Annotated in this window: 54 protein-coding genes, 1 tRNA gene and 1 other RNA gene (1 of these 56 only partly in view); 20 read left to right on the top strand and 36 right to left on the bottom strand. The window is 57.5% G+C overall.

Annotated elements, in window-relative coordinates:
- Positions 1 to 112: 112 nt before the first annotated feature.
- Together GRAN_RS12890 and GRAN_RS12895 are read left to right on the top strand one after the other, a co-directional pair.
- Positions 113 to 1,672, top strand: coding sequence for a two-component system sensor histidine kinase NtrB (locus GRAN_RS12890; RefSeq protein ID WP_128913443.1), 1,560 nt, complete (start codon positions 113 to 115; stop codon positions 1,670 to 1,672).
- A 531-nt stretch (positions 1,673 to 2,203) separates the two neighbouring features.
- Positions 2,204 to 2,971 carry a Crp/Fnr family transcriptional regulator gene (locus tag GRAN_RS12895; RefSeq protein WP_128913444.1) on the top strand — a complete coding sequence of 256 codons (768 nt, stop codon included), beginning with the start codon at positions 2,204 to 2,206 and terminating at the stop codon, positions 2,969 to 2,971.
- Here GRAN_RS12895 and GRAN_RS12900 read toward each other — a convergent pair.
- The 6 genes from GRAN_RS12900 to GRAN_RS12925 all read right to left on the bottom strand — a co-directional run bounded on the left by GRAN_RS12900 (position 2,964) and on the right by GRAN_RS12925 (position 7,985).
- A complete protein-coding gene (locus GRAN_RS12900) occupies positions 2,964 to 3,929 on the bottom strand; it encodes an NAD(P)-dependent oxidoreductase (protein WP_128913445.1) in 966 nt (321 codons plus the stop codon). The genes GRAN_RS12895 and GRAN_RS12900 overlap by 8 nt on opposite strands.
- A gap of 40 nt (positions 3,930 to 3,969) precedes the next feature.
- Positions 3,970 to 4,506 carry an alginate export family protein gene (locus GRAN_RS26675; protein WP_161570960.1) on the bottom strand — a complete coding sequence of 179 codons (537 nt, stop codon included), beginning with the start codon at positions 4,504 to 4,506 and terminating at the stop codon, positions 3,970 to 3,972.
- Positions 4,403 to 5,365, bottom strand: coding sequence for an alginate export family protein (locus GRAN_RS26680; protein WP_128913447.1), 963 nt, complete (start codon positions 5,363 to 5,365; stop codon positions 4,403 to 4,405). The genes GRAN_RS26675 and GRAN_RS26680 overlap by 104 nt, the downstream gene beginning before the upstream one ends.
- A gap of 6 nt (positions 5,366 to 5,371) precedes the next feature.
- A complete protein-coding gene (locus GRAN_RS12915; protein ID WP_128913448.1) occupies positions 5,372 to 6,109 on the bottom strand; it encodes a YoaK family protein in 738 nt (245 codons plus the stop codon).
- Entirely contained in the window at positions 6,106 to 6,729 is a 624-nt protein-coding gene (locus GRAN_RS12920; RefSeq protein WP_241654548.1) for a nitroreductase family protein, read from the bottom strand. The genes GRAN_RS12915 and GRAN_RS12920 overlap by 4 nt, the downstream gene beginning before the upstream one ends.
- An 89-nt stretch (positions 6,730 to 6,818) precedes the next feature.
- Positions 6,819 to 7,985: a cupin domain-containing protein gene (locus GRAN_RS12925; protein WP_128913449.1), complete on the bottom strand. Its 1,167-nt coding sequence runs from the start codon at positions 7,983 to 7,985 to the stop codon at positions 6,819 to 6,821.
- Positions 7,986 to 8,310: 325 nt separating this feature from the next.
- On the opposite strand from GRAN_RS12925, the gene GRAN_RS12930 reads away from it, so the two are divergent.
- Entirely contained in the window at positions 8,311 to 8,838 is a 528-nt protein-coding gene (locus GRAN_RS12930; RefSeq protein ID WP_128913450.1) for a general stress protein, read from the top strand.
- Positions 8,839 to 8,889: 51 nt separating this feature from the next.
- Here the strand turns inward: GRAN_RS12930 and glgX are convergent, their stop codons facing one another.
- The 5 genes from glgX to GRAN_RS12950 form a co-directional block, all read right to left on the bottom strand.
- Positions 8,890 to 11,037 carry a glycogen debranching protein GlgX gene (gene glgX, locus GRAN_RS12935; RefSeq protein WP_128913451.1) on the bottom strand — a complete coding sequence of 716 codons (2,148 nt, stop codon included), beginning with the start codon at positions 11,035 to 11,037 and terminating at the stop codon, positions 8,890 to 8,892.
- Between the two features lie 30 nt (positions 11,038 to 11,067).
- On the bottom strand, positions 11,068 to 11,718 hold the full coding sequence (locus tag GRAN_RS12940) for a hypothetical protein (RefSeq protein ID WP_241654549.1): 651 nt from the start codon (positions 11,716 to 11,718) through the stop codon (positions 11,068 to 11,070).
- Positions 11,715 to 12,224, bottom strand: a complete 510-nt coding sequence (locus GRAN_RS12945; protein ID WP_128913452.1) for a universal stress protein — start codon at positions 12,222 to 12,224, stop codon at positions 11,715 to 11,717. Before GRAN_RS12945 ends, GRAN_RS12940 begins: the two co-directional genes overlap by 4 nt.
- Positions 12,225 to 12,315: 91 nt before the next feature.
- Positions 12,316 to 12,504: a hypothetical protein gene (locus GRAN_RS26195; protein WP_241654550.1), complete on the bottom strand. Its 189-nt coding sequence runs from the start codon at positions 12,502 to 12,504 to the stop codon at positions 12,316 to 12,318.
- A gap of 1 nt (position 12,505) precedes the next feature.
- Positions 12,506 to 13,951, bottom strand: a complete 1,446-nt coding sequence (locus GRAN_RS12950; RefSeq protein ID WP_421800813.1) for an oleate hydratase — start codon at positions 13,949 to 13,951, stop codon at positions 12,506 to 12,508.
- Here GRAN_RS12950 and GRAN_RS12955 point away from each other — a divergent pair.
- The 3 genes from GRAN_RS12955 (at position 13,835) to GRAN_RS12970 (ending at position 18,341) form a co-directional block, all read left to right on the top strand.
- Positions 13,835 to 16,543 carry an HAD-IC family P-type ATPase gene (locus GRAN_RS12955; RefSeq protein WP_241654551.1) on the top strand — a complete coding sequence of 903 codons (2,709 nt, stop codon included), beginning with the start codon at positions 13,835 to 13,837 and terminating at the stop codon, positions 16,541 to 16,543. The genes GRAN_RS12950 and GRAN_RS12955 overlap by 117 nt on opposite strands.
- 62 nt (positions 16,544 to 16,605) lie before the next feature.
- On the top strand, positions 16,606 to 17,805 hold the full coding sequence (locus tag GRAN_RS26205; protein WP_241654552.1) for a redoxin domain-containing protein: 1,200 nt from the start codon (positions 16,606 to 16,608) through the stop codon (positions 17,803 to 17,805).
- Positions 17,802 to 18,341: a DsbA family protein gene (locus GRAN_RS12970; protein ID WP_241654553.1), complete on the top strand. Its 540-nt coding sequence runs from the start codon at positions 17,802 to 17,804 to the stop codon at positions 18,339 to 18,341. The genes GRAN_RS26205 and GRAN_RS12970 overlap by 4 nt, the downstream gene beginning before the upstream one ends.
- Here the strand turns inward: GRAN_RS12970 and GRAN_RS12975 are convergent.
- Complete coding sequence (locus tag GRAN_RS12975) at positions 18,338 to 19,330, bottom strand: zinc-binding alcohol dehydrogenase family protein (protein WP_128913454.1); 993 nt, start codon at positions 19,328 to 19,330, stop codon at positions 18,338 to 18,340. The genes GRAN_RS12970 and GRAN_RS12975 overlap by 4 nt on opposite strands.
- 203 nt (positions 19,331 to 19,533) lie before the next feature.
- Here GRAN_RS12975 and GRAN_RS26685 point away from each other — a divergent pair, with 203 nt between their 5' ends.
- From GRAN_RS26685 to GRAN_RS26695, 3 genes are read left to right on the top strand one after another with little or no spacing between them, the layout of a single operon-like run.
- On the top strand, positions 19,534 to 19,692 hold the full coding sequence (locus GRAN_RS26685; protein WP_277751226.1) for a DUF3417 domain-containing protein: 159 nt from the start codon (positions 19,534 to 19,536) through the stop codon (positions 19,690 to 19,692).
- Positions 19,693 to 19,720: 28 nt separating this feature from the next.
- Entirely contained in the window at positions 19,721 to 21,148 is a 1,428-nt protein-coding gene (gene glgP / locus GRAN_RS26690; protein WP_277751227.1) for an alpha-glucan family phosphorylase, read from the top strand.
- Between the two features lie 46 nt (positions 21,149 to 21,194).
- The gene (locus GRAN_RS26695; protein WP_277751228.1) at positions 21,195 to 22,001 is read left to right on the top strand and encodes a glycosyltransferase family protein; all 807 of its coding nucleotides are present in this window, start codon (positions 21,195 to 21,197) and stop codon (positions 21,999 to 22,001) included.
- A gap of 12 nt (positions 22,002 to 22,013) precedes the next feature.
- Here the strand turns inward: GRAN_RS26695 and GRAN_RS12985 are convergent, their stop codons facing one another.
- On the bottom strand, positions 22,014 to 22,676 hold the full coding sequence (locus GRAN_RS12985; RefSeq protein ID WP_128913455.1) for a DUF6629 family protein: 663 nt from the start codon (positions 22,674 to 22,676) through the stop codon (positions 22,014 to 22,016).
- A gap of 213 nt (positions 22,677 to 22,889) precedes the next feature.
- Complete coding sequence (locus tag GRAN_RS12990; protein WP_161570962.1) at positions 22,890 to 23,105, bottom strand: hypothetical protein; 216 nt, start codon at positions 23,103 to 23,105, stop codon at positions 22,890 to 22,892.
- 271 nt (positions 23,106 to 23,376) lie between these two features.
- Here GRAN_RS12990 and GRAN_RS12995 point away from each other — a divergent pair, with 271 nt between their 5' ends.
- The 4 genes from GRAN_RS12995 to GRAN_RS13010 all read left to right on the top strand — a co-directional run bounded on the left by GRAN_RS12995 (position 23,377) and on the right by GRAN_RS13010 (position 27,529).
- Positions 23,377 to 23,976: a type IV toxin-antitoxin system AbiEi family antitoxin domain-containing protein gene (locus GRAN_RS12995; protein ID WP_128913457.1), complete on the top strand. Its 600-nt coding sequence runs from the start codon at positions 23,377 to 23,379 to the stop codon at positions 23,974 to 23,976.
- Complete coding sequence (locus GRAN_RS13000) at positions 23,973 to 24,890, top strand: nucleotidyl transferase AbiEii/AbiGii toxin family protein (RefSeq protein ID WP_128913458.1); 918 nt, start codon at positions 23,973 to 23,975, stop codon at positions 24,888 to 24,890. Before GRAN_RS12995 ends, GRAN_RS13000 begins: the two co-directional genes overlap by 4 nt.
- A gap of 115 nt (positions 24,891 to 25,005) precedes the next feature.
- Positions 25,006 to 25,944: a tyrosine-type recombinase/integrase gene (locus tag GRAN_RS13005; RefSeq protein WP_128913459.1), complete on the top strand. Its 939-nt coding sequence runs from the start codon at positions 25,006 to 25,008 to the stop codon at positions 25,942 to 25,944.
- Positions 25,945 to 26,047: 103 nt separating this feature from the next.
- On the top strand, positions 26,048 to 27,529 hold the full coding sequence (locus GRAN_RS13010; protein ID WP_277751229.1) for a TonB family protein: 1,482 nt from the start codon (positions 26,048 to 26,050) through the stop codon (positions 27,527 to 27,529).
- Between the two features lie 73 nt (positions 27,530 to 27,602).
- Here GRAN_RS13010 and GRAN_RS13015 read toward each other — a convergent pair whose 3' ends face one another.
- From GRAN_RS13015 to GRAN_RS13025, 3 genes are all read right to left on the bottom strand, one after another.
- The gene (locus GRAN_RS13015) at positions 27,603 to 28,268 is read right to left on the bottom strand and encodes a tyrosine-type recombinase/integrase (protein WP_128913461.1); all 666 of its coding nucleotides are present in this window, start codon (positions 28,266 to 28,268) and stop codon (positions 27,603 to 27,605) included.
- Between the two features lie 626 nt (positions 28,269 to 28,894).
- Positions 28,895 to 29,248: a transfer-messenger RNA gene (ssrA, locus tag GRAN_RS13020) on the bottom strand.
- A 68-nt stretch (positions 29,249 to 29,316) separates the two neighbouring features.
- Positions 29,317 to 29,736 carry an EamA family transporter gene (locus GRAN_RS13025; RefSeq protein ID WP_128913462.1) on the bottom strand — a complete coding sequence of 140 codons (420 nt, stop codon included), beginning with the start codon at positions 29,734 to 29,736 and terminating at the stop codon, positions 29,317 to 29,319.
- A 59-nt stretch (positions 29,737 to 29,795) separates the two neighbouring features.
- On the opposite strand from GRAN_RS13025, the gene GRAN_RS13030 reads away from it, so the two are divergent.
- A complete protein-coding gene (locus tag GRAN_RS13030; protein WP_241654786.1) occupies positions 29,796 to 30,722 on the top strand; it encodes a rhamnogalacturonan acetylesterase in 927 nt (308 codons plus the stop codon).
- 7 nt (positions 30,723 to 30,729) lie between these two features.
- On the opposite strand, the gene GRAN_RS13035 is transcribed toward GRAN_RS13030, so the two are convergent.
- The 5 genes from GRAN_RS13035 to glmU form a co-directional block, all read right to left on the bottom strand.
- Positions 30,730 to 31,179 carry a CYCXC family (seleno)protein gene (locus GRAN_RS13035; RefSeq protein WP_128913463.1) on the bottom strand — a complete coding sequence of 150 codons (450 nt, stop codon included), beginning with the start codon at positions 31,177 to 31,179 and terminating at the stop codon, positions 30,730 to 30,732.
- 268 nt (positions 31,180 to 31,447) lie between these two features.
- A complete protein-coding gene (locus GRAN_RS13040) occupies positions 31,448 to 31,738 on the bottom strand; it encodes a 4a-hydroxytetrahydrobiopterin dehydratase (RefSeq protein WP_128913464.1) in 291 nt (96 codons plus the stop codon).
- A gap of 10 nt (positions 31,739 to 31,748) precedes the next feature.
- Complete coding sequence (locus GRAN_RS13045; protein ID WP_241654555.1) at positions 31,749 to 32,600, bottom strand: HD-GYP domain-containing protein; 852 nt, start codon at positions 32,598 to 32,600, stop codon at positions 31,749 to 31,751.
- The gene (locus tag GRAN_RS26215) at positions 32,597 to 32,761 is read right to left on the bottom strand and encodes a response regulator (protein WP_241654556.1); all 165 of its coding nucleotides are present in this window, start codon (positions 32,759 to 32,761) and stop codon (positions 32,597 to 32,599) included. The genes GRAN_RS13045 and GRAN_RS26215 overlap by 4 nt, the downstream gene beginning before the upstream one ends.
- Before the next feature lie 97 nt (positions 32,762 to 32,858).
- A complete protein-coding gene (gene glmU, locus GRAN_RS13050) occupies positions 32,859 to 34,292 on the bottom strand; it encodes a bifunctional UDP-N-acetylglucosamine diphosphorylase/glucosamine-1-phosphate N-acetyltransferase GlmU (RefSeq protein ID WP_128913465.1) in 1,434 nt (477 codons plus the stop codon).
- A gap of 78 nt (positions 34,293 to 34,370) precedes the next feature.
- Here glmU and GRAN_RS13055 point away from each other — a divergent pair, with 78 nt between their 5' ends.
- Positions 34,371 to 35,711 carry a sensor histidine kinase gene (locus GRAN_RS13055; protein ID WP_128913466.1) on the top strand — a complete coding sequence of 447 codons (1,341 nt, stop codon included), beginning with the start codon at positions 34,371 to 34,373 and terminating at the stop codon, positions 35,709 to 35,711.
- A 44-nt stretch (positions 35,712 to 35,755) separates the two neighbouring features.
- Here GRAN_RS13055 and GRAN_RS13060 read toward each other — a convergent pair whose 3' ends face one another.
- The 8 genes from GRAN_RS13060 to GRAN_RS13100 all read right to left on the bottom strand — a co-directional run bounded on the left by GRAN_RS13060 (position 35,756) and on the right by GRAN_RS13100 (position 43,913).
- Entirely contained in the window at positions 35,756 to 36,421 is a 666-nt protein-coding gene (locus tag GRAN_RS13060) for a periplasmic heavy metal sensor (RefSeq protein WP_128913467.1), read from the bottom strand.
- Positions 36,421 to 36,978 carry a hypothetical protein gene (locus GRAN_RS13065; protein WP_128913468.1) on the bottom strand — a complete coding sequence of 186 codons (558 nt, stop codon included), beginning with the start codon at positions 36,976 to 36,978 and terminating at the stop codon, positions 36,421 to 36,423. Before GRAN_RS13065 ends, GRAN_RS13060 begins: the two co-directional genes overlap by 1 nt.
- Positions 36,975 to 37,724: an RNA polymerase sigma factor gene (locus GRAN_RS13070; RefSeq protein ID WP_241654557.1), complete on the bottom strand. Its 750-nt coding sequence runs from the start codon at positions 37,722 to 37,724 to the stop codon at positions 36,975 to 36,977. Before GRAN_RS13070 ends, GRAN_RS13065 begins: the two co-directional genes overlap by 4 nt.
- Positions 37,721 to 38,290: an outer membrane protein gene (locus GRAN_RS13075; RefSeq protein WP_128913469.1), complete on the bottom strand. Its 570-nt coding sequence runs from the start codon at positions 38,288 to 38,290 to the stop codon at positions 37,721 to 37,723. Before GRAN_RS13075 ends, GRAN_RS13070 begins: the two co-directional genes overlap by 4 nt.
- A 156-nt stretch (positions 38,291 to 38,446) precedes the next feature.
- Complete coding sequence (locus GRAN_RS26700; protein ID WP_161570964.1) at positions 38,447 to 41,449, bottom strand: choice-of-anchor D domain-containing protein; 3,003 nt, start codon at positions 41,447 to 41,449, stop codon at positions 38,447 to 38,449.
- Positions 41,450 to 42,008: 559 nt separating this feature from the next.
- Positions 42,009 to 42,085, bottom strand: a tRNA-Val gene (locus GRAN_RS13090).
- Between the two features lie 70 nt (positions 42,086 to 42,155).
- The gene (locus tag GRAN_RS13095) at positions 42,156 to 43,451 is read right to left on the bottom strand and encodes an MFS transporter (RefSeq protein ID WP_128913471.1); all 1,296 of its coding nucleotides are present in this window, start codon (positions 43,449 to 43,451) and stop codon (positions 42,156 to 42,158) included.
- Between the two features lie 60 nt (positions 43,452 to 43,511).
- Positions 43,512 to 43,913: a winged helix-turn-helix transcriptional regulator gene (locus tag GRAN_RS13100; RefSeq protein WP_128913472.1), complete on the bottom strand. Its 402-nt coding sequence runs from the start codon at positions 43,911 to 43,913 to the stop codon at positions 43,512 to 43,514.
- Positions 43,914 to 44,025: 112 nt separating this feature from the next.
- Here GRAN_RS13100 and GRAN_RS13105 point away from each other — a divergent pair, with 112 nt between their 5' ends.
- Complete coding sequence (locus GRAN_RS13105; RefSeq protein WP_128913473.1) at positions 44,026 to 44,883, top strand: SDR family oxidoreductase; 858 nt, start codon at positions 44,026 to 44,028, stop codon at positions 44,881 to 44,883.
- 70 nt (positions 44,884 to 44,953) lie between these two features.
- Here GRAN_RS13105 and GRAN_RS13110 read toward each other — a convergent pair whose 3' ends face one another.
- Positions 44,954 to 45,940: a hypothetical protein gene (locus GRAN_RS13110; protein ID WP_128913474.1), complete on the bottom strand. Its 987-nt coding sequence runs from the start codon at positions 45,938 to 45,940 to the stop codon at positions 44,954 to 44,956.
- Between the two features lie 99 nt (positions 45,941 to 46,039).
- On the opposite strand from GRAN_RS13110, the gene GRAN_RS13115 reads away from it, so the two are divergent.
- The gene (locus tag GRAN_RS13115; protein WP_128913475.1) at positions 46,040 to 46,636 is read left to right on the top strand and encodes a TetR/AcrR family transcriptional regulator; all 597 of its coding nucleotides are present in this window, start codon (positions 46,040 to 46,042) and stop codon (positions 46,634 to 46,636) included.
- Between the two features lie 89 nt (positions 46,637 to 46,725).
- Here GRAN_RS13115 and GRAN_RS13120 read toward each other — a convergent pair whose 3' ends face one another.
- Entirely contained in the window at positions 46,726 to 47,610 is an 885-nt protein-coding gene (locus GRAN_RS13120; protein ID WP_128913476.1) for an aldo/keto reductase family oxidoreductase, read from the bottom strand.
- A 355-nt stretch (positions 47,611 to 47,965) separates the two neighbouring features.
- Between GRAN_RS13120 and GRAN_RS13125 the strand changes: the two genes are divergently transcribed.
- On the top strand, positions 47,966 to 50,497 hold the full coding sequence (locus GRAN_RS13125) for an ABC transporter permease (RefSeq protein WP_128913477.1): 2,532 nt from the start codon (positions 47,966 to 47,968) through the stop codon (positions 50,495 to 50,497).
- A 4-nt stretch (positions 50,498 to 50,501) separates the two neighbouring features.
- On the opposite strand, the gene GRAN_RS13130 is transcribed toward GRAN_RS13125, so the two are convergent.
- The 4 genes from GRAN_RS13130 to murQ all read right to left on the bottom strand — a co-directional run bounded on the left by GRAN_RS13130 (position 50,502) and on the right by murQ (position 54,017).
- Positions 50,502 to 51,014 (bottom strand): Uma2 family endonuclease, encoded by a 513-nt coding sequence (locus GRAN_RS13130; RefSeq protein ID WP_128913478.1) that lies wholly within the window; start codon positions 51,012 to 51,014, stop codon positions 50,502 to 50,504.
- 47 nt (positions 51,015 to 51,061) lie between these two features.
- Complete coding sequence (gene murA / locus GRAN_RS13135) at positions 51,062 to 52,345, bottom strand: UDP-N-acetylglucosamine 1-carboxyvinyltransferase (protein ID WP_128913479.1); 1,284 nt, start codon at positions 52,343 to 52,345, stop codon at positions 51,062 to 51,064.
- Between the two features lie 110 nt (positions 52,346 to 52,455).
- A complete protein-coding gene (locus GRAN_RS13140; RefSeq protein WP_128913480.1) occupies positions 52,456 to 52,887 on the bottom strand; it encodes a hypothetical protein in 432 nt (143 codons plus the stop codon).
- Between the two features lie 161 nt (positions 52,888 to 53,048).
- The gene (murQ, locus tag GRAN_RS13145; protein ID WP_128913481.1) at positions 53,049 to 54,017 is read right to left on the bottom strand and encodes an N-acetylmuramic acid 6-phosphate etherase; all 969 of its coding nucleotides are present in this window, start codon (positions 54,015 to 54,017) and stop codon (positions 53,049 to 53,051) included.
- A gap of 240 nt (positions 54,018 to 54,257) precedes the next feature.
- On the opposite strand from murQ, the gene GRAN_RS13150 reads away from it, so the two are divergent.
- A complete protein-coding gene (locus GRAN_RS13150; protein WP_241654558.1) occupies positions 54,258 to 55,265 on the top strand; it encodes a serine hydrolase in 1,008 nt (335 codons plus the stop codon).
- 32 nt (positions 55,266 to 55,297) lie between these two features.
- Positions 55,298 to 55,765: the 5' portion of a signal peptidase I gene (lepB, locus tag GRAN_RS13155; protein WP_421800814.1), read on the top strand. It continues 126 nt past the right edge of the window; 468 of the gene's 594 nt are visible here — the first part of the coding sequence; it begins with the start codon at positions 55,298 to 55,300; its stop codon lies beyond the right edge, outside the window.

Raw genomic sequence — 55,765 nt, forward strand, 5'->3', positions numbered from 1 at the left:
GCTACGAGTTCAATTGCGCCCGGAGTCATGCGTACCATTTTGCTCAGTTTCCACATCGCGCAGCTGAAAGACTCCAAGACGGGTCACAACTGCCCGGAAAGTTGCCTGACCGATGAAATTTGCGGAAGCTTTTAAATTTCAGCCACGAACGGTCGCAAAAATAGCCGGAGCCGCAATCTGTCTTGCTGATTCGACAGAGCAGCAACACGTTTTAGCGGCGGCAGGCCACATGAAGATTTCCCCAACGATCTTCAGCCCTGAAATCATGGAACTGCGGGAGTTGAAGACCTTCGAATTCATCGTGGCAGATCAGCTCATCGCGCAGGAGCTTGTTCTTCTCTTCGAACATCATGAAGTCGATGGAAACGGCATCAGCCCTGCGATCATTGCTGCCACCCGCCAAGAATCTGTGCCATCTTCGCTGCCGGCGCATCTGGAATGTAATTTTGATGGAATCCTTCAATTTCCAATGACGGCAGAGGAAATATCCAAACATCTGTCCGTGATTATGTTCCCCCCTTGCGCCTTCGCTCAGCGATACAGTGCAGCGTGGAAAGAGCTACGGCTCAACCGGAGAATCGTTCGATCGGTCACTGCCGGTGTTTCAATTGCAAGTGCGACCGCACCCGATCTGCCTCTGGTTTACGTCAATCCCGCATTCGAGGAGATGACGGGGTACAGCCGGGCTGAAGTACAAGGCAGAAACTGTCGATTTCTCGAAGGTCATGAACGAAATCAGCCAGCTTTAGCGATCGTCCGGGACGCTTTGTCGAATCGCCGGAAGGGGATCGCAGTCTTGAAAAACTTTCGGAAGGATGGCACACCCTTCTGGAACGAACTCTCCCTGTCTCCGATTCTCGACGATGATGGTCAATTGACGCACTACGTGGGGATACAGACCGACGTAACTAAACGGGTTGAACTTGAAATTGCCCTTCGGGAGAGCGAGAAGCTTGCCGCGGTGGGTAGACTTGCCTCCTCAATTGCCCATGAGATCAACAATCCGCTCACATCGGTCATGAATCTAAGTTACCTTGCGCAGAGTACGGAATGTTCCCAAGAGACGAAGGATTACTTAGCCACTGCGGAAAGGGAGTTGAAGCGAGTCAAGTTGATCACAGAACAGTCGTTACGATTTTTCAGACAGTCAACAAGGGCGCAGTCCACAAGCCCTGCTGAGCTTCTGGAGCCAATCCTGGACCTCTATCAGTCCCACGCAAGCAACGCGCGAGTAACCACAAGTCTTCGAGAGCAGCCGTGTCGACCTGTCGTCTGCATGGAAAGCGAAATTCGTCAGGTTCTAAGCAATCTCGTAAGCAACGCGATTTATGCGATGAAGGAGCACGGCGGAAAGCTGTCTATCGGAAGCCGTGAGACCAAAGCGCGGGGACGAGGTCGGGAAGGTGTCTTATTCACAGTTGCTGACAACGGGACGGGGATGAGCGCTGAAACCCTGAGTTGCATCTACAAGGCCTTCTACACGACGAAAGGGATCGGAGGCACAGGCCTCCGTCTGTGGATTAGCTGTGAGATCATAGAGCGCCATCGCGGAAATATCAGGGTTCGGAGCACACGGCGCGCAGGAGCATCCGGAACGGTATTTCAGCTTTTCCTGCCTTTTCAAGGCATCGCTTCTCAGAGAGAAATCGAAGATATCTCGAGGTTTTCTTAGAAGACTTGAATCGCTTTCTTTGCTTTTGAGCGCTCTGCTCGTTTGCGTGCAACGGGCGAGGGCTCCAAACGGAGGCTTGTCGGGTCCTGCCACCTAGCCACGAAGTCCTTCGCGAATTTCAGGGACGCTTCACATTGAGACGAACTAAGTATTTCTGCGGTGGTTGATGAACTGCGCCGTTCCAGATCGTTGAGCAAAGCTTTCATCTGACCATCCTGAGGATATGAATCGAGCCACGTCCAAGCCAGTTGTGGCTTGCGCTGTCTTCATCCTCCTCGCAGTAAACGAGCGTTACTGTGCATTTGTGCTCACTGTCGAGTGTGTCTAAGCCGTTGATAACGTTCGTGGCAAGTGCGTTCAAGGCCATCACGCCCTCGCAAAATACTGCTTGTTTCGTGTTTCAGGATGAAACGCGTTCATCAAGCGCATCAGACTACTGACACTTGTTCGCAACATTGAAACGATGCTGTGGCTTCACTAGCACTTTGCAGCGATCACTCCGTTGCGGCCCGTGCACGGAAAGAGGTTCAAATGCCCCACCGAAAGCTAAAGGAATTCGATCCCGTAAGTTTTCTGGCCACGTCAGGACTAGGACGCCGAATCCTTCACATCAAGGCGAAGGGCACTCTGTTTACGCAAGGGAGCGTTGCAGACTCGGTGTTCTATGTTCAGAAAGGCCGGGCCAAGCTAACGGTAGTGTCTAAAGCTGGGAAGGAGGCGACCATCACATTGATCGCCGCAGGTGACTTCGTCGGCGAGGAGGCGATCACGGCTATCGCTGGCTTGCATATGTCGACGGCCACCGCCATCACGGCTTGCTCCGTTCTTAGGATCGAACGTAAGGAAATGACGCGAGTCATTCACGATGAGCATGCCTTCTCCGACATCTTTGTCGCCTTCCTCCTTGAGCGTTCCATGCGCACCCAGGCGGATCTCGTGGATCAGTTATTCAATTCGAGCGAGCGTCGACTCGCCAGGATCCTTCTGCTGATGGCAGACTTTGGCAAGGCGGGAGAGCCTGAGACCCTTATACCTAAGATCACTGAGGAGACCTTGGCCGATATGATCGGCACCACTCGATCCCGGGTGAGTTTTTTCATGAACCGGTTTCGCAAGATGGGCTTTATCGAATACAACGGTCGCATCCACGTCCACAAGTCGCTCCTCAATATTGTTCTGCACGATCAACGTCCTGGCGCAAATTCCATCAGTGCGGCACTCCTAGACAGCAAGCGGGACAAGACCAAGACAGCAAAGCGAGCGTCAGCCACCGCAAAGAGGGGTGAGAGAGCTATCTAGCTCGGCTAACGCTAACGCCTAATGTTTGGGACACAAAGTCAAAGTGCTTCCGAGGTTCAGCAGGCTGGTTCAACAGTGAGCGTGGCAGCTTTCCAACCGACAGGTCCTGTATCACCTTCACGACAAAGCCAACTGTTCCCGTCAGGGTTAAGTCCGTGAGGGCTGCAATATGGGGTGTTATTAGCGCTTGCGGGACACCGAGAAGCTGATTCGTAGGCGACAGCGGCTCTTCTCTTAGGACGTCAAGTCCGATCGCTGAAATGCGACCGCTACGGAGGGCGACCAAGAGCTCTCCTTCATCGACGAGTGTTCCGCGCGCAATATTGATCAGGATAGAACCGGGCTTCATGCCTCGAATAATGTTTCCATCGATCAAGTTCTCGTTTGTTTTACTAGCGCGAGCACACACCACCACGTAGTCAGCATCCGCCACCGCCGATAGTGGTTGAGTAGGTTGAAATGCCACGACACCTTGTGGAGCGTTTTCTGAGTGTTCGTCTGTGGCAAGCAGCAAAACGCCGAATGGACGAAGACGGTCAATCGCTTGGAGGCCGATGTCTCCAAGACCAACGATACAAACAGTCTTTTCGTTGAGGGAACGGTGAACCCTCGGAGTCGCTGACTTCTCATGTATCGACCGTAGCGTTTCTTGGAGATCTCGTGATGTTCCAAGCAGAAGCAGTATGACGAACTCGGCAACCGATGTCGCATTCCCCGTAAGGCCGGAGGGAGCATAGGATGCCCAAATACCCATCTCACTGGCCGCATCGACGTCAATAGTCTCGTAGCCTGTGCTGGTCGTTTGAATGAGAACCATCTTGGGTTGATTCGAAAGCTCAGTGTGGCTGACGCCTCCGCTCGCGAGGAGGACTTCGATGTCTGTTGCTGGGGCACTACTCCCTGCTTCCCAAGACACAAGTTCATGCGACCCAAGAGCGTCGCGCAGTTCAGAACACATCCTAGTTGTGAATTCATTCTTCTTATGAAGAAAGCGACTTTCATCGAGGCCTCTTTCGGCGTTGCTGTGGAGTGGCCAGTTTTCTGTCGAGTTTGAATCTGTAGTTGAAGCTGAGGTAAGCAATCGTCAGCGGTGCACCATGGCCCGACTGAACCATCGCGCCATCCGGTGAGAAATGTCCTACTCCTGCATTTACAACGAGGTAATCGTGGAACACATACGCGCCTGAAGCATCGATCTCTCTACCCAACCCGCTTCGAGAGAATCCCGCCGTTGGCGGCTTTGCTAAAACGGATGCGCTGCCTGCGTAGACATCGTCTTGCTTAGTAGCCATGCTCAGCCACTCTTGCTGAACCAGGACTGTCAGGTTCTTCAGGGGGTTCAGGTACAGGTTCACCCGTGCCTCACGTATGTTCTGGAATCCAAAGAGGTCGGTCAACCCAAACGCATTGTGGTTACTCGGGTAGAGCTGGTCAAACGTGCTGGCCCGTTGAGCGTTTCGATGAGCGTTGCCCGTGGCATAGCTGTACTCTCCGCGAAGGCGAGGTTTCCAGGCAATGTGTCGCGGTGTAGCCAACTTTTGCGAAGCCAGCGCCCGAATGAATCGAGTCATTGGAATAGCTGCCGCGCTGCAACGCTCCGAGGGCATGATAGTCCCAACCTTTGCCGAGATCACCATCAGCTTCAATTCCCGGCGTGGCCTCCGTTTCTCCGCCAACCACGCCTTGTTGACTGGTAACTTGACGGACTGAGCGTACGAAGACAAAGGGTGTGATGGTCGTGTGTGGAACCCAGGTAGTTATCGTCCCTGCCGCACCATGGAAATTCAATCCTGCCCCGTGCTTATCAAGCGAGGTTGGATGGACCGTGACAACGGAGGTGCTGAAGACGTCGAGACGGTTCTTATCTCCGATTCTTCCCAAGAACCCGTCCCAAGTGCGACTGTTGTTGGTCCAGTTGCTGATGCCGACAAGTCGCTCCCCACCGTACTTCAGTCCCTGGCGGCCAGCGATAATCGTCACCGGCTTGACGTGGAAGTTCAGATACGCCTGCCGTGCATCGAAAGTATTACGCATGTTTGCGGCAACGTACGGGAGAGGTAGTCCTAGTGCGTGAGTGTCTTGCCCTTGCAGGTAGGCTGTTAGCCATCTTGCCGGCCTGACCTCAAGACCAATCCTCACCCTTGTCAACTCATAGACCTGCCAATTTCCTGGTACATAATTAATAGCGGTCTGGTTCTCCGTTCGAGTGCGAAGATCCATGTCAAGAGTCATCCAACGAGGAACATTTTCTTGCTGCAGGGGCGTATCGTACCCGCGTTCTTCGGATACTCCACATATGTCTGTGCGTAAGCCCTGCCTGTTACTAATGCAATTGCAAGAAGAGAGTATGGGGACAACCACTTTTGCCAACGTGGCAATCGCGGAAACGCGCATGCGGGTTCAGTTCTCAACAGGACCTCCTAGAACAGTGTGAGAGTCAAGCTTCGGTGTCTCAGTGGTGCGCTCCGTCAGAACGAGGACAATGAGAAAGAAAGCTGGCAGTAGCAGCGTCCATACATGGACTCGTACGGCCATCGCAGCGCCTGCTATGGCTCCAATAAGGAAGCAAGTCCATATGCTTCCCAACGTCGTCAACCTGCGCCAGTGTGTATCCCAAAGGCCCTGAGACAGTGCCACGGGAGTCCGATTTATAAGATTGGCAATCTGCTCGCCGATGCTCTTCAGATCTCCTGTCACAAATCCAAGGCTTACGGACTGTCCGCCTACTTGGGAAAGGGTCGTGTTCATCATGCCCATCGCGCAACTCAGGATCATGACACAGACGGAGGTAGATGCTGCTCCGATCGCTGCCGCAACTCCGGCGAAGAGCAAAGCTGCAACACACATCGACACGAGTGAGTTCTGTTGCTTGCTCTTGTCCTTCTGGATGAGGAAACCGATGAACGCGCCAAGGACAAAGAAGGGTATGGGTAGGAGAGCGTGAGAGGCTGCACCGAGCTTGGCTTGTCCTCCGTTCATACCGGTAGCGATCGTATTGCCGCTCATAAACGAGGTGTAGACGCCGAAGGTCAGGAGTGTGTATGAATCGACGTATCCGCAGATCAATCCACGACTGACCGCCCTCCAGCCGTCCTGCCTGGTCGCGGCAGGGACTGGCGCGTTCGTCTGTGCGTTCACAGGGCCTTCTTTGCGTTCTTCACAAGAGAGGCAGTCTCTGACCAACTGCCACTGAAGACAAAGCTCTCCAGCGGTTTGCGGAGCCGACGGACTTCATCCTCTTTCTGAAAAGGCTCCTTGAGGCGTCCATCCGCTCCGGCATATCCGATCGCCAGGCCTGCTACCGGCTTTACCCCTTCGGGAATCTGGTAGAGCTGACGCGCGCGGTCACGATCAATATGAATCATCTGGTGAACACCCAGCCCTCTCGCTGTGGCTTCGAAAACGAGGTTGGCTGACGCAAGTCCAAGGTCATGTTCCGCTGTAGCGTACGGTTGGCCACTGTGCTCCAGCGTCAGGCGAGCACATCCCAACATGAGAACGGCTGCAAATTTAGCCCAAGGCAGGTTCACCTTCTCGACGCAGGACAGTAGTCGAGCAAACCCCTCAGGCTCATCACGGGTCGCGATGAAGTAGGTCCAGGGCTGCTCGTTGGCCGCTGAGGCCGACCAGCGCGCCGCCTCTAGTAACGCGAGCAGATCGTCCTGTGAAACGCGGCGATCATCAAACGCAAAGGGACTCCAGCGGTCCGCGATGAGGGCTTGAATGGGGTAGTCGGTAGTAATCGTTCCAGGCATCATGGCCCTTTCGTATGGCGGATGAATTGAGCATTTAACATCTAGCCTCTGTCCGGTTCAACCGAACCGGACAGAGACCTCGGAAGGCAGGCTTAGCGTGGGCCGACGATGGGTGTCTTAGTCGTGGACACCCCATCCAGCACAGACTTCTCGATCTGGAGATGCGCGCGCACGAGTTCATATGGAGTGAACGCCAGCCATTGTGCAAGCGACATGTCGGAAAACTTGTCCGTCTTCCAAACTTCTAGATAGCGAAGTGTCGTCGTGCCCCTGTTCTCCACATAGTGTGGTGTGACACGCGGGACATACCCCACGTCGCCGGCCTGATAGTCGAAAGTTCCGGCATTGGTGTTGGAGGTATACACCGTCATACGAGCTTGGCCCTCCAAGTAGTACTGCAGCTCGTCCGATGTTCTATGCCAATGCAACTCACGCATACAACCCGGCTCTACTTCCACAAGTGCGGCCGCAACCGTGGAAGCGGCAGGGAAGTTGCTCGAATCGGTGACTCGCACAGAACCATTGTTGGATTTGATTGGATCCTGCGCTCCCATGCGATGCGTGTAGATGACCGGCGTAGGACCAGCACCGACAACGCGGTCTTGAGCAAGGGGCCCGGGGACATCGGCACGGAAGATGTACTTCTCTGATTTGGGGATGTTCTCGAAAGCTTTTTCGTGAACGCCGAAGTTCTTTGCCAGCACCGACTTCGGTATGTGGGCCAAGAAGTCCGTCAGGAGGAACGTCTCTTCTTCATTGAAAGCCCCATCATCGAAGACGAGAAGGAATTCACATCCTTCGCCCGACAGACCTTGGATGGAATGGGGGATACCGGAAGGGAAGTTCCAGATATCGCCCTCTGTGCAGTCAGCCTGGTAAGTCTTGCCACCTTCATCAACGCATGTGACCCGTGAGTTTCCTTTGATCATGAAACCCCACTCCGCCGGTTTGTGCCAATGCATCTCTCGAACGACACCAGCTTCTAGCCGCATATTTACGCAAGCCAATTCAACAGCAACCGGCATTTCACGCACAGTGGTTTGCCGTGCCCAGCCGCCTTCTTCCAGTTTGTTGTGGCTATCAGCGAAGGTCAACTTCAAATTGGGCAGCGTCCCGTGATCTGTTACCGGGGGAGTCAACCGGCCCGGACTCTGTGCCTCTCGTTGATGATTGGACGGTCCGATAATGGGCGCACCCTCTGTGCCACGTATGGGCTGAGCGAAACCATTCTGCGTCGTCTCGATAAGTTCTTTAACCATGATGAATCTCCGATTCTTCTAGTGCGAAACCTGTCTCTTCTGCGAGTTGTGGAGCCAGCGACAGACGTCATAGTCGCAGGCACGAAAACGTAAATTACCGACCCCATAAGGAGCAGCTATAGCTACTGGCTTGACGAGCCATGGCTGGAGTATTCCACTCGCTCAATTCGAAAGTTGGTCAACTTTGCTCAGGATTGCGCGCGAAGTGGAGAGCTTCATGTGCGTTCGATATTGCGTATCGAATTGCTCAGAAGTCATATGTCAGTGATGGAACACTCAAGGGCTAGTACGGCGAATCGCGAAGGCGACACCGTAAAGGAGATCTATGAAAGCAGTTAATTCAGTTGTTGCAGTCTATAATTCCCACGATCAAGCGGAGCTGGCCGTCAAGCTACTTCAAGAGGCGGGCGTAGACATGAAGACCTTGTCCATCGCCGCGAAGGACACGCACACAGACGAACACGTAGTCGGCTATTACAACGCCGGCGACCGCATGAAGTATTGGGGAAAGATGGGAGCCTATTGGGGAGGATTCTGGGGACTCCTATTCGGATCAGCGATGTTCGGAATCCCCGGTATCGGGCCTCTTCTTGTTGCAGGCCCGCTTGTGGCGTGGATTGTTGCTGGACTTGAAGGAGCAGTCGTCGTCGGTGGGGTCAGCGCCCTTGGCGCTGGTCTTGTAAGCATCGGAATCCCGAAGGATAGCGTTGTCGAATACGAGACGGCTATAAAAAGCGACAAGTTTGTCCTCATCGTTCACGGATCGTTCGATGACGTCAAGAAAGCAGAAGATATCATCGAAAGATCACGTCACAAAACGTACACCGTTCATGGCGAAACGGTCTACGCATAGTGTTTTGAATCGATGGCTGGATGGCACGTACTCGCCATCCAGCCATCATCTTTAGCGCAAGTACGGTGAGTCCGCGACGGCGTAGTCATATCGCAGAATGATTGCTGAACGAGGATTGACGATATAGGTTGATCCTTGAATCGGTACGTATTCACCGAGGTCGGCGATATCGAACGGGGATGCGAGAGATGTATCGACAAGCCTCAGCCAGCCTGAACTCTTGCCACCCGTGACGGGTGGCAAATCAAATTCGAGAGTTTCCCAGAAAGAATTGATCGCGACATAACGGACTTCGCCAAGCGATTCATTTCGCCAGGTGAAGGCAAGGCTGTGAGAGTCTGCGCTCCAGTCAGGTTGATCAAGATGAATACCGTGCCACTCCATTTTGTTTGGGTTGACGAAGCCGCCGACCTGCTTTCCATCTTGAAGCGTACCGTTATCGCAATCAAGGCGAAGTCGTACGAGCAACTGAGTAAACCGGAGTAGCTCGTTCTTCTCAGTGCTTACATCCCAATTGAACCAACTAATGAGATCGTCTTGGCAGTAAGCGTTGTTGTTCCCAGCCTGAGTGCGGCGCACCTCGTCTCCCATTAGAAGCATTGGAGTTCCGGTAGAAAGCAAAGTCAGAACGAGTCCGTTCTTGATCTGCTGCGTTCGTAGCTGGTTGACACCTGTATTGGTGCTGACACCTTCCGAGCCACAGTTCCAACTAAGGTTTGCATTCGTTCCATCGCCGTTGAGTTCTTTGTTTGCCTCATTGTGTTTGTAGTTGTATGAGACTAAGTCGTTGAGAGTGAACCCGTCATGACAGGTGATGAAATTCACGCTCTGTCCTGCTGGGCGGTCTCCGGAACGATACAGGTCGTAGCTGCCACTGATTCGCTCCCGGAGCTTCCAGACCGTTTCACTATCTCCCTTTAAGAAACTTCGGATGTCGTCCCGGAATTGGCCGTTCCATTCGTTCCATCTGTCATGGCCGAAACTGCCAACCTGGTATAGGCCACCCTCATCCCAAGCCTCCGCTATGAGCTTGGTTCCGGCCAAGACAGGCTCGGAATCAATATCCCATAGGATCGGAGGATCGCTCATAGGCTGCCCCCACACATCCCGCGTTAGCACCGACGCCAGATCGAAACGGAATCCGTCGACATGCATGTCCGATACCCAAAACTTGAGGCTGTCCAAGATCATTCTTTTAACCACGGAGTGATTTGTCTTCAGGGTATTCCCAGCGCCCGTCGCGTTAAAGTACCCCGCCTGATCTTGGTTGAGGATATAGTAGGTACTATTTCCAAGCCCACGAAAGCAAAACGTCGGACCTCCGTCGCCAGCCTCCGCCGTGTGATTGTAGACAACATCGAGAATCACCTCTATGCCAGCACGATGTAGTTGCTTCACCATTTCACGGAACTCATCGATGCACTTCACTGGGTCTCCGGACTCACTGTACCCGAGGTGCGGTGCGAAGAAAGATACAGGGTTATATCCCCAGTAGTCAGTGAGGCCGGAAGGTGCAGACTGGGGGTCAAACTGAAAAACGGGCAGGATTTCAACTGCAGTGATCCCTAGGTTCTGCAAGTAAGGAATCTTCTCAATTACTCCTGAATAGCTGCCACGTTTTTGCTTCGGCACGCCGGAGTTCGGATGGCGAGTGAAGCCTGCGACATGCATCTCGTAAACGATAGTGTTGCGAAAAGAGTGGTTCAGCGGGGCATCGCCATCCCAATCAAAGAGACTCATATCCACGACAACGCTCTTCATCGACGAGGACGTGTTGTCACCTGCGCGACAAGCGTCGCCGCGACTGTAGTTAGCCCCAACTGCGACAGCTCGTCCATAGGGGTCGAGGAGAATCTTCGAGCTGTCGAATCGCTTGCCGTTAGGAGGATCATTGGGGCCGTCAGCCCGATACCCGTATATTTGCCCCGCACGCACCCCTGGAACGAAGATATGCCAATAATGGCCGGTTCGATTGACCACTGGGTTTAGTCGAATGGACTTCTCGCTTCTGGTCGCATCTACGTGATCGAAGAACAGGATCGTCACTCCCGTTGCATTCGCCGAGAAGAGACTGAAGTTCGCGCCATCACGCGTTAGCGTCACGCCTAAAGGGTTCGCAACTCCGGGAAGGGAGGACTCGCTCTGAGGACTCAGATCCCCTGAGCCAGAAGATTTGTTCTTGGGAATTATCGGGTCCATCGATGAAGCCTCTGGTCGGTATCTTTACCTCTAGCGAAACTCCGCACTTTCACCTCGAAGAACAGGAACGTGGTGGCGGTGCAGTCCCTCAGCAAAAATGAAAATGATTACCCCGTAGAACAGTTCAAAGCCACCGAGCCAGTGTGTAGCGCTCCTTGACGCAGCGCCGCGATGGAGTACGAACGCGAATCCTGCCGCTACCGCTAGCAGGCCAGTTACGCCAAGTATCCCCGAGTACGCCTTACTTGCCCGAAGCTTCCATGCCAAAGCTGCAAGGAAACATCCAGTCCCTAGTGCGTGCAATCCCGCCAGCCAGGCCAAAGACTCCGTAGAGAGCACGATCATTAGTCCTACGTACGTTCCTAGGGCGGTATCGAAAATGCACTCGGCCAAGAGTAGTCGCCAGATACCAACCTGATGTTCCGCTGCGAAGCCTGAGGCCACTCCCAGCAGAATGCCATTGCTGAGTATGTAAAACCCCAAGATCAAGGCGAGCATAACGAACATGATCGGATCAAAAAAGATTGTTCCGAAAAAGCTTCCCGAATAGAAGAGGAAGCCGGCGAAAAGAACAGCTCCTCCGCCCCGCAGGGCAAATGCCCACCAGAACATGCAAAGCTCTTTCATCGGCTTCTCAAACTTCTCTGTTTGAGCTAACGCTGCGGCGTTCCCCGCGATCATTTCCCACCCTCAGAAGCTTTTATATCCACCGGCTTTTCGCTGCGCAGTAAGAGTACTGGGCATTCAGCGAGTTTGACGACCTTCTCCGCAATCGACCCGAACACTACCGGACGCCAGCCCGACATTCCGTGCGTTGAGATGACAAGCAGATCGGCGTGTTCCCGTTCCAACATCAGCAAGACGTTTCCTACAACATCATTACCGACTTCGACTTTGGAGAATGCTTGAACTCCTTGGTTCGAGAGGTTGGTGACAAAGTCAGCAAATCTCTTTCCCGAATCCTTTTCAGCATCCGCTAAGAACTCTTGACGTGGATAGAACGCTGTTGGAAACTCTAGCCCGGTGACGACAGGCAGCATTGGAATAACGTGTAGAAGGTAGATTTCGGCTCGGAACTGCAAAGCGATTTGGCTTGCTGTGGCCAAAGCCGCAATCGAGGAGACACTGAAGTCCATGGGGACAAGAATCTTCTTCGGTTGAAAGGTCGAACCGGGTATCTGCGACATCGTCATCTCCTCGGGCGCACTATGAGTGCTCGTAAGCAATGCTCGTTCATCACAAATCATCAAACTGAGCAGTATTGCTCTCACTGGCTGCTTATGAGGACGCGGAATGCTCCAGCAGCGCTTCCCATTCACGTTTGCCATGCAGTGTCAGAAAGACCCTGAGAAGAACGCGGAGATCATGGTTGCCTTTGTAGACCGAAGGCGCCTTGAGGTGGATGCCGAGCAAAGAATACACAGCGGTTTGAGCGGAACGGATGGAATACTCCACCGTGAAGACCACGTCATCTTCCATTTCGCAGAATTGGCCGATGAAGGCGAGATTCTTTGGAACGAGAGGGAATGATCGCGGGACGGTCTCCCTGCGAGCGAGGTAGGAATTGGCTTGTAATGAACGGCATTATGCACGGGATACAAATGCACTTGCTTAGTACATCAGTCGTTTTCTCGCTAAGGCGAAGATGTCCCATGATCTCGGTCATGATCTCTCGCCCCGTGCATTCCGCCATCGGTTTCTTCACAAAATTACCGGGCTGATCGATGAACAGGCTGTAACCCCAGAACACATCCACGCCCTGTGGTTGGTCCATAAAGTGAGGCTGATGAGGGAGCACGATCGATACGAGCCAGTTGGATTCTGGAAAGGTGATTAACCCACCTTCTCCAGGGGCGTTCCCCGTCAGGTCGCGAATGCTATCGAAGAAGGTCGAAGTATGTAACGTAGTGGTAAAGGACAGCCACTTTGAAGCCTCGATATGACTGCTGAAGTTTTCCGGGTTACCCCAATCGGGCTCTCTAGCTGCAAGCTTTTTCCAGAGAGACCATGCACTACCGTCGGAGTTTGCATCCAGGATGGCAGGCCGATCCATTGCCCCAAAGTGCGAGCCCTCGGTCATAGACCCCAATGTTGCGAAAACGAGATCGGAAGATGTCACACGAATTGCGTGAGGGCTATTAGAACGCTCACACATGATTTGCTCAACAGCAAAGCCGTCCGCCGCGTGTAGTGTGGTCAGTTCCAGCACTTGCGTATTCAGGAGAACTTGCACTCCTCGCTCCTCCAACCAGTGACGAAGGGGTCGCACAAGCGAGTCGTATTGGTTGTAGACCGTTCGCATGATTCCGCCGAGTGTGCTGAATCCCGAGATCATGTGCGTGAACCGCACTAGATAACGTTTGAACTCAACTGCACTATGCCAAGGCTGAAACGCAAAGGTTGTGCACCACATGTACCAGAAATCCGCTTTGAAGAAGTCCGGTGCGAACTGATCAGAAATAGCTGTACGACCCAACAATGACTCCGGCTCCGCTTCCAGGCGTTCGATAGTCAAGATGTGACTCTCGCTTAGCCCGAACAACGGAGCGTCTACACTTTTCCCATCGCGAAACAGACGACACCTTGAGGCCGTCTTCATTGTCTTATTCCAGGCGAAAATCTCGTCTGTCACTGATTGACTGTTGTCGAGAGTCGGTATCGAAGAGAAAAGATCGAAGGTGCAAAGGTACTTGCTCTCGATCATCCTGCCCCCCCGCATAACGTACCCAGATTCTGGGCTTCCGTTTGCATCCAGACTCCCGCCAATCATCTTTGATTCTTCGAGAATGATGATGTCGTGACCCTTGAACCCTGCGTCGCGGATGAGGAAAGCCGCCGCAGCCAAGGAAGCTATTCCTCCACCAATCAAATAAACCTTCATACCGTCCTGCGCTGTTCGCTTCTGGGTCATCATGGGCCTCTGTTCGTAGCATCCAGCTTCTCAAGACCTTCGTGGACGATCTGGTTCCTTTTGCACACGTTACGTATTGAGGGCAGGTCACTGAGCAAAAGAGCACAGTTCCAACGTGCCGTGAGTGCCAAGCTCAACGAATGTGGCGTCTCGTTGAAGCCCGGCTTGAAAGACGTGCTGAGATTTCGCGCGAGGATGAATATGACAACAAACGCGACACCGAAAGCTTCGTCAAAGAGTGACGCTATCAGTGATGCGGAGTCAGCCGATGCTCTCGGTAAAGCCCTTGATCTCGTCGGACTCACCAGCAAGCAGGCCGCGAGTCTCTTAGCCAAGAACGGTCCAAACTCTATGCCGGACACTTTCGCACACGTTCTACGGAATGCACTCTTGAAGTTCTGGGCACCCGTTCCGTGGCTTTTGGAAGCGTCCATGGTCTTGCAGTTGGTGCTGCATAAGTATGTTGAAGCGGGTATTATTGCGGCGCTGCTGGTTTTAAATGCCGCTCTGGCATTTGTGCAGGAGGGGCGCGCACAAGCGACCTTGAATGCACTGAAGTCGCGCCTGGCTTTGAATGCTTCGGTGTTGCGTGACGCGACGTGGAAGATCATTCCAGCAGCACAGCTGGTTGTCGGGGATGTCGTCAAGCTATCGCTTGGTGAGGTGGTTGCGGCAGATGTTCACATCCTGGACGGTTCAGTTGAGCTCGATCAATCCATGCTGACCGGCGAATCATTGCCTGTTGAACCCGGTGCCGGGGCGGACACATTTTCGGGTGCGCTAGTGAGGCGCGGGGAAGCGAGCGCTCGGGTGACAGCCACGGGTACTCGCACCAAGTTTGGGCAGACGGCTGAGCTGGTACGGACGGCTCACGCTGTAAGTTCACAACAGCGAGCAGTCTTGAAGATCGTGAGAAATCTTGCTTTCTTCAATGGCGGAGTCATCCTACTCATGGGGATTTATGCCCTTTCTCACTCCATGCCCTGGAATGAGGTTATTCCACTCTTCTTGACAGCGGTTCTTGCGGCGATCCCGGTTGGTTTGCCCGCGACCTTTACACTATCGTCAGCTATTGGGGCACGTTCACTGGCGACGCTTGGCGTCCTTCCGACGCGCTTGTCTGCAGTGGACGAAGCAGGCACGATCGACGTGCTATGTGTCGACAAGACTGGCACTCTCACCGCCAATCAACTATCGGTAGCTAGCATATCTCCGATGAACGGCTTCAACGAGGCGCAGGTCCTTGGCATTGCGGCACTCGCAAGCTCCGTCGGTGGAGAAGACTCAGAAGATGCTGCCGTTCGCTCCGCTGCCGCGCAGAAGCCATCTCCTGACAATCCGAAGCTGGTGGTGTTTACGGCGTTTGATCCGGCCAAGAAGACATCGGAGGCGACCGCAACTGATGCTGGCGGCCAAGCTCTCAAGATCGTGAAGGGCGCGGCGGCGACCATATTCGGTCTCGCTGGTTCTGATGCCGGAGCATCGGCAATGGCAGCCAAACTGGAAGCACAAGGATTCCGTTTGCTCGGTGTGGCTTTTGGCCTTCCAGGGTCTCTTCGCCTCATCGGAATGATCGCTCTCAGTGACCCGCCTAGGGCAGATTCGGCCTCCCTCATCTCCGAACTGACAACACTCGGAGTGAGAACTGTGATGGTGACAGGTGATGCACCAGCAACAGCGGCCATCGTAGCTACAGAGGTTGGTCTAGAAGGACCAACTTGCCCGGCGGGTTCTATACCGGCGTCTGTAAAGCCAGAAAACTATTCGGTCTTCGCGAGTATTCCTCCGGAGGGTAAGTTCGCTTTAGTCAAGGCATTTCAAAAGAGTGGCCACACGGTTGGGATGTGTGGCGACGGAGCGAACGATGCACCGGCCCTGCGGCAAGCGCAAATTGGGATTGCCGTTTCAACAGCAACGGATGTAGCGAAGTCAGCGGCAGGAGTGGTGCTTACTGAGGCTGGTCTCGGCGGTATCGTCGCGGCGATCAAGACGGGCAGACTGATCTTTCAGCGCATCCTCAGCTATACGTTGCGGTCCACTACAAAGAAGATTGCTCAACTCTTATTCCTCGCCATCGGCCTCTTGATGACGGGGCAGGCGGTGATAACGCCGCTCCTGATGGTGATCGTCATGATCACTGGAGATCTTTTTTCCATGGCCTACGCGACCGACCGGGTTAGGCCATCCGGAACGCCCAATTCATGGGACATAGGCAAGATCACGGCAGCGGGAGCTGTCCTCGGCATGGGCTTTCTGGTGTTTTCCACCTCTGTTCTTGCAGTAGGAAAATACAAGATGCGTCTGGACATTGATCATCTCCGCACGTTCTGCATTATTGGCGTCGTTTATGGCAGCCAGGCAGTAACGTACGCTATTCGCGATAGACAACATCTTTGGGGTCTGCGTCCCACGAAGTGGCTCGTTATGTCTACGGCCGCCGACATCCTCTTCATCTCCTTGCTCGCAAATCGTGGCATCGAGATGTCACCGCTTCCGCTCCGAGTCTTAGGGTTGGAGCTTTTGGCGGCTACGGTTTTTTACTTTGCCCTCAACTTCGTGAAGATTCCGGTTTTCCGCAGTCTAAAGCTCACGTAACGCTACTTCTAAGTGAGCAAACCGATACAGTTTTGCCCTCTTGTGAATGACATGCTGAGTACATGAGTACACATATTCGCCACGATCTCGACGAACTGCATACAAGTCTCCTGACCGGTAAACTTCCACGGAACCTCAGTTGGTCGGACACCGTTGACCTCATTGGCCGAATCGGCCAGGTTGAACCGCACGGTAGCGACGAGTTTGTCTTTACCGTAGGGACGCAACGTGCTTTCTTCAAACACCCACACACGCATGAACTCGGCGTCGAAGAGGTCGCCCGCTTGAGGAAGTTTCTCCGCGACGCAGGCCCCGAGCGGGTATCCGATCATGCATCGCAGCCCTGTCGCATGGTCGTAGTGATTGACCATCATGTCGCCCATGTCTATCAGGATTTCAATGGGAAAGTTCCAGAATCCGAACATAGGGTGCGGCCCTATGACCCCTTCGGCTTCCATCATCACCTGATCCACAAAAAGGAAGCACATTACCAAGGTGAGCGGGTTCCGGAAGACAAGACGTTTTACGAAGAAGTTGCGAAGGATTTGCTCCCCGCAAATGAGATCGTCCTGATAGGCCACGGCACAGGCAAGAGCAGTGCGGTAGAGCATTTCGCGGAATACTTGAAAAAGAATCACCACGACATCGCACGACACGTCATCGCAACGGAAACGGTGGATCTATCGGCACTCACCGAGCAAGAGATCGAAGCGATCGCAAAGCGGCACATGATTGTCGTTGTTGAACTGCACTTGTACTTTGTTCGGGAGAGCAAGAGGGAACTATTCATGCCAATTTTGACTGCGGGCAAAACCGCACCAGACTTCAGTCTTCACGTCACGCCAGACCAAAAACTTTCACTGAGTGAACTGCGTGGAAAGCCAGTAGTGATTGCTTTTTACCCGGCAGACTGGAGCCCGGTGTGCGGTGACGAACTCAGTGTCTTCAACGAGATATTGCCGGAGTTGCTCAAGTACAAAGCGGAACTTGTTGCGATCTCAGTGGACGTTGCCTGGTGCCACGACGCCTTCGCCAAGCACAAGCACCTTCACTTTCCATTGCTCTCTGACTTCGAACCGAAGGGCGAGACTGCTCGTGCCTATGGGGCCTATAGAGAGACTGACGGAGTATGTGAACGCGCACTGTTTGTTCTCGACAAGAATGGCGTGATCACATGGAGCTACTGTTCTCCGGTGGCGGTCAGTCCCGGGGCTGACGGGATACTGAATGCTCTCGAAGCATTGCCGAAATTAGGATCATGATGAGTAAGCTCACCATACCCGTTACGAAGCATGACCATCTACAAGGCAATCTGCATGCGGGCTGCAGCCTTGTTGAGTACGGCGACTATGAGTGTCCATCGTGTGGAGAAGTCCAGCCAATCATTGGGAAGCTACAGGCTCACTTCGGCAACCAAATGTCCTTTGTATTCCGGAACTTTCCGCTGCGGGAAATCCATCCGTGGGCGGAAGCGGCAGCGGAGGTAGCGGAGTTAGCAGGAAGTCAGGGAAAGTTTTGGGAGATGCACGACCTGCTTTTCGCGAATCAGAATAATCTGAGCGAAAGCACCCTTCAGTCTCTAGTTGATCAGTTGGGTCTGAGTGAAGTGAAGATGCAACAAGCCAGATCGAATGGAACACTCAAAAGTATTGTTGAAGGTGACTTCGCAGGCGGCATCCGCAGTGGCGTGAATGGAACGCCCACCTTCTTCCTCAACGGAGACCGCTACGACGGTCCTGTAGATTTCGAATCTTTCGTAGCACTCATTGATCAGGTGTTGATTTCGGACGGGGACTAGGGAACGATCACTATCGATCCAGATTCGTCTTCGTTCTTCACAGCGATGAGCGCTTTGTGGGCATCATCCAGGGAGAGGACGGTTATCTGTGGTCGAAACTGGAGTTGTCGCGCAAGCTCCAGGAAGTCACGGGCATCGTCTCGCGTCATGTTGGCAACACTGCGGATCTGCCGTTCCCCCCACAGCCACTTGTCATAGTCGAATGACGGCATTTGGTCCAAGTGAATCGCGTTCACCGCGACCACTCCGCCCTTGCGAAGAGAGCTGAGAGCGCTGACAACAACCTTGCCACTTGGCGCAAAGGTGATCGCTCTATCTAGCGATACCGGGGGTGTCGCGCCTTCATCCCCGACCCAGGTAGCACCGAGTGACGTTGCGAAGTCGCGATGAGCCTGTCCTCGGGTCACAACGTAGACCTCGCATTTCCAAAATTGAAGGATTCGGATGGCCAAGGCGGCCGAGCTCCCGAACCCGAAGAGACCGACCTTTTCTCCGTGCAGGACTCCGGCAACACGTAGGCTCCGGAAGCCGATGATGCCTGCGCAGAGCAGGGGAGCGATCTGCGCGTTCTCTAGTTCGCCTGGAAGCGGGAATGCAAAGTCTTCACGAACAAGCACGAATTCTGCGTAACCACCATTGACGGAATAACCGGTGAAAACGGGATGGTCGCAGAGGTTTTCCATTTTGTTCTGGCAATACCAGCAGTTTCCGTCGGTGCCACCCACCCACGAAACGCCTATGCGTGTTCCGAGCGGAAGGCGCTCAGTGGCTCCCTCAATGACTTCACCGACGATTTGGTGACCCGGAATGACTCGGGGCAGGAGTGCCGGCAAGTCGCCCTCAGCGATATGCAAATCGGTACGGCAGACCCCGCAAGCGAGAACTCGCAGAAGGATGTGCCCTGGTACAACTTCAGGACGCGGGACATCCATGATTTCAACCAACTGTGACGAGTTCGATCGTTTCGGATCGTAGACAGCAGCTTTCACTGATTCCTCCAGATGAACGGATTCAATTCATTCTTCCCAAGGGACTGCGAGTTTACTGTGTCGGATTGCTCAGAATGCCCCTAAGTCAAATGCCAGACTGGGAGCATGCGAACGTCAGCCTCAATGTGAAAAAGGCAGGGTCGATGAAAACTGAAACCCGAGCGTTGCCGAAGAAACCGTATGCCGATTCCGATGGTCGGCAGATGCTAACCGATCTAGCTCTGAATCTTCACTGGACTTGGAATCATGGTTCGGATGAGCTTTGGAAACGGCTAGATGCAGAACTCTGGCAAAACACGCAGAATCCTTGGGTAATCCTTCAGACCGTCTCGCCCAGACACTATCACCGCCGCTCTTGCTGAACCGGCCTTTAGTGCGCGGCTTAATGAAATCTATTCGCGGGATACAAACTCTTACGCTTCGGAAGCGTGGTTGCAAAAAGCATACTCAGCCCATGAAGATATTGTCGTCGCCTACTTCAGTATGGAGTTCATGCTTAGCGAGGCGCTGCCAATTTATTCGGGTGGACTTGGCCAAGTTGCCGGGGACCAGATGAAAGCTGCAAGCGATCTGGGGGTGCCCGTCGTGGGAGTGGGGCTTGTCTACGGGCAGGGCTACTTCCGTCTGGACTCTAACTCGGATGGCCAGCAGCAGGTTCTCTATCCGGTGAATGACCCGGGGCAGTTACCAATCCGACCTCTGCGACAGCCCAATGGAGAGTGGTTGCGAATTCCGATTCAGCTACCAGCCTCGAAGATGTGGCTTCGCTGTTGGGAGGTTACGGTCGGTCGATTAAAGCTCTTCCTTTTGGACACAGACGATTTCGCTAATACTGCGGCCCAACGGGGTATCTGTAGCCAACTTTATGGAGGTGATAGCGAAACGCGGCTCAAGCAAGAAATCGTACTCGGTATCGGAGGATGGCGGTTATTGCGCGCTTTAGGTATAGTGCCCGACGTATGCCATCTGAACGAAGGTCACGCTGCTTTCGCAGTACTCGAAAGAGTAAGATGCTACATGGAGGATCACAAGGTTTCATTTGCGGTCGCAATGACGGTCACGCGCGGGGGCAATCTGTTTACAACCCACACCGCCGTTCCGGCGGGATTTGATCGATTCGCTCCAGAGCTTATGGAGAGATACCTAACTCACTATGCACGGGAAGAGTTGGGCGTTGACATGGATGACCTTCTTGCTTTGGGAAGGGAAAACCCTAGAGACCAATCGGAGCCATTCAATATGGCTTACTTGGCGGTCCGTGGAAGCACTCATGTGAACGGAGTCAGTAAGTTGCATGGGCAGGTTAGCCGAGAGATCTTTCAATCACTCTATCCACGCTGGCCGCAGTCGGAGGTTCCTATCGGATCGGTGACAAATGGGGTACATGTACCAAGCTGGGACTCTGAGGGTGCCGACGACTTGTGGACAGAGACTTGCGGACTCGAGCGTTGGCACGGTGAGGAGCCGGACGTTAGTCGGGTCCGTCAACTGACCGACTCGCAAGTGTGGAATATGCGGGTGAGTGGTCGAACTTCCCTCATCGATTCGGCACGGCAGAGGTACGCACGTCAACTTGCCTCGCACGGTATCGCGGCTACTGATGTGATCGACTTGTTCTCCCCGGAAACGTTGACTATCGGCTTTGCCCGGCGATTTGCTACTTATAAGCGCCCAAATCTCCTACTGAATGACCCCGAGAGGCTTGTGCGGTTACTTTCCAATCAGGACCACCCAATCCAGTTAATATTAGCGGGGGGAAAGCCCACCCACAAGACTTGCCCGGGCAAGTCTTGGTCAAGCAATGGAATGACTTCATAAACGTGCCGATATCCGTCGTCATGTGATCTTTCTCAGCGATTACGATATGCGTCTCGCGCAGGATCTTGTGGCCGGCATCGACTTGTGGATCAACACTCCTAGGCGTCCGTGGGAGGCCTGCGGAACAAGCGGAATGAAGATTCTCGCCAACGGCGGCCTCAACTTTTCCGAACTCGACGGGTGGTGGGCCGAAGCCTACGACTCAGGCGTGGGATGGGCCATAGGGGACAGAAGAGAGCATGGCGAGGACTTGGCTTGGGATGCCACGGAGGCCCAAGAGATGTATTCCATTCTTGAGAACGAAATCATCCCAATGTTCTACGAGCGGAGCGGTGGCAAGACACCCTCCCGGTGGATTGCACGTGTTCGCGAGAGTATGGCCCGGCTCACTCCAGAGTTCTCAGCAAGTCGGACCATTCGTGACTACACCGTTTCGTATTATCTTCCAGCCGCGCTCTCATACAAAAGCCGCAGTGAGGACGGTCAACGACTGGCACAAAGCATAGTTGCCTGGAAGATGGATATCGAAAAGCACTGGGAGTCACTTCGCTTTGGACGCACGACTACGGAGCACCACAGCGGACAGCGCTCGTTTCGCATCGAAGTCTTTGTAGGAAGTCTGAGTCCCGATTCGATTAGGGTCGAGCTTTACGCTGACGCGCACGACCAGACGGTCGGAGCTCTACATCCTATGGACAGATGCGGAGACTGCGAATCGTCCGTTGGCAGCTTGGTCTATCTGTCTACTATCTCTGCGACCCGGCCAGTCACGGACTATACAGCGCGTATCGTGCCTTTCCATCCGGGGGCCGTTCTACCACTAGAAGCTCCGCAATTTCTCTGGCAACGTTAAGAAGATGCACTACTAAAGAGCCTCAATATACCTAAACGGTCGGTTTTCGGCGCTTTCCAAGAAGTAGACAAGAACGGTCACGCTGGCTAACGCTGCATACGCGCACCATACTGATGTGCCTGCATATCGTTTTACGTCGATGAAAACCAACAAGATGACCAAATTCTCCAGACCAAAAGCCACCATCATGAAGATCTCAGAAAAGAAGAGCGACCCGCAGGTTGCGATGATGTAGAGCGCTGCAACCCATGTCTTATTGGTCGCGTCGTTGACGTAAACAATGCCGTTACGGTCCACGGAGACTCGCAGCGGATAAACCGTCAACCCCCAGAGCATGTATAGCGCCAGCAGCCCTCCGAGGATCACAAATGGCATCATCGCCCGTCGTCGCGCGCGCGTTTGCTCGAAGAGCATGACACTCAGCGGCATGAGGAAGGGCAATAGTCCCTGAGCGCATAGGACGAACGCTGCGCCGAAATTGTGGGCCACCTTCGCCGACAAGACTCCATCTAGACCCAGCCATACGAAACCTTCGATGAGCTGATGCACAGCAAACAATGTGGGGAGTGATGCAAACAACAGTTCGCGACGATGCTTGACCTTTGTTAGTGTTGCGATTCCCACGGCACCGAGCGCGCCGCTATCTACAAAGTTCGCTGTCGCCGAGAAACACATATAGCGTTTACCTATCGTCAGTAGACCAGATCGCTAGGCGACCTCGTGTCGGTTCGAGGAATGTAGCCATGTAACTGCACGAGCTCCTATTTGCACGTTCACTCGGCCACCGCTTCGGTGCAGGAGCTGCGCCCATCGGCTCTGCGTTCAGAACTCGCGTGCCGCGCCCTCCGGGTATTGGACTCCTCCCCCCTCGCAGGCTCCGGGTCCCCTTCAAAAAACTTCATCTCTTGGCAACGCGGCGATGCCGCGACTTGGGAGCAGCGCACCTTTGCGCCCTTTGGGATGTGTCCCGATTGACCGGGCAAAAAGGAGAAACACCATGCAGACCCAACAGACCATCACCTTCTTCGGAACCGTCAGCAACACAGCCACCAGCCGCACTTCCAAGACCGGACGCAAATACACCGCCTTCGGAGTCTCCATCATCTCCGACCAACCATCACTTCCACTACAATGTCGTCGCCTTCGGCAAGCAGGGCCACTTCGCCAAGCAGCTCCAGACAGGTACTCGCATCAAGTTAGGCGTCCAGGCGCAATCTCAGCCAGATAACATCGCCACTCTCCCACTCCTCATAGCCACCTTCGTGCGACCGGCACGTCTGGTTGCACGGAGATCATTCGCGGCAGCAAACTTAGAGGAGTGTACCCAAAGCCAATTAGATATAGGGAAGTAGATTGGTTTTGGTACACTGATTGCATGGACACGCAGATGGAGCGCCTCCGCAAATTTGCCGATCAGCAGCCGGTCATCCGGTCTGCCGACCTTGAACGCCTGTCCGTGCCTCGAAACTACCTCGGTCGTCTCGTACGGGAAGGCAAGCTGGAGAGAGTCGGACGCGGACTCTACTCGTCTGCCGACCACCCGCCCACGGAAAACCGGACTCTGCTGGAGGTGTGCCGGAAGGTGCCCCAAGCCGTGGTCTGTCTCTCGTCCGCACTGCGCTTTCACGAATTCACGACTGAAAATCCCTTCGAGGTCTGGATTGCTCTCAAGCCCGGAGCTTGGGCGCCTCGTACCGATTACCCCCCTATCCGGGTTGTTCGCGTCTCGGGAGAGGCTCTCACGTTCGGCGCGGTGAAGCATCTTGTGGAGGGAAGTGAGATAAAGGTTTATAGTCCCGCCAAGACTGTTGCCGATTGCTTCAAGTTCCGGTCGAAGATCGGGACTGAACTGGCGCTTCAAGCCCTTCGAGAGTGCTTTCACGGGAACAAAGCCACCATGGACGAACTCTGGGAGGCGGCGAAGATCTGTCGAGTCGCCAACGTCATGCGTCCGTATATGGAATCGCTCTCTTGAGCAAACCCGTCACTAATGTCGCCGCGTCTGTTCGGCAGCGTCTCCTCAATCTCGCGCGTGAGCGCAAGGAAGATTTCGGACTGTTGCTGACGAAGTATGCGTTGGAACGCCTGCTCTTTCGTATCAGCCAATCACAGCACAAGACGGCCTTTATTTTGAAGGGAGCTTTGCTTTTTGAGCTCTGGACAGAGCAGACGCATCGGCCCACGCGGGACGCAGATTTTCTTTCGATTGGGAGCAGCGATCCCCGCCGCTTCGAAGCCATCTTCAAGGAGATTTGTGCTCTCCCGGTTGCGGACGACGGACTAGTCTTCGACGCATCGAGCGTGACCGCCCGCCAGATCAAGGAGGGTGCAGACTACGAAGGGGTACGAGTCAGTTTCCTCGGCTATCTGGAGAAGGCCCGGATTCCCATGCAGATCGATATCGGATTTGGGGACGCAGTGACGCCGGCGGCGGTCGAGACAGCATTCCCGACGATTTTGGATGGGCCAGCAGCCGTGCTCCTTACCTATCCGAGGGAGACAGTCGTTGCGGAAAAGTTTGAGGCGATGGTGAAACTCGGCATTGCGAACACCCGGATGAAGGACTTTCACGACCTCCGCACCCTAGCCCAACTCTTTCCATTCGAGGGAAGGCTTCTCTCCGAAGCGATCATGAGGACGTTCGAGCGGCGCAAAACAGCTCTCCCTTCGGCACCGCCTATCGCGTTCACGGCCGAGTTCTTTGAGGACAAATCCAAGCAGCTTCAGTGGAATGCCTTCAACGAAAGGAACAGACTTTACGTCGAGGCTGTCCCGCTCAAAACCGTTCTTAGCCACATCGAAAGATTCCTGATGCCGCTCGTTCTTGCAATGACGACAGAAGGGCATTGGAGCAAATCCTGGCAAGCGCGTGGACCGTGGCAGGACTGACGGTTGCCGTCCAACGGCAACTAGTAGCTGAAGCCCTTATCAGTGGCGATAAGCCGACTTATGAGGACTAATCCTGTTGAGAGATTCTTTTCGCCACGGCTAGGAGGCCGTCTACGTGGCGAAAAGAGCGAAGAAATCTAAAACTGTTCTAAGACTTCCCGACCTTGACTATTCAAAATCAGCGGTACTCAACAGCCTTCCATCTCTGAATTCGCGGCGGTCGTACGAACATGCCATCAGCGACTTCATCGAGTGGTATTGCTCCGAACCTCGTCTGGCGTTCAACAAGACGGTTGTGACCCGCTATCGAATTGCGCTGGAGCAGCGCAGATACGCACCTTCAACGATCAATCTCAGACTCGCGGCGGTTCGCAGGCTTGCATATGAAGCCTCAGATTGCGGCCTGTTGAGTCCGGACCTCGCCGCTGGCATTCGCCGGGTCAAAGGAGCGAAACGGATCGGCGTTCGTCTTGGAAATTGGCTATCCGCTGAACAAAGCAAGAGACTCATTGCTGCACCGTCTGGGCAGCGACTTCAAGATGTGCGTAACCGTGCCCTATTGGCCATGCTCGTTGGTTGCGGTTTGCGTAGGGCCGAGATCGTGACGGTGAAGATTGAAGACTTTGAACTTCGGGAGGAACATTGGATTCTCGCTGACCTTATCGGCAAAGGCGGCCACATGCGTACTGTGCCCGTACCAACGTGGGTCAAGGCGACCGTGGATGCCTGGATAGCATGTGCGGAATTGCGGAACGGAACACTCTTTCGCGCGATCGGCAAAACGGGCAAGGTTTATGGGGGTGGGTTCACAGCGAAAGTAATTTGGTCTATTGTTCGCAAGACAGCCACGGACTGCGGTCTTGGCACGATCGCTCCCCACGATCTACGGCGAACTTGCGCCCGCCTCTGTCATCAAGCCGGCGGCGAGCTGGAGCAGATCCAGTTCCTACTCGGGCACGTTTCTGTGCAGACGACGGAACGCTATCTTGGCTGCAAACAACGGCTTCGGAATGCCGTCAACGACCGGATCGGCTTGGAACCCGAGTCACCGTGACTCTGAAAGAAGGGAGCAAGCTCCCGCTCCGACTCCACGAACCGCAGGAAGGTTGTGTACCCTTAGCTGGGAAAGTAGTTCTCAGATTGAAGAGGTTGCAGGTATGTCGAGAGTACGGGCATGGTTTTCGATAGCTCTGTTCGCGACGGCGCACTGTGCTTGTCGGGCGCAGACGATCGCACCTGATGCCCTGCCGGACCTTAAGTATCCTCCAACTGCGAGAGCCGCTAAAGTTCAGGGTGACGTTGTAGTGAGTTTCCGACAGACACTGGAAGGCCGGACTGTCGATGTAAGTCCGATCTCTGGTCCTGCGATGTTGCAAGGAGTCGCGGTCGAAAACGTGAAGGCGTGGCACTTCAAGACAAGAACGGAGCTTGCAGAGCAACCCTATAAGGTGACGTTCCACTTCCAGCTCAATCCGCCTGACGATGGATATGACGAAAGTCAGCCAGTAACAAAGGCGTTGTTGGATGGAACGGGGCAGGTCCAAGTTATTTCGATTTTCACGACAGGTTTGGATCGCTCAGAGTGTCCAAGTGCCAATGATCGAGTGCCTCCAGCCAGCGTAGTCAGTGGCGATTTCGTCGAGCTTCAACGTTGGAACGAAGAAGTGAGAGTCAGTTCAGACGGTTCGGTGATTTGGAAACAAGGCGATGTTTCCCGGACGGGGCAGATTACACCGGCGGAAGCAAAATCCCTACTGGAGCAATTCCGAATCGCAGCCGTTTGGAGGCTCTGTGGCAGTTATGATCAGGCGGGGCTGATGGACGGCGACGCTAGTTCGTTCAAAGTACGAATCGGTGGACGGGAGAAGAGTGTCGGGGAGTATGGAGACGCCGCACCGGCAATCTTCAGAGATGTTGAAACGGCTGTTGACGTGTCTACTAATACGCACCAGTGGCGTCATGGCGATCCGAGAACTGAAAGTATCGCAGAAATCACCTTCGAGTATCTGCCCAAGCCAGGCAAGACAAAACTCATGGATGCGGTGCATCGTGGGGACAAAGAAGCGTTCCGAGCTGCGTTGGAAGCTGGCGATAAACTGACTGATGCCGATGCGAGCGGATGGACGCCTCTCATGTATGCCGCAAGTTCCTATGGCAATTCGCCATTGAAGGAAATTGTCAACGCAGGGGTCAACGTAAATGCCCGCTCGAAACGAGGCGAAACCGCACTAATGGCATCTGCAGTAACGGGCATGGCGGACGAAGACCTGTTGAAGGCAGGTGCCGAAGTGAACGCAATCAATACCGAGGACATGACCGCACTTATGCTTCTGGTTCAGCGTGGAGACCCTGATGAGATCGCGACACTGTTGAAAGCTGGGGCAGATGCTCGCGCGAGGGACGCAAAAGGACGCACAGCTCTCGACTATCTCAATGCCGCGAATTGCGGATCACCAATCGTTCATGAGCAAGATCCCCGATGGATGACTTTGGGATATTCAAAGTGTAATGCGCTTGACCGTGATGATTATCAGAAGGCGAAAAGGCTGCTAATCAACGCAGGCGCTAAAGCGACACGTAATGCCGCACCGCCTCCATTACCAACCCAGAGCCGTAGCGGATTGAAACTTTTTGATTAGTCCTGATAAACGCCCTTCTCGTCACTTTAGAGAACCGCTGAGGCAGCGGGTGAGTTTGCGGCTGTTTGCCTATCTATGCTGCTCTTTTCCTGCGTAGACCTTTCGGGGCGGGAGCTGCCCAGGCCGAAATGACTGCGTTGTCTAGAACCTCCTGCCTTGAAGGCACCCATGCGGCGTAGCTTTTCTCGGTCGTGCGTATAGAAGTATGTCCTAACAGCTTGCTCACATGCTCCAGTGACACACCGGCCTTGAGAAGCCCACAAGCAAAGGTATCGCGGAGTCGGTGTGCCTTCATGTAGCCGCCCGTGATTTTGGCCTCAGCGAAGCATGGAGCTACAAATCGCTTGCCCCAATTGCCACTGATGGACTTGGGTGAGCCGACCCCACTCCAGAAGAAGAAGCGGTCGTTATCGTTCGGCACCGCGAGCAGTTCAATCGCGATGTTTGGTGGAAGTAGGACGCTGACATCAGTTCCGGTCTTGGTGCGCTGGGTCACAACTCGGTGACCAGTGGCGTCGTGTATGAGGGCAGAGCGGGGAAGTGTTAGAGCATCTTGGATCGACAGGCCGCTAGACCTCATGAGCAGGAACAGACCCCGCACCCTCTTGATCCAATACTCTTGGCTTTGATTTTCTACTATGCGATTCCGAGGTGCCTTGACTACGACATAGACGGAATCAAGTAGGCGTTCATACTCATCAGTGGTCAGAGGAAGAGTTGGAACCTCTTCAGCCTTCATCTTCGGCCAGATGGGAACCTCGACCAGCCACCCGGCAGAACTTTAGAAAAGACTTGTAACGTTCTGCCAGTTTGTTCCGGGTGAGACTCGACGGATACAGGTCTTTCCAGTCGGAACAAAATCGTGTGATGAGTTCGCGGTTGATTCCCGCAAGGGTGTAGAAGCCACGACTCTCACAGAACGACGCTAGGCGTCCGAGCTCTCGCTCGTACTTCCGGATGAGGTCAGATGAGAGGTTCTCTACCTTCTTGTCAGCGAGGAAGACCTCGACGGCTGCTGGATGTTTTTCACCCCTGGAGTATCCGGCACGACGGTCCTACCGGACAGTTGGTCTTCAATGTCCCGCTTGACCTGTTCAGCTTCCGCCCAGGAGCGAGTGTTTGCCGGACGCCGTTGGCGGGTTCGCCGGCCGCCGTCCAGCGAAGCCACTTTCTGCAATCGCAGCGCTTGGCGAACTCATCCCCCGCATACTTGCAGCCCTTCGAATGCCGGACAAAAATCGTGATGGTCGGCGTGGTGGCCATGTGGCCCTGCTCTCTAACTGCTCCCACGAAGTAAGTAGACACGTTTTTGACACAAAAGTAAAAGCCACCCGCAAAGGTGGCTTTAGAATCAACCATTAGAAATGGTGGAGGCGGTGGGAGTCGAACCCACGTCCGAAAAAACTTCCAACAGAGAGCATTCATGCTTTTTCCGGTTCATCTTTGTCTCGTCAACGACGCTTAGAACGGACGAAGACGCGGCGTCGACCAGCCTGATCGATCTCGTCATTGCCGTACAGACGGAACAGCTTTGACCAGCCTACTGTGCGACGATCGGTACAAGCCCGTAGGCGAAGCTTGAGCGATCGGCTACTTAATTAATTAAGCAGCAAGCGCGAATTGAGGTTCGGCACTTATAGTTTTGGGCGCGATTACGGGTGTACCCACCCCGGCATGCCTCTCTGCCACAAGCAATCCCGTCGAAGCCGTGACGCCCCCATGTGGAGCTGGCCCAACATTGCGTTGGAGCGTTGCAAAGAACTTCTATGAGTATAGCGCGTACGGACTCAGGCGAGAGCCAGGATGATGGCTCCGGCGGCGGTGAGGACTCCGCCTGCGGCCTTTACCCAGGTGAGGCGTTCGCCCAAGAAGAGGGCAGCGAAGATGAGGACCAGGACGACGCTGAGCTTGTCCACGGGAGCTACGCGTGAGGCTTCGCCCATTTGCAGGGCGCGGAAGTAGCAGAGCCACGAGAGGCCAGTGCATACGCCTGACAGGACAAGGAAGATCCAGCTCTTCCGGCCGATGGAACCGAGACCCTGGTGCTTCTCCAAGCCGATGGCAATAGCCCAGGTAAAGACCAGGATGACGGAGGTTCGTATGGCAGTGGCGAGATTCGAGTCGACGCCTTCGACACCTACTTTGGCCAGGACTGCGGTTCCGGCGGCGAAGACGGCGGACAGGATTGCCCAAAAGATCCAACTCATGTTTCCCAGCATAGTCCGCGCCGCTTGACGTCAGCTTAAGGAGCCAGTACATCTTGACCATGTACCGCAGTGTTCTTCGGCAAGTTCGACATGTTCTTCCTCTCCTTTCGCTCGCTGTCGTCGTGTTTGGCTTGAACAATCTCCGGGCATTCGGGCAGTCCGCTTCCGCACCTTTGACTCCGATGGAAGGTTCCACGACCGATCCTGCGGCGCATGCAAAGATCGGCCTCAAACCTCCGGCGAACCCGAAGCTGCCTACTTTATTCCTGGTGGGGGATTCGACTGTTCGTAATGGGCATGCTGATGGAGCCGGGGGGCAGTGGGGCGGGGGTGAGCCTTTGGCCGATTTCTTCGATACCTCGAAGATCAATGTCGACAATCGCGCGATTGGCGGCCGCAGCAGCCGTTCCTACATCATGGAGAATCAGTGGACTGAGACGCTTGCGCTGGTGAAGCCGGGCGACATCATCCTCTTTCAGTGGGGACACAATGATGATGGGCCACTCGACGACCCTGCCCGAGCCCGCGGTACGCTCCGCGGCATCGGGGACGAGACGCAAGACGTCGATAACCCTATCCTGAAGATTCACGAGACCGTGCATTCGTATGGGTGGTATGTGCGGAAGTACGTGGTGGAGACGATCGCCGCCGGAGCGACTCCCGTTGTTTGCTCGCCGATTCCACGGAAGATCTGGCAGGATGGGAAGGTTGTTCGGAATGGAGACAACTACGGCGGATGGGCTCGGATGATCGCGGAGCAGCAGCATGTAGCGTTTGTCGATCTGAACGAGATCATCGCGCGCAAGTACGACGCGCTTGGACATACAGGAGTCGAACCGCTGTTCGCCGATCCCCATACGCATACGAGCAGGGCCGGAGCTGAACTCAACGCCGACGCCGTAGTGTCAGGCCTCAAGGCGCTTCCTAAGGATCCGCTCGCCGGGTTTTACTCGGCGAAAGGCGCGGCGGTTCAGGCATACAAGTAGCAGCGGCCTAGAGCGTTGCACCCTCGAGGTCTACATTCTGCCAGTCGCCGTGTTCGATCCCGGCGCGGATCTGGGCTGGAGTCCTGCCCTTCTTCGTCTGCTGATAGCTGTAAACTGCTTCCTTCATGCAGGTAGAGCAGGCAGCGCCGTGAGTGCCTTCAAAACAGCTATGCAAGCTGTTGTGACCCATTTCGCGGTCGCAGCGGCAGTAGCACGGCTCCTGGTGGAGGACTGCCGGGATCTTCGCAGCCATCTTGTAGACGGTTACCTGGTAAGGGTGCGCGAAGTAGGGGCCAGCGAGCTGGTTTCCACTCAGCACAGGAGGTAGAGGCTTTGAGGCGGGAAGGGCGTTGTAGGCGGGAACATCGTCCGATGGATTCGACCATTGCGCCGAGGCGGCCAGAGTTGCCAAGGCGAGAGCCGCACACCCTGCAATACGCTTTGCCAGAGAAGTCATACCCAACATCATAAAGCTTCGCTTGGGGCCGGTTCCGCGGTGCCGGTCGCCAGCGCAAAAAAAAGGCGGCATGAACGGTGATTTGTCCATGCCGGGAGGCCAGTGACGCAACTTGCTTCGCTCGGACTGCCAGACTCAAGTGCCGGTCGAGAACTTTCGGATCCACAAACTACGTGTTCCTGTAGAAAGAGATTAGCACATATCCTCTATCTCATAGAAGGCTACGAATAAAAGAAAGTTGTGAGGGCGAGATCTCCCCCTTCGGTCTTCAGTTTTTTGGAGGAAAAACTCTGTCCAGCTCCGCCGCCATTCTTGCGTCCCGCCTTGTCAGGCATCCGGCGTCGTGTGAGATCAAAGTCAAACGCACTTTGTTATATCGAATATCGAAATCTGGATGGTGATCCGCAGCCTCGGCGATTCCGGCCACCAGATTCACGAAGACCATCGCTTCGGTAAAGTTAGCGAAGATCCAGTCCCGAACGATCTTGCCGTCGATGGGGGTCCACGATCTGTGTCCCTCGAGGAACGTTTCGATTTCTTCTGTTGAAAGGGTTTTCATGCCCCCGATGCTATCCGACCTTTGCTGCGTGGGAATAAGGCGTCGGATGGAACAGTTTTGAGGGGGCAGTGCGATCACCACGCTTTCCGACCTCGCTGCGGAGGTCTACCCAGACGTCTAGAGGAATCGTCGTAAAGACTCTCACCAGGATGGGGTCGAACTGTTGGCCGGAACAGCGCACGATCTCCTCGCGCGCGTCGGCGAAACTGCGGGCGCGCCGGTAGGGGCGGTCGGAGGTCATGGCATCCATGGTGTCCGCGATGGCGAAGATGCGGGCTCCAAGAGGAATCTCATCGCCCCTTAGGCCGCGCGGATAACCGCTTCCGTCGAACTGCTCCTGATGAGCGTGGACGATGAGCGAGGCCTCCAGCAGGAAGGGTATTTTGCGAACCATCTCGTAGCCGCGGGCGCAGTGCTCCCGCATGATGAGCGTCTCCTCCTCGGTCAGTCTGCCGGGCTTGAGGAGGATGGAATCCGGTGTGGCGATCTTCCCGATGTCATGGAGGAAAGCTCCGCGGGAGATTGTCTTCAGCTCTTCTCCGCCGAGCCCAAGTTCACGAGCGAGTTCGATGGTGTAGGCGGTGACTCGGCGGGAATGGCCTTCGGTTTCTTCGTCGCGAAGGTCGAGGGCGTCACCCATGGCTTCGATCGTAATGTCGTAGCTGCGTTCCAGATCCTGCAGGGTTTCACGAAGACGCGAAGTCCGTGCGGAGACCAGCTCCTCGAGGCTATGACGGTAGAGGGCGTTCTGCCGTTTAAGTACGCCGTGCTCGATAGCGCGGCGGACGACGATGTCGAGTTGCGAACGCTCGAAGGGCTTCAGGAGGTAGTCGATGGCGCCGCGACGGAAAGAGTTGGTCACGACATGGATGTCATGGAGCCTTGCTCGTGGAGAAGGAGGTTGAGCGCCTCTTGTGCGCTTGCTGCGACGAATACCCGGTATCCACTCCGCTCGAGCAGCGCGGCGACGATGCTTCGGACCGACGGTTCGTCGTCCACCACGAGGATTCGTTCGTGCGCCATTCAGGCTCCTGCGCCGATTTGGTGCGGTTGCGATGTCCGTAAACTCCGCGGGGGACGGGCCCTCAACCTTTATCGGCGCGAGGTGCAATTGCGTGAGCTATGGCTTCGCGCCCGCTTTGGTTTCTTCTTGAGCTGCACGTCGTTTGGCGCCCCAGCCTTCTTTGGTCACCTGGCGAGAACGACCCAGGGCGAGAGCGTCCTCGGGGACGGATTCAGTGATGCAGGAGCCGGCGGCGACGTACGCACCGGTCCCGATCTCAATGGGCGCAATGAGGGTGGAATCGGAGCCGATGAAGACGCGGTCCCCGATGACGGTTGTGTGCTTGTTGACTCCGTCGTAGTTGCACGTAATTGCTCCCGCGCCGATGTTGACTCCAGAGCCGATGACGGCGTCTCCGAGATAGGAGAGATGGTTGGCTTTCGAGTCCTTGCCGATGGTGATCTTCTTGGTCTCGACGAAGTTGCCGATGTGAGCCTGCTCGCCGATACGGCTCTCGGGGCGGAGGTGCGCGTACGGGCCGATGAGGGCACCGTCTCCGATTTCGGCCTGGTCGAAGATGCAGCCGTTGCGGACAAGGACGGAATCTCCGAGTAGGGATGACTGAATAACCGAGTAGGAGCGGACGCGGCACTCGGAGCCGATACGGGTTGCACCGAGCAACTGGACGTAAGGTTCGATGACGGTGTCGGGACCGACTTCCACCTGGGCGTCGATGACACAGGTTTCGGGGCGGAAGATCGTTACGCCCTGGGCCATGAGGCGCCGAGCGGTGGCGAGGCGCATGGCTGCGTCGAGGTGCATCATCTCAGCGATGGTATTGGCTCCGAGCACCTCATCTACGCTGTCAGCCTTGACGGCGACGACGCGTTCTCCGTCCTCGACGAGCATTGCGGCGACGTCGGTGAGGTAGAACTCGCCGTGGGCGTTGTTGGTGGAGAGAGAATCGAGCTTGCCGAAGAGCTTGGCGGTTTCGAAGCAGTAGATGCCAGAGTTGATCTCGGGTGAGCCGAGTTGTTCGGGCGTGAGGGACTTCTGCTCGACGATGGCGGTGACCGCAGGTCCCTCGGGGGTGGCGCGGAGGACGCGTCCGTAGCCGGTTGGATCGGGCGGAACGGCGGTGAGGATGGTCATTGCGGCCTGCTCGGCGAGGTGGACTTCGCAGATGGAGCGGATTGTTTCGGGCCGGATGAGCGGGACATCACCGCTGAGGACGAGGAGATGCTTCGGGTGCTCGGCACCTGACATCGCGAACCAGGCTTTGACCATCTGGAGCGCATGGCCCGTTCCGCGCTGTTCCTGCTGGAGGACGAAACCTACGCCGGTGGAGGCGACTGCGTTGCGGACACGTTCGGACTCATGGCCGACGATGCAGTAGATGTTCTCGGCGGGAACTACTGTTTTGGCTGCTGCGATGACGTGCAGGAGGAGAGCTTGTCCGCCGATTTCGTGCAGCACCTTGGGTCTCTTGCTCTTCAGCCGTGTTCCTTTGCCCGCGGCCATGATGGCGATTGCAAATCCTGACAGCTCCATAATGCGCTCCAATCACCCGCTATCTTCTCATGTGGGGGAGCTTGTCGGGGGCTGGCATGAGAGGGTTAGAGTAAGGGTGTGCGTGAAGACCCTCGACTCATTCTCATTACGCTGCTGGTGGAGCTCGGCGTTGCTGCTGCGTTCTCGAGCTCGCTGGCACGCTCTAAAGACTTTAAAAATCTCATCCTGCTGCCACACCGGACGTTTCGGCAGTCGCTCAAGATTGTGGCGATGATCTGCGGACCGTTGACGCTTGGGGTTTGGATTCGGGTGAGTGTGCCGAACTTCCTTGCGGCTGATATCTCCTATGAGGCGACGATTCTGCTCGCGGTTTTGCTTGGGCCTGGAGCGGCGATGATCGGTGGAGCTGCACTGGCTCTGCCTGCGGTGTGGCATCACGAGTATCTGGCGCTTCCGGTAAACCTGATCGTGGCTGGTTTGTTCGGATCGGCGGCGAAGTTCGCCAATATGGAGGATGTGTGGTCGTTCTCGCCGATGATCGACCTGAGCATTTACCGCTGGGTGACGAGGAATCTGCGGCGTCCGCATCTGGATCGGCAGATTCTGTTCCTGGTGCTGATTACGGTTGTTCAGTTCGCGATGAGCGTCGTGTCTCGCTTCTATCCGAGAAGGTTCTTCGAACTGCATTCGGATCAATGGCTGGTGGAGGTGGCGATCTGCTTCTCGGCGCCTGTCGTGGTTGGGATTCCACTGAAGATCTGGAATGCGATTCGGATTGAGCGAAAACTGGAGGAACAGGCAAGATTGCTGCTCGAGGCGAGGCTCGATGCGTTGACTCGGCAGATCAATCCGCACTTTCTCTTCAATACTCTGAACAGCATTACATCGCTTGTTCGCGTGAAGCCTGAACTTGCGCGCGAGATGATCGTGAAGCTAGCGAATATTCTTCGAGTTCTGCTGAAGGATCGTGAGGCTTTTGTGCCGTTCTCAGAGGAACTCGCGTTCACGGATGATTACCTCGACATCGAGGTCGTTCGCTTCGGCGATAAGTTACGTGTCGTGAAAGAGATAGCTGCTGAGACCATGCATGTCGTCGTTCCGAGCATGCTGCTGCAGCCGTTGATCGAAAACAGTATCAAACATGGGCTGGAGCCCCGGATCAGCGGAGGAACGGTCACTTTGCGGAGTAGGGTGGTGGGGGGAAGGCTGGTACTAGAGGTGGAGGATGATGGGGTGGGGATGGCTCCGGAGAGGAATACACCATCGCCGGTGAGCGGATTGGTCAGACCGGGGACAGGGATCGGGATGAGGAATGTTCGGGAGAGAATGCAGGTGCTCTATGGGGATGAGGCAGAAATGGAGATGGTGAGTCGTCCGGGACGGGGGACTATGGTCAGGCTTTGCATGCCGATCCTGGAGGCGGGTGCTGCGGTTTGGGGGGCGGAGCGGCGATTTTGAAGACACTCTGTTGGTAAAGACTCCTGCGATAAAGGTGCGATAGGCTATTGGGCGTTACGGTGCTCATCGAGCAGGGCAGCCTGCTGGGGAGTCATCTCTTTGCGAATCTGGAGGAGCATGTGAGCATTTGCCTTCTCTAACTCGCCTCTTGCCTGGGTAACACGGTCGATCTGCTGGAAGATCTCGTTTTCATCGAGGTTCTTGCCGCGCGTGCTCTTTTCCAGTTTCGACTCCTCGTGCTGGAGGTTCTTGTATAGCTTGACGAGGGTTCCCTTGTTGGCTCCGAAGACGTCGTCCATGCGGTGCTGCTGGTTGGAGTCGATGCCGAGGGAGTGGGCGAACTGGGGGTCATCCCACCAGCGGCCGGGTGGGCCTAGCTGGAGGCCTCCGCGCATGGTGCTGGAGGTGGGGCCTCCGCCGGGTTGTCCACCGGGGGGCGGGGAGGTGCGGTTGTCGGGAGCGTCGTTGCCCATGGGGCCTCGAGACATGCCTCCCGGTCCAGCCATGCTGCCCGGACCGCCTGGGCCGCTGGGGCCTCCTGGTCCACCCATGCCCCCGCCTCCGCCGGGACCACCGCCTGGGCCTCCGCCTCCGCGCTGCGCGAGGGCGTGAGAGCCGGGGCAGACGAAGGCGGCCGCCAGCAGGAGGAGGGGAACGAGACGGCGCACGAGACCGGAAGCGGGCCTCGGCGTATGGGGGGCGAAGGGCATTAGTCTTTCAGCCTCGACGAAGCGGAGTGGCGCTGGCTGGTTTTGGGCTCATACTCGTCGAGCGGTGAGGGCGTGGGGCGGTAGAGCTCCGAGTTGATGGCGGCCAGCATGGCGTTGTCGCTGGCGATCTCGTCCTGGCGGGCGGTGTTCGCCCTTGGGTTCTGGGCTTGCGAGGTCGATGCCTGATTCGGCAGCGTCTTCACGGAACGGTAGTGGATTCCCAGGGTGAGCGCGAGAGCGACCACGAAGGCGAACGTCGCGGAGACCGCGAGCGATCCAAGTGAGCCGAAGCCTCCGAACGAGAACTTCCTGCGTGGAATCTCGAGCGGCATGGAGTTGGAACGGGCTTCGGACCAGGCGAGGGAGGCCTTGTTGAAGGCTCCGATGGTTGAGCGGAACTCGGCGAGTTGCTCGCTGCACTCTATGCAGGACGCGAGGTGCAGATCGGATGCGGGGGTGGAGAGCCCGAGGAGAACGTCGTTGAGATCGTCTTCCGATAGATGAGAGATGGGGGATGCGTGGGTACCGGCGGAGTGCTTCAGGGAATCAGGGTTCATGGCTTGGCTCCTAACTGGCCGCGCACCGCTTTGAGAGCGCGATGGAGGTGCGTTTTGACCGTGTTGACGGGCATGTTCATGGCCTCTGAGATCTCCTGGAGTTGCATGTCGTCGGAAAACTTCATGAGGAAGACGGTTCTCTGGTTGAAGGAAAGATTATCAAGAACGGAGGACAGACGCGCTACCTGTTCCTTGGCGATGAGCTGGGCTTCCTGGGTGCTGCGGTCGGAGGCAACGAACGAGGCTACGTCGCTGACGTCGACGGCGGTGGCCTTGGCCTGTTTCCAGAACTTGAATTTCTGGGTGCGCTGGTGGTCGCGGATGAGGTTCACGGCGATGCTGGTGAGCCAGGTGTTGACGCTGGAGTCGCCACGGAAGCTTTCGCGTGCGTTGTAGGCCTTGAGGAGGCAATCCTGGGTGATGGTCTCGGCGAGGTCGCGGTCTCCGGTGGAGAAGGTGACGAAACGCAGGACGCGGGCGCGATAGGTCCGGACAAGTGCGTCGATATCGTCCAACTCGCTGATGGCGCGTCCTCGGTGCTCCGTGGCGATTGTAGCGCCGGGCGATGAGGCTTTGACCTCATCGGGGAGGAAAGGTTTGAAGACTGGAATCTGGGGAAAGGTTTCGCTGGTCACGCCGGTTATCGCCCCTCGCTGAAGTAGACGGGGGTTTGTGACCGAGAGATTACGGGTGACCGGGGAAGATTTCCGCGGCGGGTAGAGGGGGATGGATGTGGCGTGGCTCACTTGGTCATACCTCCGTGGAAGTGATAGGCGACGCCGAAGGAAAAGACGTTGGGATTGAGGCCGTGGGCGGGGAAGCTGGGCCAGCGCTGATACTCGTAGTCGATGAGGCGGAGGTTGATGCCGGGACGGAGCTTGAAGTCGAGGCCACCGCCGAGGGTGTACGTGTTGTAAGCGAGGTTGGCGACCTCGACGGACTGGCCTGAGGCGTTGGTGCCGGGGAAGTTGAAGACGCCTCGTCCGTAGAGGGCTTTGCCGTAGGGGGCGAAGCGCTGCCTTACAGCGAAGACGAAGCGGGGGCCGATCTCGTAGGTGCGTTCGTAGAGGACGGGGTATGGGCCGGAGAGCTGGTGGAAGTCGATCTCGAGGCCGAGGTGGTGAGCTACGTCGAGGTCTCCGTAGAAGCCGTAACCGTGCCAGACGTTGGTGCCGTAGTCGGGGATTGCTCCGGAGACGGAGACGCCTAGCTGGAGGTCGGCTATGCGGCTGGCGGTGGGGGTGGCCTGAGCGTGTGACTTGGGTAAGGCTGCGATGAGGAAGAGAAGGAGGAGGATCAGGCGGTGGGACATGGGTGCTCCTTACCGGGGTGCTTGGGAGTTCTGGTTCTGCGACGGGGGCGCTGTGAAAAGGTAAAGACAAAGGCCAAGGAAGAAGAATCCTCTTCGCGAATGACAGCCGGAGAGAAACGGTAACGGCGACCGCGATGCCGGCCAAGGCGTGGTGGTTTACTTGGCGGTTACGGTGAGGGTGTAGGTGGCGGTGTGGGTGAGGGTGCCGTCGGTGGCGGAGATGGTGTAGGTGTAAGAGCCGGGGAGCGTGGGGTTAGCGTTGGTGGAGGGGAGCTTGTCGCTGCAGCCAGTGATGGGGAGGCTGATGAGCGAGAGGATGATCACCAGGGCGGCGAGCTTCGGCAAGTGACGGGTTCGGCGGATGCTGAAGAAGAGGATTGCGCCGCTGAGGGTGGTGAGAAGGACGATCCAGAGGACCGGGGTGGCTCCGGTGTAGCCGATGACGGTGTACTGAGCCGTGGTGGTGATGGCGACGGCGAGGGTGTTGGCGGTGCTGAGGGCGGCGGTACCGGTGGCGGGGGTGCAGGTCGAGCCGGAGGCCGCGTCGGTGCAGGTGAGGGCTACGTTCGCGCTGTAGCCGGCGATGGGGGTGAGGACGAGGTTCGGGGTGACGGACTCGCCGGCTACGGTCGCGCCGGTGGTTGGGGAGAAGGCTATGGTGAAATCCACTCCGTTGCCGGTGAGGGAGACGGTGACGGCATTGTTGATGGTGAGGGTGCCGGTCCGGGCACCGGTGACGGTTGGGGTGAAGGTGACGGCGAAGGTGCAGGTGCCGAGGGCTGGGAGGGAGGTGCCGCAGGTGGTGGTTTCGGCGAAGTCTCCGGTGATGGCGATGGAGCTGAGGGGGATGGCGACGCTGGTGTAGTTGGTGAGGGTTACAGTCTGCGCGGCGGAGGTGGTCCCGAGGTCGACGTTTCCAAAGCTGAGGGCAGTGGGGGAGATGGCGAGGGCGGTGGTTCCGGTTCCGGTGAGCGTGGCGGTGAGGGTGGGGTTCGAGGTGGAGTCCGTGGTGACGGTGAGGAGGCCTGTGCGAGCTCCGAGAGCAGTGGGAGTGAAGGTGAGGGTGACGGTGCACGTGGCGCCTTCGGTGAGAGCGGCGCAGGTATTGGTCTGGGTGAAGTCGGTGGCGTTGGTGCCGCTGATGGCTACATTGGTGACGTTTACGGTGGAGGTGAAGGTGGTGGTGTTGGTGATGGTCAGGGTCTGGGTGGCGCTCGAGCCGAGGTTGACGCTGCCGAAGTTGACGGCGGTGGCGGAGATGCTGGCGGTGGTGGGGACGGGCGGGATGAGGAAGGCGGTGACGAAGCCGTCGTGAGGGGTGAGGCCGGCGGGTGTGGTGGGAGAGTTGGCGTTGGTGGCGGCGAAGTCGGCGGTGAAATGGGGTTGGGTGACGGCGGAGACGTAGCTGGCGAGGGAGGCGCTGGCGGTAGAGGTGTCGGGGACGGTGGCGCTCGCGAGGATGTGCTCGATGGACTCGGCGTTGCCGCGCTCGATGTAGTTGTACTGGGAGGTGGAGGCGACCTGGGTGGTGAAGTTGGTGAGGGCGGCGGTAGTGCTGGTGGCCTGGTAGAGAGTTACCGCCGAGGCTGCGGCGGGGGATCCGGTGACGACTCCGAGGACGTCGACGTAGCCGTCGTTGAACTGGAAGGCGTTGAAGTTTCCGGCGACGACTACGTTGGAACCGGCTGTCTGGTAGGTCTGGACGAGAGAGCTGAGGTCGGCGGCCTGGGCGGCGCGGTGGAGACGGATGTCGGGGCCGAGGGTGGCGTCGCCGATGTTATCGCGCGGGGTGAGATGGACGTTGAAGACGGAGACGGGGTAGTTCTTGCCAGTGCGGACGAACTCGGCGTTGAGGACAAGGGGCGGGCGTTCCCATAAGACTGCGGTGCCCGTGGAGTTGGTGTAGGTGGCGGAGGCTTCGAGCTGCTTGACGGAGTCGGTGACGACGGTTTTGGAGTTGACGAGGAAGCCCAGGTTCAAGCTGGAGGTGTCGGGGCCGGGGGTGAGGTAGGGGACGTAGGTGGTTCCGGCGAGGGTGTTGACCGCGGTGGCGAGGTCGGTGAGAGTGGCGAGGTCCTGGACCTCCTGGAGGGAGAGGATGTCGGGGGAGCCCAGGGAGTCGACGATGGCGAGGGCGGCCTTGGTGAGGCGGGTTTGGTAGGCCGCGGCGGTGACGGCTACGGGGCCGGTGGGGCTATAGAAGCGGTTGAGGTCGAGGGTGCCGACGTGGAAGTGGGTGGAGTCGGCGGCGGCCGAGGTGGTGGGGGCGATGGTGCCGGTGACAGAGCAGGTGGTGCTCTTGAAGATGAGGAGGCGGGAGTAGCCGCGGGTGTAATCGATGAGGCCGATGCCTGTGGTGGCTCCGAGGGTGATGCCGGATGGGACGGTGCAGGTGATGGCCTGGCCAACGGTGATGTCGACGGGGGAGCCGCCGAAGGTAGTGGTGTCGATGAGGATGCGCTGGGGGTTGCCGGACCAGGTGGCTACGGTCGACGGAGCGGTGGTGGGTTTGTATTCGTCGGCGGCTATGCCCGCAGTGCGGAAGAGGTGATTGTTGGTGGTTGTGTTGGCGCCCAGGGTCGCCCAGAACTGGCCGTTGGAGGTGACGGTTTCGGAGGTTTCGGTGAGGGTGCCGGTGGTGGGGGCAATGGCGTAGAAGCTGGTATTCGAGGCTGCCATGCCGGTGTACTTCAGGGCGTCTCCGAAGGTGGTGAGGACGGAAGAGAGATTGATGGACTGCGTCATGGTGCCGGTGCCGGTGACGGTGCAGGAGGTTGGGGTGATGCCGGTTCCGGGGGTGTCGGCGGCGGTGAGGGCGGTGGTGTTGGTGACGGTGCCAACGACGGTGACGATGTTGCCTACGACGGCGCAGGAGGGGTTATCGGCGGCGGAGGCGTAGAAGACGGGCATGCCTTCGGCAGTGGCGACGAGGGAATCCCAGGAGGTGCTGGGCTCGCTGAAGTAGAAGCCGCCGGTGTTCATGACGCCGACGACGATGCCGGAGACGGAGACGGACTGGCCGAGGTAGGGAGAGTTCGGCAGGGCGGTCATGATGTCGTGGATCTGAAGGGTGGTCTGGGCGAAGACGGTGGGAGCAAGGAGGGGCAGGAGGACGAGGGCTAGGCGGGCGGCGTTGCGGATGGGCGCGAGGCATCGCATGTGAGGCGGTCTCCTGGGCCACGCCGGGCGCAGAGAGGACGAGGTTCGGCGTTGCGACCGGGACGGTGCCCTCGCTGGCCAAGCTCGAATGTCCGTGCATTCGGGTGTGCACTACAAGAGACGGGAGAGCGGAATGAGCGGGTTACAGGCAGGCGGTCTCGACCGTGGCCGGGTGCGAAGGAAGAATGTGATGGAGCGCGACGCCGAGAAGCGCGGCAAGGATGATCCCAAGCGTGTCCGTCTCTCAGAGGAATCAGGGGTACCGGAGGTTGAGCGGTGGTCCTACCTCTGTGGCCGAATTTGCTCCAAAATTGGTATGTTTTGCGCTGTTTTGGAGGGAGTCCCGTAATCGTGGTGTTCTAAAGGACTTAGCAGCGACGGATCGCAAAACCCCAGTGTTTCACCAGAAACATTCCGGCTGGTAGAACGTGGGCCATTGTACGGAAGATGTGGACACTTTACGGTTTTAAGAAAGTGGTATGTTTCCGCTGGATTGTCTTGGGTATTGCCTCCGCCGGCGACGAGAGGCCGTTCATCCAGACTTCGGCATTGGAGTATTTGGTGGGCAGTGAGGGACTCGAACCCCCGACATCCTGCTTGTAAGGCAGGCGCTCTAACCAACTGAGCTAACCGCCCTCTCTCGACGCTGCTGGAGCGGTGAGGACTCTTTGAGTTTATGGGAGGAGGGCGGGATGCGCAAACGGGTTCAGGAGATTGGGGCAGTCTCCGCGGTGGTGAGGGTTTCGCTGCTGGTTTCGCGGATCATGAGAAGACCCAGGATGGTGAGGAGGGCGGAGACGGAGAGATAGTATCCGACGTACTTGAGGCCGTAGGTCTTGGCCAGCCAGGTGGCGATGTAGGGTGCGAGGGAGGCTCCGAAGATTCCGGCCAAGGAGAAGGCCATCGAGCTTCCGGTGTAGCGGACGGGAGTAGGGAAGATCTCCGAGACCATGGTTCCGACGGGACCGTAGGTGAGGCCCATGAGGGTGAGGCCGATGGCGAGGGTGGCGAAGGCTCCAGTGGTTCCGGCGGCGAAGAGAGGCCCGAGGAAGATGCCGAAGATGGCGATGGCGATGGAGACGGCGAACATGACGCGACGGCGTCCGCGCTCGGCCATGAGAGCGGAGATGGGGATGGTCGCGGCGAAGAAGAGGACGCAGAAGAGCTGCATGAGCAGGAACTTCGAGCGTGGGAATCCGAGGGCGGTGGTACCCCAGGAGAGGGCAAAGACGATCATGAGGTAGAAGAGGACGAAGGTCGCGAGGCAGAGGAGGATTCCGGCGACGAGGGTGCGGGTGTGGTCGCGGAAGACGCTCAGGAGCGGTACCTTGTGCTGTTCGTTGCGCTTGAGGGACTCGGCGAAGATGGGGGTCTCGGTGATGGTGAGGCGGACGTAGAGACCGATGAAGACGAGGGCGGCACTTGAGAGGAAGGGCAGGCGCCAGCCGAAGGTGAAGAACTGCTTGTCGGTCATGAGGCGGGAGAGCAAGAGGAAGACGCCGCTCGAGAGGAAGAAGCCGATGGGAGCTCCGAGCTGGGGGAACATGCCGTACCAGGCGCGCTTATTGGGCGGGGCGTTTTCGATGGCGAGGAGGACGGCTCCTCCCCACTCTCCGCCGAGGCCGAGGCCCTGGCCGAAGCGGCAGAGGGCCAGGAGGAGGGGAGCGGCGGTGCCAATGCTGGTGTAGGTCGGGAGCGCGCCAATGGCTACTGTCGAGAGGCCCATGGTGGAGAGGGCGATCACTAGTGTGGTCTTGCGTCCGATGCGGTCGCCGAAGTGGCCGAAGAGGGCGGCTCCGATGGGGCGGGCGACGAAGGCGATGGCGAAGGTGGCCAGGGAGGCGAGGATGGCTGAGGCGGGGTCGGACTTAGGAAAGAAGAGGGCGGGGAAGACGATGACAGCGGCGGTCGCGTATATGTAGAAGTCGAAGAACTCGATGGTGGTGCCGATGAGGGAGGCGAAGAGAACCTGGCGGGGGGAATTGGTGGGCTTGGCTGGCATTTTCTTTGTTTTGTTAGCGGAGCATAAACGGCGGGGGCGTGTCCAGTTTCTAGAGGATGGTTATTTCTGCAGGCCTCCGCGCTTCGAGCGGAATTGCATGACGGTGGAGACATTATCTTCCACCCAATTGGTGAGGGTTCTGATGTGGAGGGCGGCTTCGGTTCCAAGGCGGGTGAGGCTGTATTCCACCTTTGGCGGGATGGTGGGGTAGACAGTGCGAAGAAGAAGGCCGTCGGCTTCGAGGGTCTGGAGGGTCTGGGCGAGCATCTTCTCGCTCACTCCGCCGATGGCGCGTCCAAGCTCGCTGAAACGCTGCGTGCCATCGATGAGGACGAGAAGGACGAGCGATCCCCAGCGCGAGGTGACGTGGTCGAGCACGATGCGCGACGGGCACTGGGCGTCGTAGAGATTGCCTTTACGCCGACTGCGCCTGCTTGTGAGGACTTTCGCTGCCGTAGCCATGTCAGTAGCTTACCTCAAGGTATGTCCTTACCAAGAGTTAGCTTGTGGCGTAGGCTTTCTTCATAGGCCGATGCGAGTGAATTGGTCTGTGGTTCTTTCAAGGAGAAGTGAAATGATTGTTGTCACCGGAGCAACGGGTAAGCTTGGGCGTCACGTTATCGATGAGTTGTTGAAGACAGTACCGGCGGAGCAGGTTGTTGCCGGGGTTCGCAGTACCGAGAAGGCTGCGGACCTTGCGGCGCGGGGCGTCACGGTGCGTGTGGTGGATTACTCCAAGCCCGAGACGCTGGCGCTGGCGTTTGCCGGGGCGGAGAAGGTGCTGCTGATCTCTTCGAATGAAGTCGGCGCGCGCGTGGCGCAGCATAAGGCGGTGATCGATGCTGCGGTGGTGGCGCAGGTGAAGCTGTTCGCGTATACGAGCCTGCTTCGTGCGGATACGTCGGCACTAGCGCTGGCGGCAGAGCATGTCGCTACCGAGGCAGCTATTCGGGACTCCGGACTACCCGCGGTGATTTTGCGCAACGGTTGGTATCTGGAGAACCACACCGAGGCGCTTGGGCCAGCAGTGGAGCATGGCGTGATCCTAGGCGCGGCGCAGGATGGGCTATTCGCCGCGGCGGCTCGGCTGGACTATGCCGCGGCTGCTGCCGCGGTGCTGATTGGCGCGGGGCATGAGGGCAAGAGCTATGAGCTTGCCGGGGATAGTTCGTACAGCCTGCCGGAGTTGGCGGCTGAGGTCTCGAAGGCGTCTGGGAAGGCGGTTAGGTACCAGAACCTGAGCGAGGAAGAGTACAAGAACGCGCTCATCGGGTTCGGGCTTCCGGCTGAGATTGCCGGGATTCTTTCGGATTCGGACGCAGGGGCCGCGAAGGGGGAGTTGGACAGCAAGGCTTCCGATCTTCGCGGGTTGATCGGGCGGCCGAGCACGTCTCTTGCAGAGGCGGTTCGAGCGGCGGTTCGAGCCCGGTAAAGCAGATTGGGATCGCTCGCACGGAAGATGCCCTTTCGTGCGAGCGATGCTTCTTCGCGTTGGCAAGAGGTCAGGCGACCTGGGTCTTGCGGAGCTGGGTTCTCGACTTTTTCAGGCTCTTGACGACCGATTTGCCGATGGCCCGGGTGACGTTGAGGCTATCCGTGTCCGACCCCTCGGACTTCTTCATGTCCTCACTCACGATGGGGGTTCCGTCCTGGGTGGAGACGGTGAGGTGATACTTGAGCCTTGTTGTACCGACGAAGTGGCCGAGGGGGCCGACCGAGGCGCGGACGGCCTGGTCTCCCTTGGTGAAAGCAGTCGCCTGGACGGCGATGGTGAACTCGGCGCAGCGTCCCTGCCGGGTGCTGTCGCCGGCACGGTAGACGCTGAAGATCGTCTTCTCGGATTGCAACTGCTGGACCAGATGCTCGTAGAGAAGGACGCGGTCTTCGGCTGGAAAGGCCGATTGCAGGTCCGCACCAATCACCTCCACGCGCACGCTGTTCGGCTGAATGTTGGAAGCCGGGCAGGCGGCGGACGAAGCGGCGATGGGGGTATCGTGGGTGGGGGGCTGGGTTTCGAATTGGTCTAGGGCGGCGTCCATGTCGCGCGTACTAAGAACGAAGACGGCACCATGGTAGTCGCCGGAGACGTCGGTGAATTCGACGGTCAGCAGGCCGACTTTTTTGTGGGTCATGGCTCCGAGGGCGAGGCCGCCGCCGTAAGGTATGACGACACGGGCGACTCGGCCGGCTTTGCCGCCGGTTTCGACGCGCTCGTCTCCGCTGGAGATCTCGATGATGCGATTGCGTGCGATCTCGGTGGTTCGCTGGTCCGAGGTAAAGCGGAGATTTCGGGGATCGAAAGAGAGCGTTCCTTCAGTGCCGGGCGCGATTCCCGGAACGCCGATGAGGGCCTTTACGGAGTGGATTGGCTCAGATGGTTCGCTGTGGGTGTCGGCGGCATGGGCGCTGAGAGAAGAGCCGGCAAGGAGGACCAGAGTGGTGGCATAACGAGCCAAGTGGCTGGAGGGGGTATTGCTTGAACCGATCATGGGAAGGGCCTTTCTATATCTACGGATTAGAATCTAACATCCTTTTGATAGTAACTATCAATAAGTAGATACATTCTTTTTCTGCGCTACACTGCATTCATGGGGTTGCGAGAGAAAAAGGCTCAACGGAGCAGGGCGCGCATTGTCGCGGAAGCTATGGCCTTGTTCAAGAAGGACGGCTATGAGCCGACGACGATGGAGGCTGTCGCGGAGGCTGCGGAGATTAGCCCGTCCACGCTGTATCGCTACTTTCCTACAAAGGATTCGATCGTTCTCTCGAGCTTTATGGGGAATACGGCGAAGTTTGCCGAAGTATTCGCGCTTCGGGTGAAGGATCTTCCGGTGGAGAGAGCGCTGGGGGAGGCGATCTTCGCGGTGCTCGCGGTGGAGGATGAGGATCCGGAACGAGCCCTGCTGGTCCGGTCGATTCTTGGGCAGTCGCCGGTGGCGCGGGCGCGGCTCTGGGACTATATGGGCGAGCAGCAGCTTCAATTGAGGACTCAACTTTCTGAGTGCCTGGGGAAGAAGGAGGACGATCCGGCGGTCAACTTGACAGCGCGGATCGCGCTTGAAGTGCTGCTTGCGGCGGCTGATATCTGGAGGGCGCAGAAGGGGAGCGTTTCTTCACGGGAGACGGCGGAGAACCTGATGCGGCTGCTCAGAAGTGGCGGGGTGGTGTATCCCGACGCTGGCTAGGGTGCGAAAGGCGCCTCGCAATCAATTTCGCCCGCACGGAGACGGTAGGCTTCCGTGCGGGCTATGGTGGGCATGACCGTGAGGTGAAGTTACTTATCGACGGCTGCCCCGATGGAGTCGAGGGTGGTGAGGACTTCCGGCGAAAGCTGCAGGGTCGCGGCGGCTAGATTCTCGCGAAGGTGGCCGACCGAGGACGTTCCGGGGATGAGAAGGATGTTGGGCGATCGGTGAAGGAGCCAGGCGAGAGCTACCTGCATGGGCGTGGCGTTGAGGGACGCGGCTACGTCGTTGAGGGTTGAGGATTGGAGCGGAGTGAAGCCGCCGAGAGGGAAGAAGGGGACATATGCGATGCCTTGCTTGGCGAGGTCGTCGATGAAGGCATCGTCGTCTCGGTGGGCGACGTTGTAGAGGTTCTGGATACAGACGATCTCCGTGATCTTCTGGGCTTCGGCGAGCTGTTTGGGGCTTACATTGCTCAGGCCGATGTGTTGAATGAGGCCCTGCTGCTTGAGTCCGGCGAGGACGGTGAGGGGGGCTTCAATGGAGAAATCGGCGGGGCCTTCGAGGCCGCCGACGCGGAGGTTGACGACCTGGAGGGTGTCGAGGCCGAGGTTGCGGAGGTTGTCGTGGGCTCCGGCGGTGAGTTCCTCGGTGGAGAGCGCTGGGATCCATGAGGCGTCGGAGCCGCGGCGCGCGCCGAGCTTGGTGACGATGACTAGGTCATCGGTGTAGGGGTGGAGAGCCTGCTTGATGGTCTGGTTGGTGACGTGAGGGCCGTAGAAGTCGCTGGTGTCGATGTGGTTTACGCCGGAGTCGATGACCTCGCGAAGAACGGCGAGGGCGGCGGGCAGGTCCCGCGGTGGGCCGAAGACGTGCGGGCCCGCGATCTGCATGGCTCCATAGCCCATGCGGTGGACGTTCAGGGAGGTGCCAATAAAGGTGAAGGTGCCGCCGAGATCTGTCTGCTTCGTCATGCTCTTTGCTCCTCTTGTTCGATCGCCTGTTGGGGCGAGCTTGTTTTCTTTCTCCTTAGATGAAGAAAGCTTCAGGTTCGAAGCTCGCATTTGCGTCGATGCGCCGGAGCCGCTGGATACGCGGTTCGGCAGCAGACTTCAGGCGTGAGCGACCGGAAATCCGGCAGCGGGTTTCAGGTTCTGGAGCGGCTCAATCTCGTTGTCCCTATCTGGACAGCGCACACTGATAGTGGACACAGCGACGTCTTCGGAAATCGCTATGTGCTTGATAAACGGGAGCCACTTTGCTTGAGACGACGGTGGATTACGTGCATCCTCCACTGCACGGATCAACCGGCAATTTCGAGGTGTGACGATGACGACGTTCCTGCAGGATGTACGCTACGCGTTTCGGCAGTTGCAGAAGACTCCGGGGTTTACGATCACGGTCCTGCTTACGCTGGCTCTCGGGATTGGTGCGAACGCGGCGATCTTCACGCTCGTGAACTCCGTGTTGCTGCGCAACCTGCCAGTGGCCGATCCGAAGACGCTTTTGCGGATCGGCGACCGCAATGATTGCTGTGTCGGAAGCCTGGGGCCGCGGGACAACGGCGATTACTCCTACTTCTCCACGGACACCTACGAGCGGCTGAAGAAGAGCCTGCCGGAGTTCGAGGAGCTGGCGGCGATGCAGGCGGGGTTTGGGTACCGTCCGATCATTGCGCGCAGGGATGGAGCGGAGGCGCAGGCGCGGTCGGTGATGGGCGAGTTCGTCTCCGGAAACTACTTTCGGACGTTTGGGCTGCAGCCTGCGGCGGGGAGGCTGTTGACCGATGCAGATGCCGCGAAGGGCGCGGCGGCAACCGCAGTGATGAGTTATGACACGTGGCAGCGCGAGTTTTCCGGGAATGATGGCGTGGTGGGGAGCACGTTCTGGGTGAACACGAAGGCGGTCACGGTGGTAGGGGTGGCTCCCCGGGGGTTCTATGGCGACCGGATGATGACGACGCCCCCGGAGTTCTACCTGCCGATCCAGACGATGCCGATGCTGGCGAATGCGCTGTACGTCGATGATCCGGAGGAGAACTGGCTCTACATCGTGGGGAGGGTGAAGCCGGGGACGGCGGTGCCGATGCTGCAGGAGAAAGTAAACGCGACGCTGCGGCAGATCTACTCCGAGAAGAAGGTATTTTCGGGGGAAGCGGGGAAGATCGCGTTGCCGAAGGTGCATGCAACACTCTCTGCGGGTGGGGGCGGCATCCAGTCCTTCCAGGATGGGTATGCCTCGCAGCTGCACCTGCTGATGGCGATCTCGGGTCTTGTGCTTTTGATCGCGTGCGCTAACATTGCCAACCTGCTCCTGGTGCGTGGGATGGCGAGGCGGACGGAGATGTCGGTGCGCACAGCGCTGGGCGCGATGCGCGGACGGATCGTGCGGCAGTTGCTGACGGAGAGTGTCGTGCTGGCGGCGATGGGTGGGCTGATCGGGCTGGTGGTGGCGTATGCGGGCACCCGGATGCTGCTTCTGCTGGCGTTCCCGGGTGCGGCACGGGTCCCGATCGAGGCGAGTCCATCGGCGGCGGTGATCGGCTTTGCGTTCGGGGTATCGTTACTGACCGGGGTGTTGTTTGGGGTCGCTCCGGCGTGGATCGCGGCGCAGGCCAAACCCGCCGATGCGTTGCGGAGCAGCACACGGACGACGGCGGCTGGCGCTTCGTGGCTGCAGCGAGTGCTTGTGGTGCTGCAGGCGGCGCTGTCTCTTGTGTTGCTGGTAGGAGCGGGGCTGTTCTCGCAGAGTCTGAACAAACTGCAGGGATCGGATCTGAAGCTGGATGCGACGAACCGCTACATCGTGCACATCAATCCACAGGCTGCGGGATACTCGACTGCTCAGGTGGAGGCGCTGTACCGGACGATGGAAGAACACTTCCATGCGGTGCCGGGCGTGGTGAAGGTGGGGATCTCGAACTACACGCCGATGGAGGACAACAACTGGGGCAACAGCATGCGCGTGCAGGGCGAGCCGGATTTGCATGACGGGGCATCGTTCGTGAAGGCGAATGCGGATTACTTCGATTCCGTCGGGACGCGCGTGGTGATGGGACGCGGAATCGGGGTGCAGGATACTTTGTCGGCCCCGCCGGTGACCGTGGTGAACGAGGCGTTCGTGAAGAGGTTCTTCAAAGGGAAGAATCCGCTTGGGCGGCGCATCGGGTCGCCTGACAATCCGGGGGATTACGAGGTGGTGGGTGTTGTCGAAGACACGGTCTACCAGAGCGTGCGATGGAAGGACCATACGATGTACTTCGTGCCGATCATGCAGCGCGGGGTAAGCGAGACGGGACCGATCGAGAAGGATACGTCGCTGTACGCGGGGACGATGGTGCTCGAGACGTCACGACCAATGAACGATATGGAGGCCATCGCGCGGAGGACGCTGGCGGGAATCAACCCCAACCTGACGGTGGTGCTGTTTCAGACGTTCAGTGCGCAGATTGCCGACCAGTTTACGCAGGAGCGGCTGGTGGCACGGCTAACGACCCTGTTTGGCGGGCTGGCGCTGATGCTCGCGGCACTTGGGCTATATGGCGTGACGGCTTATAGCGTGGTGCGACGGACACCGGAGATCGGGATACGGATGGCGTTGGGGGCGGCTCGGAGCGGCGTGGTGGGAATGATCCTGAGGGCGGCGGCGATCCAGACGGGGATCGGGCTGGCGATTGGGATTCCGGTGGCGTTGTTGTCCGTGCGGTTTGTGAAGGCGCAGCTTTACGAGGTGACGAGTGCGGACTTGCGGGTGATGCTTGGGGCGATCCTGGCGCTGGGGTTGGCGGCTTGCGTGGCGGGGATTGTTCCGGCGCGGAGAGCGGCTTCGGTTGATCCGGTGCAGGCTTTGCGGTCAGAGTAAAAGCTTAGTCGAGTGAGGCGAAGAGGGTGGCAAGATCGATGTGGATGGGGCTGGATGCAATCTCCAGACGCGCATCAGCCTGTTGAAAGGTGCCTTCTACAAAGCGATATGCAATTCGTTTTACCGGATCGAGGAGCCAGAGATTCTCTACGCCCATCCGCGCATAGTCTTCCATGACCTTGGCCGCGCGCGGAAGGCGGTCTTCAGGGGAGAGAATCTCGATACATGCAAGGGGAGTTTGGGTGACTTGTTCGCGGGGAGCGTCGCGCCGGATGAGGCAGACGTCCGCTATGCGGACACGCGTCGGGGTGACCCGGATGCGTTGCTCGACAATCGCGTAAATGCCCCACGCTTTCCTGTTGTTGAAGAACCATGCCGTGAGGGCGGCCTGCAGGTTCCCGTGATCGAATTCGCCCAAGTTGCGCTCCTCGATGTGGTCGTCTACAAAGTCGCAATCGGGGTGATAGCTGGTGCGGAGGTAGTCTTCAAGGGAGACGAGGGTCGTGGTGGTAGCCATGATCGATATACCTCGTCTCCAGTATGCGCCGGGTTTGGGGTGGGGTGCTAGCGCTTTCCGAACACATCGCCCATGCGGCGGATCTGGGCTCCCACACCCCGGAGCTTCTCTTCGATGTGCTCGTAGCCGCGATCCATGTGGTAGACACGGTCGAGGATGCTTTCTCCATCGGCCACGAGGGCCGCGAGCACAAGGGCGGCCGAGGCGCGGAGATCCGAGCACATGACGGCGGCGGACTGGAGTTCGGTCTTGCCGCGGACGGTTGCGGTGCGGCCCTGGACCGTGATGTTTGCGCCCATGCGGTTGAGCTCGTTGACGTGCATGAAGCGGTTCTCGAAGATGTTTTCGGTGACCGTCGTGGTGCCTTCGCACTGCGTGGCGAGGGCCATGTACTGGGCCTGCATATCGGTGGGGAAGCCGGGGTACTCTTCGGTCGAAATGTCGATGGCCTTGAGCGGGCCGCCGCCCGATCGGACCCGGATGTGGTCTTTGCCGATGTCGAGCTTGACGCCAGCCTGCTCGAGTTTGGAGATGATGGAGCCAAGATGTTTGGGCTCGATGCAGTCAACGTTGAGGTCGCCGCCCGTGATCGCTCCGGCGACGAGGAAGGTTCCGGCTTCGATGCGATCAGGGTTGATGCGGTGACGGGCTCCGTGGAGCTTCGCGACGCCCTGGACCTTGATCGTGGAGGTTCCGGCGCCTTCGATCTTCGCTCCCATGGCGACGAGGAGGGCGGCGAGGTCGGTGACCTCAGGCTCGCGGGCGCAGTTCTCGAAGATGGTTTCTCCGTCGGCGAGGGTCGCGGCCATGAGGAGGTCTTCGGTGCCAGTGACGGTGATCTTGTCGAAGACGATGTGCGCGCCCTTGAGGCGGTCGGTCTTAGCTTCGAGGTATCCGTGGTCATAGGTGACGACGGCTCCCATGGCTTCGAGGCCCTTGATGTGAAGGTCGATCGGGCGGCCACCGATGGCGCATCCTCCGGGCATGGCGACGCGTGCAATGCCGGTGCGGGCGATGAGGGGGCCGAGGACGAGCGAACTAGCGCGCATCGTCTTCACGATCTCGTACTTGGCGACGGGGTCAGAGAGGATGGCGCACTTGATGTGGGTGCGGTGCTGGGCGCGGCCATAGCCGAGTTCGACCTCGGCTCCCATGCTGGTGAGGAGCTTTCGCTCGGTCTCGATGTCCTGGACCTGAGGGATGTTCTCGAGGATGACCTCGTCCTCGGTGAGGATGGCGGCGGCCATGCAGGGGAGAGCGGAGTTCTTGGCTCCGGAGACTTTGATGGTGCCTAAGAGGGGGTTGCCGCCGCGTACAACAAACTTATCCATCCGCTTAGTTTACGGAAGAGTTAAGAGGAAAGTCTGGTTCGGGGGTGTTCAGGCTGGTGCGAGTTTTGGGGAACGCCCGGCTGACCGGACTGGGCGTGCCCCTGGGTTGGTTAGGAGTTCGGAGTTGTAGCGTTGGCGGCTTCCTGGCCCTTGCGTCCATGGTGGCGCATGGCCTTCATCTGCTCGAGCTGATCGGGGGTGAGGATGGTCGAGAGCTGCTGCTTGGTGTCCATGGCGATGGACTTCATCTGTGCCTTCCTGTCGTCAGGGGTGAGGGCGGTGTTCTGGTGGAGGGCCTTCACCTTCTGATCGCGGTCGGCGAGGATGGGCTCGAGCTTGGCGGTCTGATCGGGCGTCAGGTTGAGCTTCTTCGAAAGGCGGACGGCTTCCTTGTGGGGGTTGTGACGATGTCCGTGATGCTCGGCGGTCTGCTGCTGGGGAGCGTCGGACGGGGTCTGCTGGGGCTGGGTTGCCGTCTGCGCGAAGGCGAGGGAGCCGGTGAGAACGAGGGAGAGGACTGCGGGGAGGATTGTGCGCTTCATCGTGTGCTCCTGTGCGGCAGCGGGTTGGTGTGGGCCGCTGGCTGCTATTGAAATGAACACGATATGGAGGAAATGTTGTGTTGTGTACGGGCGGAGATTACGACGCCGGGCAGCAAAAAGCCCGGAGAGGGCTCCGGGCTTATGATCGCGAATGAGATCAATCAGAGTTCGAGGCGGGAGTCGTCGATGGCAAGGCGAACGTTGCCGTCGGATTTGGTGAGGCGGCGGACGGCTTCCATCTTGTCGACATTAGCCTTCAGCATGACGACTGCGATCGGGATCGACTTGCCAGCGGACTTGATGGTGCGGATGGCGGTATCACGGTCTACGCCGCAGAGGGTCATCAGGACACGAATGCCGCGCTCGACGAGCTTGGCGTTCTTCATGTGGACGTTGACCATGAGGTTGTCGTAGACGTAGCCGAGACGGGTCATCGCGCCGGTGGTGATCATGTTGAGGATCATCTTCTGGGCGGTGCCGGCCTTCATGCGGGTGGAACCGGAGATGACCTCGGGGCCGACTTCGGCGACGATGGTGAACTCAGCAACGTCGGAGATAGGTGTGTTGTAGTTGCAGACGATCGCGGCGGTCTTGGCTCCGCGGGCGCGGGCGTACTCGACGGCGCCGATCACATAAGGGGTGCGTCCGCTGGCAGAGACGCCGATGACGATATCCTTGCGGGTGGGGCGGCGGCGAGCGATGTCGCGCTGGCCGATCTCGGGAGAGTCTTCGTTGACGTCGGAGGCGGAGGCGAGGGCCTTGGGGCCGCCAGCCATGATGTATTGCACTTGAGACGGGGAGGTGGAGTAGGTGGGAGGGCACTCAGACGCGTCGAGGGAGGCGATGCGTCCGCTGGAGCCTGCTCCGACATAAATGAGACGGCCACCGTCCCGGAGAGACCGGGCCACGGTGTCGATCGCCATGGCGATCTCGGGCAGCGCTTTTTTGACGGCGGCTGCAATCTTGGCGTCTTCGTGATTGATGATCCGAGCGATTTCCACTGCGGATTTTGTGTCGAAACCTTCGGAAGCGGAGTTCGACGTTTCCGTGGTGATCGTGGTGATGTCTTTCACTGTGCGTGCACCCGGCTTCTCCGAAGGGACCTGCTCGAGCATCGTCATAGTTGCCATAGTGTGTTTATCGCCGATCTTTTCCAGATTCTAGCCCAACAGACGTAAGATGCAGCAATACAACTTGAGGCGTATCCGGTTTATCTTTTTTTCAATCTTGTATGTCGTCGTGGCGACATAAGTCCCGTTCAAAGCATAAGTTAGCGCTAATCAAGAACGTCACGGAGGGGAGTCAGCGTGAGGTGCCTGGAGCCTGCGGGGGAGTGCCATAAACAGTTTACGCCAGTCAGCATGTTAGGGATGGTACTGCTATCTGCTTTGCTAATACTGACGCACACGGGTGAAGCGCAGGTAAAGGCTCTCGCCGACCAGGAGTTACGGGGCACACTGACAGCGGTGGCTGAGACGCATCACGGGAAGGTCGCGCTTTTCGCGAGTCAACTGAATACCGGTAAGACGGTCGCAATCGATGCGGACGTTCCGGTGCAGACTGCGTCGGTGATCAAGTTGACGATCCTGTTCGAAGCGATGGAAGAGATCCGGGCCGGGAAGGCGAAGTGGGACGAGAAGATCACGATGCCAGCTGGATATGCGGTGGGTGGGTCGGGGATTCTCACGTTCTTCGATGCGCCCATGTCTCTGACATTGAAGGATGTGCTGACGATGATGATTATCGTGAGCGACAATACCGCGACGGACCTGGCGATCGATCGGTTCGGGGTTGACGCGGTGAACGCGCGGATCACGTGGATTGGTTTGAAGGACACGCATTTGTATAAGCGGATCGGGAAGCCGGCAATCGGGCCCATGCCGGAGGACCAGCCGAAGTTCGGGCTGGGCAAGACGACGGCGCGAGAGATGGCTCGCGTGATGGAGCGGATTGGACGCTGCCAGCTTGCGGGACCGGGCGAGGCTGCGCTGCCGGGGGATGCGGCGATCTGCGAGGTGGCGATGAATATGTTGCGCAACCAGTTTTATCGCGAGACGATTCCGCGGTACCTCGAGACGCTGGACGCGACCGAGAAGGGATCTGGGATAGCGAGCAAGACGGGTAGCCTGGATGCGGTGAGGGCGGATGTGGCTATCGTCGCCGGCAAGACGGGGCCTATCGTGATTTCGATCTTTACGTACGGGAATACTGACCATAGCTGGACGGTAGATAATGAAGGGGAAGTCACGATTGCCAAGTTGGCGAAATTGATAGTCACCGCATGGACGCCCTCGGGAATCGATGGGCGTACTCTTGTTCCTGGGCTTGGCCTGGGTTCTGAGGGTGTAGTCAACGGCGTCCGCGCAGCGTCTAATTGAGTGTTGAAGAAGAAGGCCGGAGAACGTTTGTTGTGACAGATGGACCTGACGTTTTGAATTCGGAGGAGACCGAGGCTCCTGCGCTTCCGAGTGGGCCTTTGGGGCCCACAGCCGGAAAGAGCAGCGTGCACTCGTGGCTGCGGGACCTGGCGGTCTCGATCATCGTCTCGACATTCATCATTATCTTTCTGTATCAGCCGGTTAGGGTTGAGGGGACAAGCATGCTGCCTGTGCTCGAGGACCAGGACCGTTTGTTCATCAACAAGATGGCTTACCGGGTGGGTGAGATCCATCATGGCGATGTCGTGGTTTTTTTGTATCCGCATGACCATACGAAGAGCTATATCAAGCGTGTGATCGCGCTTCCCGGAGAAGAGGTGCGGATTGACCATGGACGGGTGTTCGTGAACGGCAAGCCGGTCAAAGAGAAGTATGTTCCGCCGATGTATGCGGATGATCGCTCGCAGCCGGAGATGCAGGTTCCGGATCATGAGTACTTC

The organism is Granulicella sibirica (assembly GCF_004115155.1).
Taxonomy (GTDB): domain Bacteria; phylum Acidobacteriota; class Terriglobia; order Terriglobales; family Acidobacteriaceae; genus Edaphobacter; species Edaphobacter sibiricus.

What these genes read in the sequence shown, in the direction of transcription:
- murQ (WP_128913481.1), bottom strand. Translation starts at nt 54,017, where the DNA reads ATGGCAACTATGACGATGCTCGAGCAGGTCCCTTCGGAGAAGCCGGGT.
- GRAN_RS26685 (WP_277751226.1), top strand. Translation starts at nt 19,534, where the DNA reads ATGCTAACCGATCTAGCTCTGAATCTTCACTGGACTTGGAATCATGGT.
- GRAN_RS13010 (WP_277751229.1), top strand. Translation starts at nt 26,048, where the DNA reads ATGTCGAGAGTACGGGCATGGTTTTCGATAGCTCTGTTCGCGACGGCG.
- GRAN_RS13120 (WP_128913476.1), bottom strand. Translation starts at nt 47,610, where the DNA reads ATGACGAAGCAGACAGATCTCGGCGGCACCTTCACCTTTATTGGCACC.
- GRAN_RS13075 (WP_128913469.1), bottom strand. Translation starts at nt 38,290, where the DNA reads ATGTCCCACCGCCTGATCCTCCTCCTTCTCTTCCTCATCGCAGCCTTA.
- GRAN_RS13095 (WP_128913471.1), bottom strand. Translation starts at nt 43,451, where the DNA reads ATGCCAGCCAAGCCCACCAATTCCCCCCGCCAGGTTCTCTTCGCCTCC.
- GRAN_RS13035 (WP_128913463.1), bottom strand. Translation starts at nt 31,179, where the DNA reads ATGACTTCTCTGGCAAAGCGTATTGCAGGGTGTGCGGCTCTCGCCTTG.
- GRAN_RS12970 (WP_241654553.1), top strand. Translation starts at nt 17,802, where the DNA reads ATGATGAGTAAGCTCACCATACCCGTTACGAAGCATGACCATCTACAA.
- GRAN_RS13105 (WP_128913473.1), top strand. Translation starts at nt 44,026, where the DNA reads ATGATTGTTGTCACCGGAGCAACGGGTAAGCTTGGGCGTCACGTTATC.
- GRAN_RS13040 (WP_128913464.1), bottom strand. Translation starts at nt 31,738, where the DNA reads ATGAAAACCCTTTCAACAGAAGAAATCGAAACGTTCCTCGAGGGACAC.
- GRAN_RS12945 (WP_128913452.1), bottom strand. Translation starts at nt 12,224, where the DNA reads ATGTCGCAGATACCCGGTTCGACCTTTCAACCGAAGAAGATTCTTGTC.
- GRAN_RS12995 (WP_128913457.1), top strand. Translation starts at nt 23,377, where the DNA reads ATGGACACGCAGATGGAGCGCCTCCGCAAATTTGCCGATCAGCAGCCG.
- GRAN_RS13130 (WP_128913478.1), bottom strand. Translation starts at nt 51,014, where the DNA reads ATGGCTACCACCACGACCCTCGTCTCCCTTGAAGACTACCTCCGCACC.
- GRAN_RS13115 (WP_128913475.1), top strand. Translation starts at nt 46,040, where the DNA reads ATGGGGTTGCGAGAGAAAAAGGCTCAACGGAGCAGGGCGCGCATTGTC.
- GRAN_RS12890 (WP_128913443.1), top strand. Translation starts at nt 113, where the DNA reads ATGAAATTTGCGGAAGCTTTTAAATTTCAGCCACGAACGGTCGCAAAA.
- GRAN_RS26700 (WP_161570964.1), bottom strand. Translation starts at nt 41,449, where the DNA reads ATGCGATGCCTCGCGCCCATCCGCAACGCCGCCCGCCTAGCCCTCGTC.
- GRAN_RS12930 (WP_128913450.1), top strand. Translation starts at nt 8,311, where the DNA reads ATGAAAGCAGTTAATTCAGTTGTTGCAGTCTATAATTCCCACGATCAA.
- GRAN_RS12920 (WP_241654548.1), bottom strand. Translation starts at nt 6,729, where the DNA reads ATGATGCCTGGAACGATTACTACCGACTACCCCATTCAAGCCCTCATC.
- GRAN_RS13140 (WP_128913480.1), bottom strand. Translation starts at nt 52,887, where the DNA reads ATGAAGCGCACAATCCTCCCCGCAGTCCTCTCCCTCGTTCTCACCGGC.
- GRAN_RS13060 (WP_128913467.1), bottom strand. Translation starts at nt 36,421, where the DNA reads ATGCCCTTCGCCCCCCATACGCCGAGGCCCGCTTCCGGTCTCGTGCGC.
- GRAN_RS13150 (WP_241654558.1), top strand. Translation starts at nt 54,258, where the DNA reads ATGGTACTGCTATCTGCTTTGCTAATACTGACGCACACGGGTGAAGCG.
- GRAN_RS12925 (WP_128913449.1), bottom strand. Translation starts at nt 7,985, where the DNA reads ATGGTTAAAGAACTTATCGAGACGACGCAGAATGGTTTCGCTCAGCCC.
- GRAN_RS13065 (WP_128913468.1), bottom strand. Translation starts at nt 36,978, where the DNA reads ATGAACCCTGATTCCCTGAAGCACTCCGCCGGTACCCACGCATCCCCC.
- GRAN_RS12950 (WP_421800813.1), bottom strand. Translation starts at nt 13,951, where the DNA reads ATGATGACCCAGAAGCGAACAGCGCAGGACGGTATGAAGGTTTATTTG.
- murA (WP_128913479.1), bottom strand. Translation starts at nt 52,345, where the DNA reads ATGGATAAGTTTGTTGTACGCGGCGGCAACCCCCTCTTAGGCACCATC.
- GRAN_RS26695 (WP_277751228.1), top strand. Translation starts at nt 21,195, where the DNA reads ATGCGTCTCGCGCAGGATCTTGTGGCCGGCATCGACTTGTGGATCAAC.
- GRAN_RS26205 (WP_241654552.1), top strand. Translation starts at nt 16,606, where the DNA reads ATGAGTACACATATTCGCCACGATCTCGACGAACTGCATACAAGTCTC.
- GRAN_RS13100 (WP_128913472.1), bottom strand. Translation starts at nt 43,913, where the DNA reads ATGGCTACGGCAGCGAAAGTCCTCACAAGCAGGCGCAGTCGGCGTAAA.
- GRAN_RS12990 (WP_161570962.1), bottom strand. Translation starts at nt 23,105, where the DNA reads ATGATGGAGACTCCGAAGGCGGTGTATTTGCGTCCGGTCTTGGAAGTG.
- GRAN_RS26215 (WP_241654556.1), bottom strand. Translation starts at nt 32,761, where the DNA reads ATGGCGCACGAACGAATCCTCGTGGTGGACGACGAACCGTCGGTCCGA.
- GRAN_RS13025 (WP_128913462.1), bottom strand. Translation starts at nt 29,736, where the DNA reads ATGAGTTGGATCTTTTGGGCAATCCTGTCCGCCGTCTTCGCCGCCGGA.
- glgX (WP_128913451.1), bottom strand. Translation starts at nt 11,037, where the DNA reads ATGGACCCGATAATTCCCAAGAACAAATCTTCTGGCTCAGGGGATCTG.
- GRAN_RS26680 (WP_128913447.1), bottom strand. Translation starts at nt 5,365, where the DNA reads ATGCGCGTTTCCGCGATTGCCACGTTGGCAAAAGTGGTTGTCCCCATA.
- glmU (WP_128913465.1), bottom strand. Translation starts at nt 34,292, where the DNA reads ATGGAGCTGTCAGGATTTGCAATCGCCATCATGGCCGCGGGCAAAGGA.
- GRAN_RS12940 (WP_241654549.1), bottom strand. Translation starts at nt 11,718, where the DNA reads ATGATCGCGGGGAACGCCGCAGCGTTAGCTCAAACAGAGAAGTTTGAG.
- GRAN_RS13015 (WP_128913461.1), bottom strand. Translation starts at nt 28,268, where the DNA reads ATGAAGGCTGAAGAGGTTCCAACTCTTCCTCTGACCACTGATGAGTAT.
- GRAN_RS12900 (WP_128913445.1), bottom strand. Translation starts at nt 3,929, where the DNA reads ATGTGTTCTGAACTGCGCGACGCTCTTGGGTCGCATGAACTTGTGTCT.
- GRAN_RS13125 (WP_128913477.1), top strand. Translation starts at nt 47,966, where the DNA reads ATGACGACGTTCCTGCAGGATGTACGCTACGCGTTTCGGCAGTTGCAG.
- GRAN_RS12985 (WP_128913455.1), bottom strand. Translation starts at nt 22,676, where the DNA reads ATGTGTTTCTCGGCGACAGCGAACTTTGTAGATAGCGGCGCGCTCGGT.
- GRAN_RS13110 (WP_128913474.1), bottom strand. Translation starts at nt 45,940, where the DNA reads ATGATCGGTTCAAGCAATACCCCCTCCAGCCACTTGGCTCGTTATGCC.
- GRAN_RS13030 (WP_241654786.1), top strand. Translation starts at nt 29,796, where the DNA reads ATGTACCGCAGTGTTCTTCGGCAAGTTCGACATGTTCTTCCTCTCCTT.
- GRAN_RS12895 (WP_128913444.1), top strand. Translation starts at nt 2,204, where the DNA reads ATGCCCCACCGAAAGCTAAAGGAATTCGATCCCGTAAGTTTTCTGGCC.